Genomic DNA, 56,104 nt, shown 5'->3' with positions numbered 1-56,104 from the left:
CGCACCCGAGGGCACCTTCTTCGACTTCGCCCCGCTGCACCTGATCACGTCGTCGACGCTGCGGCGGATCGCCGAGTCCAGCCCGCGCGGCACGGTGGAGGTGGAGCGCTACCGGCCGAACGTCGTCATCGACACCGCGGGCTCCGGGTTCGTCGAGAACGACTGGGTCGGCCACGACCTGCGGATCGGCGCCCGGCTCACGCTGCGCGTCATCGCCCGCAGCCCGCGCTGCGCGATCCCCACCCTGGAGCACGGCACGCTGCCGCGTGACCTCGACGCCCTGCGGGTGCCGGCCGCCCACAACCGCGTGCCACCGACGGACGAGTTCGCCCCGCAGCCCTGCGCCGGCGTCTACGCGCGGGTGCTGCGCCCGGGCCGGATCGCGGTCGGCGACCGCCTCACCGTCCTGCCGGCCGCCGCAGATCCCGAGGGCGGGCCCTAGCGATCACAGTGGCGAGGAGCGAGGAGCGAGGAGCGGGGACGCGGCCGGGGGCCGGGCGCGACGCAGCACGCGCCCGGCCCCCGGGAGCCAGCAGGGTGCGGATCATCAGTGGCGAGCGGGCCGGGATTTGGCACCGTATCCGTGGCCTTGGTGGTGGCCGTCCTCCGGGCAGCACGTGACCGTGTTGGTCACCGTCAGGTGCTGGTGGTGCTCGGTGAGCGTCGTGTCGTACGGCAGGGGCAGATGCACGCCGGCTCCGTCGATGTTCGTGACCTCGGAGCGGGCGAGGGTGCAGCCGGGGGCCGTCAGGTGGACGGTCTCGGCCGCGGTGGCCCGGTCACCGATGACGTAGCCGGTGCGCGTGTCGCCCCACGGCTGCGGGGTCGGGCCGGCGCCGTGGGGGCCGGTGAGGGTGAGCTGGGCGCTCAGTCCGTCGGGCTGGGTGCCGTCGGCGTAGAGGTGGCCGTCGACGTTCCACTCCTTGTCGACGGTGAGGTCGGCGGATTCTTCGCCGGTGCCGGCGGGCCGGTTGTAGACGGTGCAGCTGATCGCGGCCTGGCGGGGTGCGTCGACGGTGAAGCCGGGAGCGGCCTCCGTGCCGGTGTTCTCCACGGGCAGGCGCTGCCCGGTGTCGAGGTCGGTGCAGACGGCGTTGCGGCCGTCCTGGGTGACGAGTGCGTAGTCGGGGTGCTGGATCTCGCCGACCGTCAGGTCCGCCGAGGTGTTGACGCCGAATCCGGGGTGGAAGGTGACCGCGCCGGTGCCGTCGGAGGTGGTGGTCTGCGTGTCGGGCAGGCCGGTCATCCCGGACGTGGTCGTGGACGCGTCGAACGTCCAGCCGGGCCCGGCGGGGGTGGCCCCGGTGACGTCCTCGCCCGTGGTGTCCTCGGGCGCGATCTGCTTGACCACGGTGAGGGTGCCGGTGCAGTGGTCCAGTGCCAGTGCGCGCAACTGGTCGGCGGCCTGGCCGTAGTCGGTGGTCTGGAAGTAGTCGGCGGTCGTGGTGTTGCCGCCGTCGAACTCCGTGGGTCCCGAGATGGCCCGCAGGTTCAGCCCCGACACTCCGGCCACGCCGCTGCCCACGCCGAGCGCGATCACCCGGGTGTCCTTGGCCTTGACGGAGTTGGCCGAGAAGATGCCGTTCTCCACGTCGATGAAGTGGGTGTTCGAGCCGTCCCCGTGCAGGCTGCCGAAGCGGGTCGGATTGCCGTCGGTGAGCACCACGGTCGCGTCGTAGTGCTCGGGCGCCTGGGACACCGCGTGCAGCGCGCGGTCCCAGTTGGTGCCCTTGCCCAGCGTCCAGTCCGCGTACAGGCTCTTGAAGGCGGCAGCCCCGGCCGGGGTGGAGACCGAATGCAGCTCCGGGTGGTTGGCCTCGACACTGGTGGCGGGCGACGCCTGGTCGAAGGAGAACAGCGCCAGCCGTGAGGGGGTGCCGGTGAGCGCGTCGGTGAAGGCGTCGGTGGCGGCCTTCAGCGCGGGCAGTTGGCTGCCGACGGACGCGGACAGGTCGAGCACGACCGCCACGTCGAGCCCGCACGACTCCGGCAGCGGCGGGTTGTCCCGCGAGGACTGCCACACGCCGCCCGAGCGGGTCGGCAGCGAGTTGTCGGTGCTGTACATGAACTCGCGGGTGGAGTGGTAGGTCGCGCCGCCCTGGAGCGCCGGGGTCTGGAACTCGTACGGCGAGGCCGTCGATCCCGAGCCGCTGCCGGGGCCCGTACGCAGCACCGGGTTGGTGTACCAGCCGGCGGGGGCGGAGAGCTGGCGGACGGTCAGGACGCGTCCGTTGTTCGCCTCACCGGCGCCGGTCAGGGGCACCGTGAAGGTGCAGTCGCCGTCGGCGTCGGAGGTGCACCGCGCCCAGGAGGCGTCGATCGGGTCCGTGGCGTCGGCGTCCGCGTAGAGGGCGAGCCGGACCCCGGCCAGCGGATCGACCGCGTCGGTCGCGGCGTCCCGGTCGCCGCCGGTGCGCACCGTCACCACGGACTCGTCGGGGTCGGGGGTGGGCACGGTGCGGGGCAGGGCGGCTCGGCCGCCCGTGGCCGCCGGTGCCGCCACGGCGCCGGCCGCGCCCGCGGCGGCGGGAGCGGTGGCCAGCGCGAGAAGGAGCGCCGCGGCTGCGGCGAGATGGGCTCTGTACGTCATCGTGCACCTTTCACCAGCAGACGGTGAAGCCGGTTTGGCCTGATTGCTGATGTTTTGCACTCTAGTCACTCGGTGTGACATACCGTCAGATCCTCGCGAGGTGACGCACTCCGGTCGCGCGGAAGTCGATGCGTGTGGATGGCGGCGCACCCATGGACGGCAGGCACCGGCGCTCGTGCCTGGCGCTCGCCCTTCGCGCGCCGGCGAGTCGGGCGGGTCCCGTTACGAGGGGGCGCCGGGCTCGGCGGGGGCGGGGTCGCCCGCGCTGCCGTCGGTCCGATGGGCGGTGCCCAGCGCACGGGCGGTGGCCGTGGTCGCGGCGAGGACGAGGGTTGCCAGGCCGGAGGCGGCGAGGACCGTGCGGGGTCCGAGCGCGGCGGTGAGGGGGCCGCCCAGCGCGGTGCCGACCGGCGCGGCGGTGAGGAGGGCGGCGCCGCGGGCGGCCAGCACCGTGGTGAGGAGGGCGGCGGGGGTGCGGTCCTGGAAGAGGGTGAAGGACAGCGCGGTGAAGGGCCCGTAGATCACGCCGCCGAGGGAGAAGCAGGCGAGCGTGACGGCGGCGGGCGCGCCCAGGCCGAAGGGCACGAGGGTCAGGCCCCAGCCGGCGACGATGCCGAGGGTGACCGGCCACAGCGGGAGCCTGCGCAGGGCGCCCGCGCACAGGGCGCCGAGGACCGCGCCCGCGCCGAAGAGCGTCCAGTACAGGCCGAGCAGGCGCGCGCCGGCGTGCAGGTCGCCGGTGACGTGCAGCGGGAGGGCCACCTCGACCGGGCCGTAGAGGAAGTTGAAGAACCAGGTCAGGGCGAGGATTGCGAGGAGTTCCGGCTGCCCGCGCAGCAGCCGCCGGCCGGCCGCCGCCTGGCCGGTGTCGACGGGCGCGGGCGCGCTGTCGGTGGCGTCGTCGGCCGTGCCCTCCGCCGTGTCCTCCGCCGTGTCCTGCCCGGTGGTCCGCTTCCGGGAACCGAGCCGGCCGGCCCGTACCGCCAGCACGGCGAACGACGCGGCGTCCAGGCCGATGATCCACGCCGGGGAGACGGCGGCCGCCATGAACCCGGCGAGCGCGGGCCCCACGATCACCGCCGCCGAACCGCTGGAGCTGACCAGCGCGTTCGCCGCGAGGCGCTGCCCCGCCGGTAGCACCCGGGCGAGCAGCGCGTACTTGCCCGCGCCTCCCCACGCGTGCAGCACCGAGGAGCCGGCCAGCAGCGCGACGTAGCCGGCCGGACGCAGCTCGCCCAGCGCCCACGCGAGCGGGACGCAGCCCAGCAGCACCGCACGCAGCCAGCTGTCCGCGGCCAGCAGCCGCCAGGCGGGCAGCCGGCGCAGCCACCGGCCCAGGAGCAGCGCCCCGGCGGCCCCCGGCAGCGCGTACGCGGCCACCGCGGCGCCCACCAGCAGCCCGGCCCGGCCGGGAGGAGCGATCGCGAGCGCGGTCCAGGCCACCGCGACCATGCTCATCCCGTCGCCGAGGTCGCAGGCCGCCAGTGCGGGCAGCAGCCGCCGGAAGTCGCGGTGCGCGAAGAGCGGGCGGTAGGCCGGTGGCAGCAGCCGCGAGGGCGAGGGGAAGGCGGTCACCGGGACAGGCTGGCCCCTCAAGCGGGCTTGAGGTCAAGCGGCGGCGGGGGCGCGGTGCGCGGGTGGCGGGAGGGGGCTGTGCGGGTGGCGGAGGTGCGGTGTGCGGGTGGCGGGAGGGCGGAGCGCGCGGCGGGGGCGGGGTGCGCGGGCTGCGGAGGCGCGGGCTGCGGTGTGCGGGCGGCGGAAGGGGGCTGCGCGGGCGGTGGGAGGGCGGCCGGAGCCATCCGGGGGTTGTCGAACGAGCGATTCCGATATATCGTAGAACTGTCGCGAACGATCAACGATGGAAGGAGCGACATCATGCGTTCCCAAGGACCACACGCACATGGACACGGACACGGAGACTGCGGACCCGGACATCACGGGTGGGGCGAGCGAGAGGGGTCGCGGGCGGCGTTCGGCGCGTTCGGGCCGCCCTTCGGCGGCGGACCGTTCGGCCCCGGCGGCCGAGGCCGCGGGCGCGGCGGACCGCGCGGACGGGCGCGGCGCGGCGATGTACGCGCGTCGATCCTGGCGCTGCTCACCGACCGCCCGATGCACGGCTACGAGATGATCCAGGAGATCGCCGAGCGCAGCGGCGGCGCGTGGCGGCCGAGCCCCGGCTCGGTCTACCCGACGCTGCAACTGCTGGAGGACGAGGGCCTGATCGGCAGCGCGAGCGAGGGCGGCAAGAAGCTGTTCACGCTCACGGACGCCGGCCGGGCCGAGGCCGAGGCGGGTCCCGACGCGCCCTGGGAGGACGCCGAACGCGGCGTCGACTGGGACGCGCTCAACGAGATCAGGAAGGCCGGCGGGGGCCTGATCGAGGCGTTCCGCCAGGTCTGGGCGACGGGCACACCGGAGCAGCGCGACAAGGCGCTGACCGTGGTGAACGACGCGCGGAAGAAGCTGTACCTGATCCTCGCCGACGAGGACACCGAGAAGTAGATCCCGCGGCGGAGCGCCGAACTCGGCGCCCGCGCACGGTCGCACGGTCGCACGGTCCGCCACCAGGCATCGCCCGGTGGCGGACCGTGCGTGCGAGGAACACCGGCCGCTCCGGCCGCCCGCGGACAGCGGGTGACCGGAGCGGCCGGTGGCATGCCGGGCGGACGCCGCCCGCCGCGTCCGGGCTCCGCTCCCGGCCTCCGCTCCCGCGTCCGGGCTACGCGCGACTCGAACCGCGGATCAGCAGCCGGGTCGGCACGATGTACGAGTGGACGAGGTCCTTGGGCCGGCCGGCGTCGGCGTCCAGCAGGCTGCGCAGGGCCGCGACCGCGGCCTCGCCCAGGGCGCGCTGGTCCTGCGCGACCGTGGACAGCGCCGGCCGGACCAGCGAGGCGGCGTCGATGTCGTCGAAGCCGACCACCGCCAGGTCCCGCGGCACCGACAGCCCCGCGTCCGCCGCCGCGTGCATCGCGCCGATCGCCATCTGGTCGCCGGCCGCGAAGATCGCGGTCGGCGGCTCGGGGAGGGCGAGCAGACCGCGGGCCGCCGTCTCGCCGCTGGCCAGGAAGAAGTCCCCCTCGACGACGTACTCGTCGGGCACCGGCAGGCCCAGCCGCTCGCACGCCCGCCGGTAGCCGGTCAGCCGCTCAGCCGCCGGCGGCAGGTGCAGCGGGCCGGTGACGGTGGCGATCCTGCGGTGCCCCAGCTCGTACAGGTGCTGGACGGCGGCCGCCGCGCCCGCCGCGTTGTCGGAGCTGACCCGGACCGTACGCGGCCCGGTGAACGCGGTGTCGATGCCCGCGCAGGGCACCGTGGAGGCGGCCAGCGCGCGCAGGCAGCGGTCGTCCGGGGGAGTGGTCAGCACGATGACACCCTCCAGGTTGTGCCGCTGCACCGCCTGGAGGTACGCCCCGTCGGGCTCCTCGGCGCCCGCGGTGGTGAGCAGCATCAGGTGGTAGTCCGCCTCGGACAGGGCGGTGCGTACCGCGCTGAGCAGGCCGAGCAGGAAGGGGTTGTGCAGGCCCTGCGCCTCCTGCCCGCTGTCCCAGATCAGCCCGATCGTGTCCGAGCGGCGCCGTACCAGGGTGCGGGCCGGCTCGTTGGGCGCGTACCCCAGTTCCAGGGCCAGTTGGCGTATCCGCGCACGGGTGGCCTCGCTGACCTCGGCCCGGTCGTTGAGCGCCCGCGAGACGGTGGCGGTCGACACACCGCTGCGGCGGGCGAGTTCACGGATGTTCACGAGGTACCCGTTCTGCGCGAGTTGGACAGGGGCGGTCCGTCGGACGGATTGTCTGTGCGTGCGCTGTGCGTGGTCGTGCTGACGTGCGGGAAAGCGCTCCCGCCAGGGTGGGGCACAACAATGCCCTGCGTACAGTCTTGACGATCTGTGAGCGTGGGGGACAGACTTCCGGCCGATCGGAATCGTTTACGGCACCAACGGTCCCGCGACGCCGGGGCCGCCCCCCAACAGGAACGGGACTCCTGCGATGCCAACGAACGCACGAAGACTGAGTCTCAGAGGGCTGCTGACCCTCGCCACCGCGGCCGCCTGCGTGGCGGCGGTCGCCTCGGCGCCGGCCCAGGCCGGAGACAACCCGACCTACACCAACCCCAACGCGCCGATCGACGTGCGCGTCAACGACCTGCTGCACCGGATGACGCTGGACGAGAAGATCGGCCAGATGGACCAGATCTCGGTGGTCAACATGCAGGGCGACTGCCAGTGGAGCGGCGGCGACTTCACCGAATCCTGCCTGCATGACGTGCTGGTGAAGAACGCGGCCGGCTCGGTGCTCTCCGGCGGCGGCGCCGGCCCGTCGGTCAACACCCCGGAGAACTGGGCGAAGATGGTCAACACCGTCCAGCAGTACGCGGTGAAGAACTCCCGGCTGCACATCCCGATCATCTACGGCGTGGACGCCGTGCACGGCCACAACAACGTGCTGGGCGCGACGATCTTCCCCCAGGAGATCGGCATGGGCTCCACCTGGGACCCGTCGCTTGTCAAGGCGGCCGGGGCGAGCACCGCCCGCGCGGTGGCCGCCACCGGCATCGACTGGAACTTCGCGCCGGTCACCGACATCGCCCGCGACCAGCGCTGGGGCCGCTACTACGAGACGTACGGCGAGGACCCGCTGCTGTCCGGCACGCTCGCCGCCGCCGCGGTCCAGGGCATCCAGAACGCGGGAGGCGCGAAGGACGTCGCCGCCACCGTCAAGCACTTCGCCGGCTACGGCGAGCCCGGCAACGGCCACGACCGCGTCCCCGGCGACGTGTCGATGCGCTACCTCCAGGACACCCTGCTGCCCTCCTACCAGCAGGCCATCGACGCCGGTGCGCAGTCCGTGATGGTCAACTCCGGTGCCATCAACGGCATCCCGGCCACCGCGTCGCACTACCTGCTCACCGACGTGCTGCGCAAGCAGTGGGGCTTCAAGGGCGTCGTGGTCAGCGACTGGGCCGACGTGCGCGCGCTCCAGACCTCCTACCACCTCACCGCGGACTACCCGGCCGCGATCGCCAAGGCCGTCAACGCCGGTCTGGACATGGCGATGGAACCGTACGACGCGCAGGGCTGGAGCGACGGCCTGAGGACTGCGGTCCAGCGCCATCTGGTCTCCGTCGCCCGGATCGACCAGTCGGTCAAGCGCATCCTGACGCTGAAGTTCCGGCTCGGCCTGTTCGAGCACCCGTACGTGGACGCGTCGAAGGCCGACTCCCGGGTGATCGGCGCCGACACTGGCCTCGCCCGGCAGGCCGCCGACGAGTCCCAGGTGCTGCTGCGCAACGACGGCGGCGTGCTGCCGATCTCCTCGAAGGCGAAGAAGATCGTGGTGGCCGGCTCCTACGCGGACGACATCAACGACCAGGTGGGCGGCTGGACGGTCGGCTGGCAGGGTGTGCCCGACGGCGTCACCCTGCCCGGCACCACCGTGCTGCAGGGCATCGAGAAGGCCGCGCCGTCCGGTACCCAGGTCGTGCAGGCCAAGACCGCCGACGACGCCGTCACCCAGGCGAAGGACGCCGACCTGACCGTGGTGGTGGTCGGTGAGAAAGCGGCGGCCGAAGGCAGCGCGGACAGCCCGCGGCCCGAACTCACCGCCGATCAGCAGGCGTTGGTGAAGTCGCTGAAGGCCACCGGGAAGCCCGTGGTCACCGTGGTGCTCGCCGGGCGGCCGCTGGTGCTCGGCGACGCCGACGGCACCCAGGGGCTGCTGATGTCGTGGCTGCCCGGCACCGAGGGCGGAAACGCCGTCGCCGACGTGCTGTTCGGGAAGACCGACCCCAGCGGGCGGCTCAACGCCTCCTGGCCGAAGGACATCGGGAACGAACCGATGTACTACCAGCAGCTCCCCGGCACCAACGCCGGTCCGGAGTCCTCCTACGACGCCGCCTACCCCTTCGGCGCCGGACTGTCCTACACCACCTACACGTTCGACTCGGTCAAGGCCGCGTCCGCCACCGCGCGCACCAAGGACACCGTGAAACTCGCGGTCCACGTCTCCGACACCGGCAGCCGCGCGGGCGATCTGGTGGTGCCGGTCTACGTCGCGCAGCCGTCCAGCGACGTGCTCTCCCCGTCCCGCAAGCTGGTCGCGTTCACCAAGGTGCACCTCGACGCGGGCCAGTCCCGTACGGTCTCGCTCAGCGTCCCGCCGAGTGAACTGGCCGTCACCCCGGGCGACATCGACGGCGCGGGTCCGCGGCAGGTTGCGCCCGGGACGTACGTCTTCACCGCGGGCACGCAGACGGCGACGGTCACGCTGAGGTGAGCGGCGTGCGGTGAGCGGCGTGCAGTGAGCGGCGTGCGGTGATCGGCGTGCCGTGGTCGATGTACGCGGCGGCGGGCTCCGGTGATCGGCACCCGTTGCGCCGGGCCGTGGGCGGGGCAACCCGTCCGCGGCCCGGCGCTGGTGTGTGATGGACGCTGTCGGGTGCACGCGACAGCGGAAAGGGCGCGGTATGGAGGGGCGGATGGAGAGCGGTGGCGGCGGCAACGACCCCGGCTCGGGCTCCGGGGCCGGGCGGCGCGCGGACGAGGCGCTGCTCGCCCGTACCCGGGCCGCGCCCGTGCTCGCCGGGCCGCTGCCGCACCTCGACCCCGCGGCCGTGCCCGACGCCCCCGGGCCGCTGTTCGCGCAGTGGCTGGACGCGGCGCTGACCGGCGCGGTGCCCGAACCGCACGTCATGACGCTCAGCACGGCAGCCGCCGACGGCACGCCCAGCGCCCGCGTGCTGATCCTGCGCGGCATCGACACCGCCGACTGCGCCTACGACTTCGCGTCCGACTCCCGCAGTCGCAAGAGCCGCGACCTGGCCGCCAACCCGCGTGCCGCGCTGACCTGGTACTGGCCCGCGCAGGGCCGGCAGATCCGGATGGCGGGACCGGTCGGCGTGCTCGGCCCCGATGCCACCGCCCGCGACTTCCTCGGCCGCGGCGAGCACGCGCGCGCGGCCGCGTTCGCCGGCCCGGTGAGCGCGCCGCTGTCCGGGCCGGAGCAGTACGACGAAGCGCTGCGGGCCGCCCGCGAGCTGGTCGCCGCCGAGCCCGGCCGGGTGCCCGCCACGCACACGGTGTACCGGCTGCGGGCGGCCGAGGCGGAGTTCTGGCAGGCCGACCCGGCGCGTTTCCACGTACGGGTGCGGTACGAACGCCGGGCGGCGGGGGAGGGCTGGGCGCGGACGCTGCTGTGGCCGTGACCGCGTGCGAGCCGACGCCGGGACCGCCGTTCCGCGGGGCGTCACCGCCCCGACCAGCGGGTTCCGGATGATCGGCTTCCGGATCGGGGCGGGCCGACGGGGCTCGGCAGCGGCGGCGTTCGAGGTGACGCTGCTGTCGGGGACTGCCATCATGTCCTGATGCGGTCAACTCAGGTGCGGAGCGGCGGGGTCGGGCTCGCACTGCTGTCCGCCGTGGCCTTCGGCGGTTCCGGGGTGGCGGCGAAGCCCCTCATCGAGGCCGGGTTCGAACCGTTGCACGTGGTGTGGATGCGGGTGGCGGGCGCCGCGCTGGTGCTGCTGCCCGTCGCGGTGCGGCACCGCCGACTTCCGCTCCAGCGGCCCGGGTTGGTGATCGGCTTCGGGCTGCTCGGCATCGTCGGCGTCCAGGCGCTGTACTACCTGGCGATCGCCCGCATACCGGTCGGCGTGGCCATCCTCGTGGAGTACCTCGGCCCGGCGCTGCTGCTCGGCTGGGTGCGGTTCGTGCAGCGGCGGAAGGTGCGGCGCGCCGCGGTGGTCGGTGTGGTCCTCGCGGTCGGCGGCATGTGCTTCGTGGTGGGGATCTGGTCCGGGTTCGCCTTCGCGCCGGTCGGCCTGCTCTGCTCCTTCGGCGCGGCCTGCTGCCAGGTCGCGTACTTCGTCCTGGCCGACCACGGCGCGCAGGATGGCGCGGCCGCGTCGCCGGGGTCCCCGGACCGCGAGCGCGCGGGCGAGGGGCTCGCGGACGGGCTCGGCGACGGGTTCGTGGACGGGCTTGGGGACGGTTCGGACGTCGGGGGAGCCCCGGACCCGGTCGCGGTGATCGCGCACGCGCTGCTGTTCGGCACCGCGTCCCTCACCCTGGTCGCGCGCCCGTGGGACATCGCCTGGACGTCCCTCGCCCACCAGGTGCCGCTCGGCGACGCGGACGTTCCCGGAATCCTGCTGGTGGGCTGGATCGTGCTCGTCTGCACGGTCGTGTCGTACCTGACCGGCGTGATGGCCGTGCGGCGGCTCAGCCCGCAGATCGCCGCGGTCGTCTCCTGCGTCGAGGCCGTCGTCGGCGCGGTGCTGGCCTGGTTCCTGCTCGGCGAGCACCTGGGCACCCCGCAGCTGTTCGGCGGCGCGCTCGTGCTGGCCGGTGCGTTCGTGGCGCAGACGGCCCTGCCCGCGGCAGCGGGGGAGCCCGCCCCGGCCGCGTCCCCGACGGCTCCGGAACCCTGCGTCGAGCCGGACCTGGCGCCCCGGCGGTAGCGCTCCGCGACCTGGGGCGGTGCGGTCAGGGCGGTCAGCGCGGGCGGGGCAGAGGCGCGACGCGCGGCCGGTCCCGCCCTCTGGTGGGGGCTAGGGTGGGGACATGCACCTGACTGTTCTTCCGCCTCCCGCCGCCTGACGCGGGCGGCGCGGACCCGGTAACGGCTCGTCGAGGCGCCGGCAGGCGCCGTACGGCCATGTGTGCTGCCCGCAGACGGTGACGTTCGTTTCTCAACTCACCTTTTCGGCGGGAGACTTCCCTTGTCACGTTCGCAGGTTTCGGCTGCCCGGATCACGTCCGGGCAGGGACTGCTGTATGTGGTGTTCGCGGCGACCGCGTGGGGCACGGCGGGCGCCGTCGCCGCGGTCCTCTACCGCGGGAGCGGCCTCGGCCCGCTCGCGCTGACGTTCTGGCGGGCCGCGGGCGGCTTCGTCCTGCTGCTGGCGGCCCGCAGGCTGCGCCCGGGTGCGGGTGCGGGTGCGGGTGCGGGTGCGGGTGCGGATACGGATGCCGGTGCCGGTACGGGCACGGCCGTACGGCCCGTCCTCGCCGCGGTGCCGGCGGCGCCCCGGTGGGGCCGGTTCGTCCGGATCGCCGTGACCGGCGCGGGGCTCACCCTCTTCCAGGTCGCGTACTTCTGCGCGGTGCGCTCGACCGGGCTCGCCGTCGCCACGGTGGTCACGCTGGGCTCGGGCCCGGTGCTCATCGCGCTGGTCGCCCGGGTGGCGATGGGCGAACGCATCGGCCGGGGAGGCGCGGTCGCGGTGGCCGGGGCGCTCGCCGGGCTCGCCGTGCTCGTGCTCGGCGGCGGTGGCACGCAGGTGCGGCCGGCCGGGGTGGTCCTGGCGGTGCTGTCGGCGGCCGGGTACGCCGGGATCACGCTGCTGACCCGGTGGCACGGCAGCCGCGGGGCGGCAGGCGACCCGCTGACCACCTCGCTGTGGTCGTTCGGGATCTGCGCGGTCGTGCTGCTGCCGGCCGCCTGGTCGGAGGGGCTGCTGCCGCACGCCGAACACCTGGGCCGCACGCTCGCGTTGCTCGGCTATCTCGCCTCCGTGCCGACCGCGTTCGCCTACGCGCTGTACTTCGCGGGGGCGGCCGTGCTGCGCGCGGCGACGGTCTCGGTGGTGGCGCTGATCGAGCCGGTCTCGGCGGCCGCCCTCGCGGTCACCCTGCTCGGCGAGCGGCTGACCGCCGCCACCCTGGCCGGGACGCTGGTGCTGCTGGCGGCGGTCGGGGTACTGGCCTGGGAGGAGGCGCGGCAGCAGCCCGCAGGTTCCGGCCCGGCGGGTCCGGCGGGTCCGGTGGGCCCGGCCGTGTCGTCCGTGTCGTCGGGGCCGTCAGTCGGCTGACAGCCGGCGCAGCTGGTGGGCTCGCGCGGCCGCGTCGCCGGGAGCGGCGCGGTCGGCGAGCAGGCCGGTGACGCGGCGCCGTACCTCCTCGGGCTTGTTGCCGCCGTACTTGAACTTGGCCCGCACCCGCGTGACATCGATCCGCACCCCGCGGATGCCGGCGAGCATCCGGCCGAACGGCTCCTGGCCGGGCGCGACCCGGGCGGTGCCGCCGTCGGGCTGGAAGTGGGCGACCTGGCGCCGGAGCAGGTCGGCCTTGACCTGCGGGTCGTCCAGGATGTGGGCGGTGCCGAGGAGTTGGACGGCGGCGTAGAAGCTGGTCGGGGTGCCGTACTCGGAAGGGTCGCCGGGCGCGGCGTGCCAGGGGCCGGGGACGAAGGTGTAGTCGTCCACGACGCTGAGGGTGACCTGGGGCGCCGCCTCCAGCGCGTGCCACAGCGGGTTGGGCCGGGCCAGGTGCAGCAGCACCTCGCCGTGCGCACCGGGCGCCGGGTCGTACACGAAGTGGGCGGGCTGGACGAAGGGCGGCTCGCCGTCGAGGCCGTTCACCGCGAGCTGGCCGAAGTCGTGGGCGGCCAGCCACTGCTGCCACTCCGCGTCGTCGGTGGCCGCGTCCCAGGGGTGGATCAGCATGCGGCGGAGTCCTTCCGGTCGGCGCCGCGCGGGCCGGCGGGCGCGAGGTAGCCGGGCAGGGGCACGGACGGCGCCTGGTAGCCGGCCGGCACGGGCGCGGCGTAGGCGGGCGCGACCGGGACCACGCCGGCCCAGTACGGCAGGTCGAGGTCCTCCGGCTCGTCGTTGGGCCCGCCGGTGCGCATCTTCGCCGACACCTCGCGCAGGTCGAGCCGGATCACGGCGGTGGCGGCCAGCTCCTTCGCGTTGGCCTGGCGGGAGTCGTCGGCCCGGCCGGGCACGGCCTGCTCCACGATCGCGTCCAGCGCCAGGGCCCGCTCCTGCGGGTCGGTCACCTGGTGGGCGGTGCCGTGCACCACCACGGAGCGGTAGTTGATCGAGTGGTGGAACGCCGACTTCGCCAGCACCAGCCCGTCGACGTGCGTCACCGTCACGCACACCGCGAGCCCCGGGTCGCTGCGCGCGCCGCGCAGCGGCCGCGAACCCGTCGACCCGTGCACGTACAGCCGCTCGCCGCTGCGCGCGTACAGCGTCGGCAGTACCACCGGTGCGCCGTCGCGGACGAAGCCGAGGTGGCAGAGGTAGCCCTCGTCGAGGATGGCGTGCACGACCGCGCGGTCGTACGAGGCGCGGTCCGCGGAACGGGTCGGGACGGTGCGGTCGGTGGTGGGGTACGGCGGCGGTGCGGGCACGGCCGGCTGTGCGGGTTGTTGCGGTGGCGGTGGTGCGTCGGGGGAGGCCGGTGTGGCGGTCATGGCGCGATCCTTTGAACTAGTGCATAATATTGTTTGTGCTAGGAGAGTACTCAATCAGCGGGCGTGGCGCATCGACAATCGCCGCCGACATCGAACGCGCGGTCGGCGCGGGCGCGTTGCGGCCGGGCACCGTCCTGCCGCCGCTGCGCGAACTCGCCCGCGACCTCGATGTGAACCCCAACACGGTGGCCGCCGCCTACCGGTTGCTGCGCGACCGCGGGGTGATCGAGACGGCGGGCCGTCGCGGCAGCCGGGTGCGGGCCCGCCCGGCCGTCGCACCCCGCGAGGCGATCCGGATCGACGTGCCGTCCGGCACCCGTGACCTGTCCACCGGCAACCCCGACCTGGCGCTGCTCCCGCCGCTGGCCGACGCTTTGGCCGAGGCCGCCGCCCACCACGCCATCGCCCCCGGGCTGTACGGCGGCACCGTCATCGACGCCGACCTCGCCGAACTGGCCCGGGCCGCCCTGGACGCCGACGGGGTGCCCGCCGGCCCGATCGGCCTCACCTCCGGATCGCTCGACGCCATCGAACGGGTCCTCGCCGCCCACCTGCGCCCCGGCGACGCGGTCGCCGTCGAGGACCCCGGGTGGGGCAGCGTGCTCGACCTGGTGCCGGCGATGGGACTGCGCGCGGTGCCGGTCGCCGTCGACGACGAGGGGCCGGTCACCGCGGAGGTGGCCCGCGCGCTGGCCGCCGGCGTACGCGCCCTGCTGGTCACCGACCGGGGCCAGAACCCGACCGGCGCGGCCCTGTCCGCGGCCCGTGCGGCGGAACTGCGCGCTCTGCTCGCCACCCACCCGCACGTCCTGGTGATCGACGACGACCACCTGCACGGTCTCGTGGACCTCCCCCTGCACTGCCTGTCCGGCGCCACCGACCACTGGGCGCTGGTCCGCTCCACCGCCAAGGCGTACGGCCCGGATCTGCGGCTGGCGGTGTTCACCGGCGACGAGGTCACCGTCGCCCGGGTGCGCGGCAGGCACCGGCTCGGCGTGGGCTGGGTCAGCCACCTGCTGCAACGGGCGGTGGTGCACCTCTGGCAGCACCACGCCGTGGACCCCGAGCGCACCGCCCGCTCCTACGCGGTGCGGCGCGAGGCCCTGCTCGGGGCGCTCGACGAGCGCGGGGTCACCGCCCATGGCCGCTGCGGCCTGAACGCCTGGGTGCCGGTCGCCGACGAGACCGGCGCGGTCGCCGGGCTGCTCCAGCACGGCTGGGCCGTCGCGCCCGGCGCCCGCTTCCGGGTCAACTCCCCACCCGGTGTGCGCATCACCGTCTCCCCGCTCGGCCTCGCCGACATCGACCCGCTCGCCGACTCCGTCGCCGCGGTGCTCCGCTCCACGGGTGCGAGCCGCTTCGGCTGAGCCCGCTGCCGGCGCCCGCCCAGCGGCGCGCCCAGGCCGCCGCGCGCCGGCCGAGGGGCACGGCAACCCCCAGGCGGCCGGGCCGCTTCCGAGCCGCGGCCCTCAGCGGGCGACGGCCGGTGTCCTCAGCGCGCGGCGGCCGGTGCCAGCAGGTCCGTCGGGTCGGTGTTCGCCCCGCACAGCACCACCGCGATCTTCTCGCCCGGCGCCGGACGGTAGCCGCGCGAGGGGTCGTCGGTGGGGAGGAGCGCGGCCAGCGCGGTGGCGGCGGCGTGCTCGACCACGATCCGGCGCTCGTCCCACAGCGACCGGCGGGCGGCGATGATCTGCTCGTCGCCGACCAGCACCGACCGGGCGTTGTCCTGCCGCACCGCGGCCAGCGCCCCCTGCCAGGCGCGACGTGCCCCCAGCGCGTCCGCGGCGACGGAGTCCACGCGCGCGTCGACCAGCTCTCCCGCCTCCAACGCGGCGTTGAGCGAACGGCAGTTCTCCGGCTCGACGGCGACCGCCCGCACCCCGTGCTGCCGCGCGGACGCCGCCACGCCGGCGAACAGCCCGCCGCCGCCCACCGAGACCACCACCGTGTCCAGGTCCGGTATCAGCGCGTGGATCTCCTCCATCAAGGTGCCCGCGCCGGCGCTGACATACGGGTCGGCGTACGCGTGCGCGGCCAGCGCCCCGGACTCCGCGGCGAACTGCTCGCACGCCTCCAGGGCCTCTGCGTACTGCGTGCCGGCCAGGCGCACCTGCGCGCCGTACTCCCTCAGCCGGGCGACCTTCAGCGCCGGGGCGTTCTGCGGCAGGAACACGGTGGCGGTCAGTCCCTGCCGGCGGGCCGCCCACGCGCACGCCAGCCCGGCGTTGCCACCACTGGCGATGCAGACGCCGGCCGCGGGCAGGGTGCCCGCGTCGCGGTGCGCGGCAATGAAGTTCTGCGCGCCGCGCGCCTTGAAGGAGCCGGTGTACTGCATGTATTCGAGGGCGAACCAGACCTGCGGGTCCTGCGGTCCGCCCGTCGGCGGGACGACGGTGACGGGTCGGACCTGGCCGGCCACCCGGTCGGTGGCGGCCTTGACGTCTCCGTAGCTGATCTCGTGCACGTGGCGCTCCGTAGCGATAGGGGGAGGCGGCGCGGGCACCGGTCGCGGCCCGCCGCGCCGCACCGACACGCTACGCCCGGGCGCCCTTCGGCCGCCGCTGGGTGAGTGCCGCGCCCACCAGGATCACCGCGGCGCCCACCGGTTCGTTCCAGCTCAGCGACTCGCCGAGGAGCAGCACCCCGGCGGCGGTGGCGACGATCGGTATCAGGTACGTGACCATCGACCCGATGGTCGGACCCTTCTCCGCCACCAGTCCGTACTGGACCAGGAACGCCATGCCCGTGCCCAACGCGCCCAGCGCCAGCACCGACAGCACCGACTTCGCCGGATACGACGACGGCATCGAGGTGAAGAACGGCGTGACGAGCAGGAGTTGCAGGGTGCCCAGCGACAACTGGCTCGCGGACATCGCCAGGTTGGAGCTGCCGCTGCCGCTCAGGGTGCGCCGGACATAGGCCCAGCCCACCGCGTAGCTGATCGCCGCGGCCAGCGCCATCAACGTGCCCTTGGGGTCCTGGCCCGCGAAGCCCTGCCAGGCGCCGAGCACGGTCAGCACACCGGCGAAGCCGAGGCCGACCCCGGCGAACCGCTGCCGCGACGGCCGGTCCTCCGACAGCGCGACCAGCGAGACCAGCATCGAGAACAGCGGGGTGGCCGCGTTGCATATCCCCGCGAGCATCGACGGGATGGTCTGCTCGGCGGTGGCGAACAGCGTGAACGGCAGTGAGTTCAGCAGGAAGGCGGCGACGAACAGATGCAGCCAGGTCCGGCGGCCGCGCGGCAGCCGCTCCCGCTTCACCGCGACCGCGGTGGCCAGGACCGCGGTGCCGAAGACCATCCGGCCGAGGGTGACCTGGAGCGGTGCGAACGCTTCGTTGCCCACCTTCATGAACAGGAAGCTGAAGCCCCACACCAGGCCCAGCGCGGCGAAGCGGACCCGCCAGTCCAGCAGCCGCCGCAGCCCCTGCGACGGTGACCCGGAGGCGGGCACCGGGACGGCCGCGACGGACACCTGGACGGGTGGCTCGACAGGCGACTCGACGGGCGGCTCAACGGCCGTGCCGCGGACGGCGGAAGTCTTCATGAGTCCACGATGACGGCTGCGACGTCGTAGAACAAGCGAGAATTTCTGCACAGACGACGTAGAATCACTTACATGTTGTCACTCGAACGGCTCCGCATCCTGCACGCCATCGACACGTACGGCTCGGTGAGCGCCGCCGCCGAGGTGCTGAACGTGACGACCTCCGCGGTGTCGCAGCAGATGGCGAAGCTGGAGCGGGAGACCGGCCAGCCGCTCCTCGGCAAGAACGGCCGGGGGGTGCGGCTCACCGACGCCGGACGCCTGCTGTCCGGGCACGCCGAGCGGATACTGTCCCTGGTCGAGCTCGCCCACTCCGACCTGGAGGCGCACCGAGGCGTCGCGGTCGGAGAACTGCGCGCCGGGGCGTTCCCGACCGCGGTGCGCGGACTGTTCCCCGCCGCGCTCGCCGACCTGCGCGCCGCGTACCCGCAACTGCGCACCGTCGTCCACGAGTTGGAACCGCAGGAGTCGCTGGCCCGGCTCGGCCGCGGCGACGTCGACCTCGCGGTCGTGCTCGACTGGTACAACAAGCCGCTGTCGCTGCCCGGCGGGCTCGCCAAGGCCCCGCTCTTCGACGACATCGTGGATGCCGCGCTGCCGCTGGGGCACCGGCTGGAGGGCCGCACCGAGATCGAGCTGGACGAACTCGCCGACGACGACTGGATCGCCTGGCCGGACGGCGGCTTCTGCCACGAGTGGCTGCTGTTCACGCTGCGCGGCAAGGGCATCGAGCCGCGCGTCGCCCACCACGCCGAGGAGCACGCCACCGTGCTGGCGCTGGTCGCGGCCGGGCTCGGCGTCGCGGTGATGCCCCGGCTGGGCCGGGACCCCATGCCGCCGGGCGTGCGCATCATGCCCGTCCGCCACACCATGCAGCGCCATGTCTACGCGGTCTGGCGCGAGGACGCCGACCGCCGCCCGGCGATCCGCGCCGCCGTCGACGCCCTGCGCGCGTCCGCGAACGCCTACCGGCCGCCCGCCTCCTGACCACGGCGAACCACCCGGCGGGCGGGGGAGAAGCGGCGCGAAGGGCGCGGAGGCGAGGCGGAACGGAAGGAGCACAAGGGCCGGAAGGGGCCGGTCCGGGTTCGGGGCCCGCCCCGAGAACCCGGACCGGCGTGCGGGGATCAGGCGAGCGTGACCTCGTCGCCCGACACGGTGACGTTCTTCGCGGGGAGCGCCGTCGTGGCCGGGCCCTTGGCCACGGAGCCGTCGGCGACATGGAAGGCGCTGCCGTGGCACGGGCAGATGATCTGGCCGTCGGACACCTTGGCGACCGTGCAGCCCTGGTGCGTGCACACCGCCGAGAAGGCCTTGAACTGCCCGCTGCTCGGCTGGGTGACCACGACCTTCTGGGCGGCGAAGATCTTGCCGCCGCCGACCGGGATCTCCGAGGTCTTGGCGAGCGGGCTGCCGCCTCCCCCGCCCCCGGCGGCCGGGGAGCCGGAGTCGGCGCCACCGGACGGCGCCGGCGAGGCGGACGAGCTGCCGGCGGCGTCGTCGGAGGAGTGCGAGGAGGAGCCGGAACCGCAGGCGGTCAGAACGGCGGCGAGGCCCACGCCACCGGCCGCCGCGACAACGCCGCGGCGGGTCGGTGACTCGGGGATTCCGGAGCTTTCTGCCATGGGGTTGCATCCTGTTCGTGGATCGGACCGGACGGCGGGGCCCTCGCCGGCCGGCAGCGTGCTGTCACGCGTACCCGTTCATACGGACGGTCGCGGCGCGGTGTTCAACGCGTCGCGGAGGAATCTCAACTGGTGTCGCAGCAGCCCCTCCACCATCACCGGATCGCTCGGTCCGTGCGTCGCGTGCGACAGCGGCAGCACCTGGTGGTAGCGGCCCGCGGCCAGCAGCGCCGCCGACAGCCGCAGCGTGTGCGCGGCCACCACGTTGTCGTCGGCGAGGCCGTGCACCAGCAGCAGCGGCCGCTCCAGCGCTTCCGCCGACCCGATCGGCGAGGAGCGGTCGTACGCCTCCGGGTCCTCGTCGGGGTGGCCGAGGAACCGCTCGCGCCAGTGCGTGTCGTACAGCCGCTGGTCGCTGGGGCCCGCGCCGCTGATCGCCGCGTGGAAGACGTCCGGGCGGCGCAGTACCGCCATGGCCGCCAGGGTGCCGCCGAAGCTCCAGCCGCGGATCGCCACCCGGCCCAGGTCGAGGTCGGGGCAGTGCGCGGCGGCCGCGTGCAGCGCGGTCACCTGGTCCTCGACGGGCGCGCTCATGGTGTCCTTGTGGACGGTCTTCTCCCACCGCGGGCCGCGCCCCGGGGTGCCGCGCCCGTCGGCCACCACCACCGCGAAGCCCTCCTCCGCGAACCACTGCGCCTCGGCCAGCGGCCAGGTCGCCGCCCGCCTCACCAGCTGGAGCGCCGGCCCTCCGTAGGGCGCGAGCAGCACCGGCAGCGGGCCCGAGCCGGGACGGTGCCAGGACGGCAGCAGCAGCGCGGTGCGGATGTCGTGCTCGCCGGCCCGCAGCCAGGTCACCCGCGGGGTCACCACCGGCGTGGCTCCCAGGGACGGCACCCGCAGCTCGCCGCCGGGCCGCAGCAGCCGGATGTCGCGGCCTTCTTCGGTCAGCGACGACAGCAGCAGCGTGTCCCCGGCCCGCTGTCCGGTGTGCACCCCGGGGCCCTCGCTGAGCGGCGCCGCGCCGCCGTCCGGGTGGTAGGTCCACAACTGCTCCTCGGTCGGCTCCCCGGACGCCGCGAACAGCACCGACTCGCCGTCCACGGAGAGTACTTCGCGGATCTGCACGCCCTCCGGGGTGACCGGTTCACCGCCGACGGTCAGGTGGCGGGTCCCGCCCACGTCCGCGGTGTGCACCAGGGCGCCGGACGCGGTGCGTGCGGGCGTGCCGGGCACCAACTCCACCCACGCCGGGTCGCGTTGCTCGTGCAGCAGCCGGGTCGCGCCCGTCGCCGGATCGGCCGCCAGCACCCGTACGGTCTTCTGGTCGCGGCTCTGCACGCTCAGCAGCGGGCCGTGCGCGTCCCAGCCGACGGTCGCCAGGTATTCGTAGCCGGCCCGGTCCCAGTCGACCTCCGTACGGTCGCCGGTGCCGTCCGCGGCCAGGAGGTGCAGCGACACGTCGGCGTTCGCGGTGCCGGCCGCCGGGTAGGCCATCTCGCGCGGGTGGTGCTCCGGGTCCACCTGGTCGGCGATCCACCAGCGTGCCACCGGTGCGTTGTCCACCCGCGCGACCAGCAGCCGGCTGCCGTCGGGGGACCACCAGTAGCCGCGGTGCCGGTGCATCGACTCGGCCGCCACGTGCTCGGCCAGCCCGTACGTCACCTCGCCGCTCTCCGGCTCGGCGAGCGCCAGGTCCGCGCCGCCGGCCAGGTCCAGGACGTGCAGCGCGCCGTCGGTGACGTAGGCGACCCGGCGGCCGGTCGGGTCTGGCCGCGGGTCCACCACGGGACCCGCGGTGGCGAGCGGGCGCGGCGGCCGGACACCGGCCGGATCGGCGGTCCACAGCGAGCCGTCGAGCGCGAACACGATGAGGCGTACGGCCGCGTCGGTCGCGTAGCCGACGATCCCGGTGGCGCGCTCGCGGGCCCGCTCGCGCCGGATCAGCTCGGCCTGCGGCACCTCGGCGGCCGGTTCCGCCAGCGCGGCCGGGTCGGCGAGCAGGTGCTCGCCGTCGGCGTCCAGCCGCCACAGGCGGCCGACGCGGTCCTCGGGGCCGCGGGTGCGCACGTACAGCACCGACGAGCCGTCGGGGGAGAGGGTGAAACTCCGGGGGACGCCCAGGGAGAAGCGCTGGGTACGGGCGAACTGGCCTGGGAAGTCGCGATGATCGGTGATCTTGTCCATAAGGGCAGTCTGCTCCCCGTTAACCTGGGGGGATGTTGAGAGAAGTGACCGGCATCCGCTACGTCACGCCGCTGCGTGAGGGCGGTTCCGTGCCGGGCGTGGTCGAGGCGGACGACCTCGGTACCTACGTCGTGAAGTTCAGCGGCGCGGCCCAGGGGCGCAAGGCGCTGGTCGCCGAGGTGATCGCGGGCGAACTCGGCCGTCGACTGGGCCTGCGGGTGCCCGAGTTGGTGCGGTTCGACTTCGATCCGGTGATCGGACTCGGGGAGCCCGACGAGGAGATCCAGGACCTGCTCAAAGCGAGCGGCGGTCTCAACCTCGGAATGGATTTCCTGCCCGGCTCACTCGGCTTCGATCCTCTGGTGTTCACCATGGAGCCCGAAGAGGCCAGCCGCATCGTCTGGTTCGACGCGCTCATCGCCAACGTCGACCGATCGTGGCGTAATCCTAACATGCTGGTCTGGCACCGGGACGTGTGGCTGATCGACCACGGTGCCTCGCTCATCTGGCACCACAACTGGAAGTCGGCGCCCGCCGCGTCCGCCAAGCCGTACGACGCGACCGACCACGCGCTGTCCCGCTTCTCGCCCGAACCCGCGGCCGTCGCACCCGAGTTGGCCGCCCAGGTGACGGAGTCGCTGCTCACCGAGGTGACCGGCCTGGTGCCCGACGAATGGCTGCTCGACGAGCCCGGCTTCGACTCTCCCGACGACGTGCGCGCCGCCTACCGCGAACTGCTGGGCGCCCGCGCCGTCGACGTCCACGAACGCATCACCACCGGTCGCGTCCAGGCGAAGCAACCGCCGCCGGAGTGGCTGCGCACCTGGGTCGAGGGGAAGAACGCGGAATGACCGGGCGGGACGTCTTCGAGTACGCACTGGTGCGGGTGATGCCGCGGATCGAGCGCGGCGAGCTGATCAACGCCGGGGTGCTGGTGTACTGCCGCGCGCAGTCCTATGTCGGGGCCCGGGTGCACCTGGATGTCGCGCGACTGCGCTGCCTCGACCCCGAGGTCGATGTGGACGGCGTGGCCGCCGCTCTGCGTGGGTACCAGGGGATCTGCGAAGGGGGCGATTCCGCCGGGCAGGCGGCCGGGGACGACCCCGGGCGCCGCTTCCGCTGGCTCACGGCTCCGCGCAGCACGATCGTCCAGCCCGGGCCGATCCACACCGGGCTCACGCCCGACGCCCGCAAGGAGGCCGACCGCCTCCTCGACCTCCTGGTGCGGTGACCCTCCTTTCGCGGAAGGAGCCGCACATGTCCAGGGGGCGGGGAACCGCGTGACAAGCCACCCACTCGCAGGTGGTCCCTGAACCCGACGGGACGGGGCACCCCGGGGGGTCCTGTTGACACCACCATGCGGCGCTCCTACGGTTCGGGGCGGGACCTACTAAGCGGTCGCTCATGTCGGGGCGGGCGCGTCATCGGGCCGAGGTTGAGGAGACGAAGATGTCCACCACCGAGCAGCGCGTCGCGATCGTGACGGGCGGCGCCCGCGGTATCGGAGCAGCGACCGCGGTCCGGCTGGCCGCCGAGGGCCGCGCCGTCGCCGTGATCGACCTGGACGAGGGCGCCTGCAAGGAGACCGTGGAGTCGATCACGGGCGCGGGCGGCCGGGCGCTCGCGGTCGGCGCGGACGTCTCGGACGAGGCCCAGGTCGAGGCGGCCGTCGCCCGGGTGGCCGAAGAACTCGGCGCGCCCACGATCCTGGTGAACAACGCCGGCGTGCTCCGCGACAACCTGCTCTTCAAGATGTCCGCGGCGGACTGGGACACCGTGCTCAACGTCCACCTGCGCGGCGCCTTCCTGATGACCCGCGCGGTGCAGAAGCACATGGTGGACGCCAAGTTCGGCCGTGTGGTGAACCTCTCCTCGTCCTCGGCGCTGGGCAACCGCGGCCAGGTCAACTACTCCGCCGCCAAGGCGGGCATGCAGGGCTTCACCAAGACCCTCGCGATCGAACTCGGCAAGTTCGGCGTCACCGCGAACGCGGTCGCCCCCGGCTTCATCGTCACCGACATGACCGCCGCGACCGCCGCCCGGGTCGGCATGGGCTTCGAGGAGTTCCAGGCGGCGGCCGCCACCCAGATCCCGGTCCAGCGGGTCGGCCGGCCCGAGGACGTCGCGGGCGCCATCGCCTTCTTCACCGGCGACGCGGCCGGCTTCCTCTCCGGCCAGGTGCTGTACATCGCCGGCGGACCCCTCGACTGACCCGCGCACCCCACCAGTAGCGAAGGCGTACCAGCACATGACTCAGCTCCCCCCGGAGAGCGGCCGCGCCGCGATCGTCACCGGCGCCAGCCGCGGCATCGGGTACGGGATAGCCCAGGCACTCGTGGCCCGCGGCGACCGCGTCTGCATCACCGGCCGCAACGAGGACGCGCTCAAGGCGGCCGTCGAGAGCCTGGGCGGCGGCGACCGGGTGATCGGCGTGGCCGGCAAGGCGCACGACGAGGCGCACCAGGAGGCCGCCGTCGGCCGCGCGATGGACGCGTTCGGCCGGCTCGACCACCTCGTCAACAACGCCGGCACCAACCCGGTCTTCGGCCTGCTCACCGACCTCGACCTCGGGGTCGCCCGCAAGGTCTACGAGACCAACGTGCTGTCCGCGCTCGGCTTCGCCCAGCAGACCTGGCGGGCCTGGCAGCAGGAGAACGGCGGCTCGATCGTCAACATCACCTCCATCGCCGGCCTCGCCCCGTCCCCGTTCATCGCCGCCTACGGCATGAGCAAGGCGGCCATGGTCAACCTCACCGTGCAGCTCGCCGCGGAGATGGCCCCGAAGGTGCGGGTCAACTCGATCGCCCCCGCGGTGGTGAAGACGAAGTTCGCCGCGGCGCTGTACGAGGGCCGCGAGGAGGAGACGGCCGCCGGGTACCCCCTGCAGCGGCTCGGCGTGCCCGAGGACATCGGCGGCGCGGCGGCGTTCCTGCTGTCGGACCAGGCCGGGTGGATCACCGGGCAGAACCTGGTGATCGACGGCGGCCTCTTCCTCAAGGCCGGCAGCTGACCGGTCGAGGCGCTTGCCTTCGTCCGTACTCCAAGGTGCACAGTCCTCGGAGGCGGGCTCCTCAGGGGCCCGCCTCCGAGGACCTTCCACCTGTACGGAGTGACGCACCCATGCGCTACCGCACCCTTGCCGGCGGCCGCGGACCCCAGGTCAGCAACCTGTGCCTGGGCATCCTGCCGTTCGGCTCCACCGTCGACGAGCAGACCTCCTTCGCGGTGCTCGACCGCTTCGCCGAGGCCGGCGGCACCTTCGTCGACACCTCCAACAACTACTCGGTCTGGGCGCCCGGCGGCACCGGTGACGAGAGCGAGCTGCTGCTCGGCCGCTGGCTGCGCGCCCGCGGCGCCCGCGACCGTACCGTGGTGGCCACCAAGGTCGGCGCGCGCCCGCCGGAGGGCAGCACGCAGGTGTGGCCCGACGCGTGGGAAGGGCTCTCGGCGAAGGTGGTCCGGGCCGGGATCGAGGGCAGCCTGCGCCGCCTGGGCACCGACCACGTGGACCTGTACTACGCCCACATCGAGGACCGCGCGGTCCCGGTCGCGGAGACCGTGGAGACCTTCGCCGAGGTCGTCCGCAGCGGCGCCACCCGGCTGATCGGCGCGAGCAACCACGCCGCCTGGCGCGTCGCCGAGGCACGGCAGTACGCGGCCGCGCACGACCTGCCCGGCTACACCTGCGTCGAGCAGCGGCACACCTACCTGTGGCCGGTGCCCGGCGGCGAGTGGGGCGCCCAGTGGTACGCCCGCGACGACATGCAGGACTTCGTCGCGGCCCACGACGACCTGACGCTCATGGCGTACGGCCCGCTGGTGCACGGCGCCTACACCCGCGCGGACAAGCCGCTGCTCGCGCCGTACGACCACCCGATGTCGCAGCGGCGGCTGGCGGTGCTGCGCGAGGTGGCCCGCGAGGCCGGCGCCACCCCCAACCAGGTGGTGCTGGCCTGGCAGATGGGCGGCCCGCTGCCGATCGTGCCGGTGGTCGGGGTGAGCAGCGTCGCCCAACTCGACGAGGCGCTGGGCGCGGTGGACCTCGACCTCGATCCGGAGCTGAGGGCCCGGCTGGACGCGGCCTGACAGCGGCTCGACCGCGCCCGACAGCGGCCCGACCGCGGCCTGACCGCCGTCCGGGTGCGTGCCGGCCGGGGCGGGAGGAGGGACGCGGCGGGGATTGTCAGTGGGGCGCGGTAGTTTCGGAACCAGTAACCGATCGCGTACCGGAGGTTCCCGACGTGCCCAGCATGCTGCCCGACTCCTGGCAGGCCGTACTCGGCGAGGAGTTGGACAAGCCCTACTTCCAGCAGCTCACCGACTTCGTCGAGGCCGAGCGGCAGGAGCACCACGTCTTCCCACCGCGGGACGAGGTGTTCGCCGCCCTGGACGCCACCCCGTTCGACAAGGTGAAGGTGCTGGTGCTCGGTCAGGACCCGTACCACGGCGCGGGCCAGGGCCACGGGCTGTGCTTCTCGGTGCGCCCCGGGGTGCGGACCCCGCCCTCGCTGCGGAACATCTTCAAGGAGCTGAAGGACGAGTTCGGCTACCCGGTGCCGGACAACGGCTATCTGATGCCCTGGGCCCAGCAGGGCGTCCTGCTGCTCAACGCGGTGCTGACGGTCCGCGAGGGCGAGGCCAACTCGCACAAGGGCAAGGGCTGGGAGAAGTTCACCGACGCGGTCATCCGGGCCGTCTCGGACCGCCCCGACCCGGCCGTCTTCGTCCTGTGGGGCAACTACGCGAAGAAGAAGAAGCCGCTCATCGACACCGACCGCCACACCGTCATAGAGGGCGCCCACCCGTCGCCGCTGTCGGCGAAGCTCTTCCTCGGCAGCCACCCCTTCACCCAGATCGACGACGCGGTGAAGGCGCAGGGCCACGCCCCGATCGACTGGCGCATCCCGGACCTCGCGTCGGCGTAGCGGGACCGGGCACGGGACCGGATACGGGGCTGAGCGCCGGCGTGGGTGCCGGTCCCGTCGCCGGCCCGGGCGGTCAGGGGCGGTAGACCTCGCGGCAGATCGAGGACGCCTGGCCGCCCGGTGCCCAGCCGCCGTACGTCTCGCCGAGGCCGCACATGTCGGGCGCGGCGGGGCGCGGCAGGCGGCCGGAATGGTGGGTGCGGGGAGCGGCACGCCGTGGCGCCGGGTGCGGGGGAGCCGGCGCGGGCGCGGCCGGGGCGCGATGGTGCCGTGGGTCCGGCGAGGGGGTGTCCGGACGCGCGGTGGCCAGCACCCGGTGGGCCGGAGCCGGCACCACCCGCACATCGTCGGGCCGCTCGGGCCGCCCGGGTGCCGACGGCGGCGGTGCGGGCGGCCTGGCCGGCGGGGCGGAGACGGTGGTGCACCCGGCGAGCGCGCACACCGCGCAGATCACGAACACCGGTGCCAGGAAAGGGAATGGGCCACGCACCCGCTCCACTGTGCCGCACCCGGCGTCGTCCGGGTATTCCCCGCAGGAGTGAACGCGCGGCACCCCCGTATGCTGCGGGGACATCGCACGGCCCGGAACGCACCAGGAGCACGCATGGCACCGCGCAGCGCCCCCTTGAAGATCGGCGTCATCGGGCTCGGTGACATCGCGCAGAAGGCGTACCTGCCGGTGCTCGCCGCCCAGCCGGGCCTCGAACTGCACCTGCAGACCCGCACCCCCGCCACCCTGGCCGCGGTCGGCGACGCCCACCGGCTCCCGCACCGGCACACCACGTTGGACGCGCTGCTCGACCAGGACCTCGACGCGGCCTTCGTGCACGCCCCCACCGCCCACCACGTGGAGATCGGCACCCGCCTGATCGAGGCGGGCGTACCGGCGTACGTCGACAAGCCGCTCGCGTACGACCTGGACGGCGCCCGCCGGCTGGTGGACCTCGCCGAGGCGCGCGGGGTGCCGCTGGCGGTCGGCTTCAACCGCCGCTACGCGCCCGGGTACGCGCAGTGCCTCAGCCACCCGCGCGACCTGATCCTGATGCAGAAGAACCGGGTCGGGCTCGCCGAGGACCCCCGCACGGTCGTCTTCGACGACTTCGTGCACGTCGCCGACACACTGCGGTTCCTCGCGCCCGGGCCGATCGAGCAGGTCCGGGTCTCGGCCCGGGTGCATGACGGGCTGCTGCACCATGTGGTGGTGCACCTGTCCGGTGACGGCTTCACCGCGATCGGGTCGATGAACCGGATGAGCGGGTCCACCGAGGAGAGCCTGGACGTCAGCGGTGCCGACACCCGCCGCCAGGTGTTCAACCTCGCCGAGGTGATCGACCACAAGGGCCAGCCCAGCGTCCGGCGCCGCGGCGACTGGGTGCCGGTCGCCCGGCAGCGCGGCATCGAACAGGCCGTGCTGGCCTTCCTCGACGCGGTCCGCGCCGGCACGCCCCTCGACGCCCGCGACGCGCTGCGCACCCACGAGCTGTGCGAGCGCATCGTCGCGGAGATCACCGGCGGCGCCGCGCCGGGCACGGACTTCGCCGGGGCTACGGGCGCGGGTATCGGTTGAGCGCGGGTTCCGTCGGGTCGGGCGGGTCCGTCGGGCCGGTCGGATCGGTGGGTTCCGTCGGACTGGTCGGGCCGGTTGAGCCGGTCGGGTCCTTCGGCGCAGCGGGCGCCTTCGCTGCCGCGGCGGCGGCCGGTTCGGCTGCGGTGACCCGTCGGCGCACCCCGCGGACCGCCTCGTACGCCGCGGCGGCGAGCACCAGCAGCAGCGCCAGGTGCGGCACCCAGTCACCGAACCGTACGTAGGGGCTCGTGCCCGTGGCGGTCGGCACGTCGTACACCGTTGAGGTGCTGCTGCCCGTGCCGACCCAGTGCCCGACGGGCGCGCCTCCGGGGCCGTAGACCGCGCTGATGCCGGTGAGGGTGGCGTGCACCATCGGCCGCCAGGTCTCCGCGGCCCGCAGCGCCGCGAGCGAGGCGTGCTGCGCGGGCGCCCAACTGCCCTGGAACGACGAGGTGGACGACTGGGCGACCAGGAGCCGCGCGCCGTCCGCCGCCAGGTGACGGCTCATGTCCGGGAACGCCGACTCGAAGCAGACCAGCGGCCCGAACCGCAGGGTCCCGGTGTCCATCACCACCTGCCGGCTGCCCGGCCTGCGGTCCTGCCCGGCGGCCTTCCCCACGGAGGTGGCCCAGCCGAGCAGCGAGCGCATGGGGATGTACTCGCCGAACGGCACCAGCCGCATCTTGTCGTACGTGGGGCCGGTCACGCCGTGCGGGCCGACCAGTTCCGAGGTCTTGGAGATGCCGGTGCCGTCGGCGCGTTCGGCGTCCACGTTGACCAGCAGGTCGGCCCCGACCAGGCGGGAGAGCGCGGCGAGCGTGGCGGTGGTGCCGGGGTGGTTCGACAGGTCGACGGTGACGCTGCTCTCGCCCCACACCACCAGGTCGGGGCGGGTGCCGGCGAGCTGCCGGGTGAGACGGACCTCGCGGGCGAACCGGGCGGCCGGTCCGGCGATCATCCCGGGCTGCACGACGGCGACCCGGACCGGTGCGGCGCGGTGCGGGCGCGGTGCCCACAGCCATACGGTGCCGGCGGCCACGGCGGCGGCGAGCAGCGCCGCGGCGGCCGTGCGGCGTGCGGACGGCATCGCGCACAGCACCGCGAGGGCCGTGTTGGCGAGCACGATCAGGGCGCTGACCAGCCACACCCCGCCGATCGAGGCGAGGCGCAGGGCCGGGGTGACCTGCCACTGGCTCGCGCCGAGCAGGCCCCAGGGGCCGCCGAGGTACTGCCAGGAGCGGACGAGTTCGATCAGCAGCCAGCCGCTCGGGAGGAGGGCGAGCGCGGCGCCGACGGCCGGGCGGCCCCCGTTGCCGAGCAGCCGCCGGACCAGCCAGCCCCACGGGGCCCACAGGGCGCCCAGCAGCAGGGCGAGGACCGGGAGGAAGACGGTCAGGCTCGGCAGCAGCCAGTTGTGGACCGCGAGCATGAAGCCGGCGCCGCCGAACCAGCCGTCCAGGGCCGCCCGGCGCCCGGTCGGCGCCGAGCGGATCAGGAGGAGCCAGGGGACCAGGGCGAAGTAGGCGAACCACCACAGGGAGGGGGTGGGGAACGCCAGCGCCGGGAGGGCGCCGCACGCGGCGGCGAGCAGTGAGCGAGCCCAGGGGGTGCGCTGCGCGCGGCGCACGAGGGGGCGGAGCTCGCGTGGACGGGTGGGGGGCTGGGCCGTTGGCGTCATCCGGTACTCCCGTTCTGGGCCCTGCCCCCCGGGTGCCCCCGGTCTGTCTGTTCAGGGACCACCTCGCGGTGGGGGTTGCTCGCGTTTTCCCCGCGCCCCTTGGACGGTGCCCCTTGCGGTGGTGGGTTCACCTTCTCGCGGTGGTGGGTTGCTCGCGCGGTTTTCCCCCAGGGCTTCGCCTGGGAGGGACCCCCGCGCGCCCCTGGAGGGGGCCGCACATACCTACCCAGGGGCGCGGGGAACGGCGCGACCAGCCCCCACCGCGAGGTGGTCCCTCGACCGACAGACCGGGGCACCCGGGTGGGTCAGGCCGGAACTAGGTCGCGTCCTCGGAGGTGGCGGCTTCGCGGGAGTCGTTGGCCACCGCGCGGTTGCGGGTGGTGACGACGGCGGCCGCGCCCAGGGCCGCGGCGCTGAAGGCGGCGGCGATGACCCAGGGCCGGTCGAGGCAGTGGTCGCTGAGGTGGTCGAGGGAGAGCCGGCCGGGCCCGGCGAGGCCGAGCGCCGCGGCGGTCCAGCCGAGGAGCGCCGGGTGCTCGAAGCCCCCGGACATCGCGAAGAACCCGGCCGGCGCGTGGACGGAGACGGCGCCGGCCATCGCCCCGGCGGCGGCCGCGCCGGCCGCCGGAGTGGCCAGGCCCAGCGCGAGGAGAGCACCACCGCCCGCCTCACCGAGCCCCGCGGCGACCGCGGCCGGCTTGCCCGGGCGGAAGCCCATGTGCTCCATGGCGCCGGCGGTGCCGGCGAGCCCGCCCCCGCCGAACCACCCGAACAGCTTCTGCGCGCCGTGCGCGAAGAGTACGGACCCGGCGCCGAGACGCAGGGCGAGCAGTCCGATGTCCGTGCGGTACGCACATCTCATGGCCGCGTCCTTTCGATTGCCCGGCCCCCCTCCGACGGAAGGGCCCACCCGGCCAGTGTGTGCGGGTGGTCGGCCATCGCGCCGCGCCAGGCGGTCTGTCCGGGCGAAACCTCGGGACGGCAGGCGGTCGCGGGCTGTTACGGGAGGCGGTTCCAGGCGGTCAGCACATGGTGGCCGTGTTCCGTGCCGAGCCGGCTCACCGTGCCGGTGGCCAGCTGGAAGAGGGCGCCCTCGGCGGGCGGCAGGCCGAGCCGCCGGGCGGTGAGCACCCGCAGGAAGTGCGCGTGCGCCACGAGGACGACGTCGCCGCCGTCGCCGTTGGTGAAGGCCGCCTCGACGCGGGCCAGTACGCGGTCGGCGCGGTCACCGATCTGCTCGGGGGTCTCACCGGGATGCCCCTCGGGCCCGGGGATGACGCCGTCGGTCCAGATCTCCCAGTCCGGGCGGGTCCGGTGGATGTCGCGGGTGGTGACGCCCTCGTAGCCGCCGTAGTCCCATTCGTGCAGGTCGGGGTCGATCCTCACGTGGTCGAGGCCGGCCAGTTTCGCGGTCTGCTGCGCGCGCTGCATCGGGCTGCTGATCACGCACCCGATGTGCCGGGAGGCGAGCAGCGGCGCCAGCGACCGGGCCTGCTCCTCGCCGTGCTCGGTGAGCGGCAGGTCGGTGTAGCTGGTGTGCTGACCGGACTGCGACCACTCGGTCTCGCCGTGCCGGATCAGGACGAGCTCACCCATCGGACACCTCCCGTGGCGCCCCACGGCGCCCGTTTGTGATCATATGCCGACCGCGCGCCGTGACCACCGCGCGGGCCGGTCGTACACCCCGTCAGCAGAACGGTGGGCCGGGCGAAAGCCTTCCCCTCACGTTCCGTCAGTACGATGGCGCGGGCCGCTCCGGTTGCGGCGTCGGCGGGTTCTCGGTCGGATCGAAGCGGCGTACGGGCGTACGCGGTGGGTCGCGGCGCCCGCCGAGGCGCGCTGTGGGCGACCGTGGGGACGGACGGGTGGACACCCACCGGTAGGCGCCACGTCCCTCGGCACACGGGCACAGGGCACACGGGCACAGGGCACACGGGAACGCGCGGGCACGCGCGGCAGCGACCAGTACAGGAGCCGGAATGAACGACACACCCCGCACGTACGACGTGGTCGTCATCGGAGCGGGCCCGGTCGGGGAGAACCTGGCCGAGCGGACCCAGGCGGCCGGGCTCAGCACGGTTGTCGTGGAGAGCGAACTCGTCGGTGGCGAGTGCTCGTACTGGGCGTGCATGCCGAGCAAGGCGCTGCTGCGGCCGGTGGCGGCCCGCGCCGACGCGCGCCGGCTGCCGGGGCTGGCCGCGGCCGTGGGCGGGCCGCTGGACTCCGCCGAGGTGCTGGCCCGCCGTGACGAGTTCACCTCGCACTGGAAGGACGACGGCCAGGCGGAGTGGCTGGACTCCGTGCACGTCGACCTGGTGCGCGGCCGCGGGCGGCTCGACGGGCCCCGCCAGGTCGTGGTGGACACCCCGGACGGCGGTACGGTGCGGCTGGCCGCCCGGCACGCGGTCGCGGTCTGTACCGGCACCACCGCGGCGCTGCCCGACCTGCCCGGGCTGACCGACGTACGGCCCTGGACCAGCCGCGAGGCGACCAGCGCCAAACAGGTGCCCGAGAGCCTGGTGGTGGTCGGCGGCGGCGTGGTCGCCGTCGAGATGGCGACCGCCTGGCAGGCGCTCGGCGCGCGGGTGACCGTCCTGGTGCGCGGCGGCGAACTGCTGGGCCGGATGGAGCCGTTCGCGGGGGAGATGGTCGCCGACGGGCTGCGGGAGGCCGGGGCCGAGGTGCGGTTCGGGGTGTCCGTGACGTCCGTGGCGCGCGAGGGCCGCGAGGTGCGGGTCGGGCTGGACGACGGCGGCGAGCTGACCGCCGACGAGATCCTCTTCGCGGTCGGCCGCGAACCGCACACCGCGGACCTCGGTCTCGACACGGTCGGGCTCACGCCGGGCGACTGGCTCACGGTCGACGACACCTGCCAGGTCACCGATGTCGCCGACGGCTGGCTCTACGCCGCGGGCGACGTCAACCACCGCGCGCTCCTCACCCACCAGGGCAAGTACCAGGGGCGGATGGCCGGTGCGGCGATCGCCGCGCGCGCCCAGGGCCGGCCGCTGGACGACGCGCCCTGGGGCGCCGACGTCGCCACCGCCGACCACGGCGCGGTGCCGCAGGTCGTCTTCACCGACCCCGAGGTCGGCTCTGTCGGCCTGACTGCCCAAGAGGCCGAACGCTCCGGGCGGCGGGTGCGCGTCGTCGACTACGACCTCGCGCGGGTGGCCGGGGCGAGCCTGTACGGAGACGACTACCGGGGCCGGGCCCGCATGGTGGTCGACCTCGACCGCGAGGTCCTGCTCGGCGTCACCTTCGTCGGGCCCGGGGTGAGCGAGCTGGTGCACTCCGCGACGGTCGCGGTGGTCGGCGAGGTGCCGATCTCCCGGCTCTGGCACGCGGTTCCGTCCTACCCCACCATCAGCGAGGTGTGGCTGCGCCTGCTGGAGACCTACCGGGGGTAGCCCGGGGGAACCGGGGCCCCGGCGAACCCGCTGCCCGCCGCGCCGGGGGCCGCCCGCCGCTCCTTCGTTCCCCGACTTTGGGCCTCGCCGCTCGCGTGACTGCTAGGCGGAAGGGGCCAGTTGGGGGTAGAGGGCGGCCGGGCCGGCGGAGAGGGCCGACTTGACCTGCCGGGCGGTGGCGTCCGCGGTCACCTCGAAGTCACCCGCGGCGAAGCCGTCGAGGGCGGCGCGGACGATGTCGGCGGGGTCGGACTTGGGCGCCCGCACGTCGGCGATGAGGTCGGTGTCGACGTAGCCCATGTGCAGCCCGGTCACCTGGGTTCCCTGGGCGGCGAGTTCGACCCGGAGGGCGTTCGTCAGCGACCACTCCGCGGACTTCGCGGCGCAGTACGCGGCGCTCGCCGGGAGGGAGATCCAGGACAGCGCCGAGAGCACGTTGAGCAGGCCGCCGCCGCCACTCCGGGCGAGGACGGGGGCGAAGGCGCGGCTGACGGCGAGCGTGCCGAAGACGTGCGTGTCGAACTCCCTCCGGAAGTCCGCGAGATCGCCGTCCAGCAGCGAGGCGCCGGTGGAGATCCCCGCGTTGTTGACCAGGAGGGTGACGTCGCCCGCCTGCTCGGCCGCGGCGCGCACGGAGCCGGCGTCGGTGATGTCCAGCCGCAGGGGGACCGCGCCGGGCACGGCGACCTTCCTGGGGTCGCGCGCCGCCGCGTAGACCTTGGCCGCGCCGCGTTCGAGCAGCGCCCGTACGAACTGCTCGCCGATGCCGCGGTTGCCGCCGGTGACGAGGGCGACGGAGCCGTCGATCTTCATGGGATGTCCTTCGGTGAGGGGAAGCCGGTGCGCCGGCCACGGGGAAACCGATCGGTTTCCTCTACTGCCCCACCGTAGACCGATCGGTTTCCGCTGTCGAGTCCGGGCGCTAACCTGGCGGGTATGACCACGACGGCGAAGCCCTCCTCGCGTGACCGGCTGCTGGACGCGGCGGCGGAGCTGATCTACCGGCAGGGTGTCGGCACCGGCATCGACGCGCTGTGCAAGGCGGCCGGGGTGTCCAAGCGGTCGATGTACCAGCTCTTCGACGGCAAGGACGACGTGCTGGCCGCCGCGCTGGCTCGGCAGGAGCCACGGCTGACCGCGCTGCTGGTGCCGCCGCCCGGGAAACCGTCCGCCCCGCGCGACCGCATCCTCTACGTCTTCCAGCGGTTGGAGGAGGCGGCCGCCTCGCCCGACTACCGGGGGTGCCCCTTCCTGGCGGCGCAGGTCGAGCTGAAGGACCCCGGGCACCCCGCAAGCGCGGTGGCCGCCCGCAGCAAGCAGGCGCTGACCGACTTCTTCCGGGCCGAGGCCGAGCGCGCGGGTGTGGCCGAACCGGGGCTGCTGGCACGCCGGTTGGCCATCGTGTACGACGGCGCGAGCGCCCGCGCGGGCATCAGGTCCGAGGTGCTGGACGGCCTCGCGGTGAGTACGGCCGCACTGCTGCTGGACGCGGCGGGCCTCGCGGCGGGCGACGCCGGTTCGTAGGCGGGTTCCGCCCTCCGGCTCGACGTACGGCGCCCCGCCTGCCGCGGGCACGAACCACCCCCCGTTCGGGGCGCGTTGGCGCGGTCGGCGGGCGCGGCGGGCGCGGGGGCGCACACCACGGCAGCCACGAGTACGCCACGTGCACGGATCGTGGATCAACGCGCTCAAAGGTTGGGGATACATGATGGGCCGGGCCCGGTGGCACGCCCGGAGGGACGGGGGCGCCGTCGGGCCGGGCGGTTGCGGTGCTTTCGGGTGCGCGGGGAGCGTGCCCCCGGCCCGTACCCGTCCGCGCGTCCGTACGCGTACGCGCACCCGCACCCCGTAGCCGTTCCGTTGGGCGAGGAGACGAAGTCCCATGATCCGCAAGGCCGACCGCCAGCCGTCGCACCCCGACTCCTGCCACGTGCCGGCGACGGCGGACGCCCGGTGACCGGCCGTACGGAGCAGACCGGCCGTACGGAGCAGACCGACCGTACGAAGCCGACCGGCCGGATGGAGCAGGCGACAGACGGGACGACCGCTGAACCGGCGGAGCCGGCCGCGAGTTGGGTGCGCCGGCTCGGTGCGTACTGCCTGCGGCACCGCCGGGACGCCGTGCTGGCCTTCGGCGCGGCCGTCGCCGCCGCCATCGCCACCGCGACCCTGCCGCTGGTGCTGCGGCATGTCGTGGACCACGTCGCCTCGGGGCGAACCGGGTCGCTCACCGTGTGGACGCTGGTGCTCGCCGGGCTCGGCGCCGTCCGCTTCGCCGGCGGCTTCACCCGCCGCTACACCTCGGGACGGCTGTCGCTGGGTGTCCAGTACGACCTGCGCAACGACGCGTTCGCGGCGCTGCTGCGGCTCGGCGGCGCCCAGCAGGACAGCCTGCGTACCGGCCAGATCGTCAGCCGCTCGATCTCCGACATCACCCTCATCCAGTCGCTGCTCCAGTTCCTGCCGAACATGACGAGCAACGCCCTGATGTTCCTGGTCTCGCTGGTCTTCATGGCGTGGCTGTCGCCGTTGCTGACCGTGGTGGCGCTCGTCGTCGGCCCGCTGCTGTGGCTGATCGCGCTGCGCAGCCGCCGCGACCTGTTCCCCGCCAACTGGCACGCCCAGCAGGAGGCCGCCGAGGTCGCCTCCGGTGTCGAGGCCACCGTCACCGGCGTGCGGGTGGTCAAGGGCTTCGGGCAGGAGCAGCGCGAACTGCTCGGCCTGGAGCGGCGCGCCCGGCGGCTGTTCTCCTCGCGGCTGCGGGTCGTGCGCTACAACAGCCGCTACAACCCGGCCCTGCAGGCGGTGCCCGCGCTCGGCCAGGTCGCGGTGCTCGCCTTCGGCGGCTATCTCGCGCTGCACGGCCGGATCTCGCTGGGCACGTTCCTCGCCTTCACCAGCTACCTCGGCTCGTTCGTCACCCCGGTCCGCCAGGTCGCCACCCTGCTCACCGTGTGGCAGCAGGCCAGGGCCGGCACCGAGCGCGTCCTGGAGGTCATCGACGAGGCACCGGTGATCACCGACGCGCCCGGCGCCCGCGAACTGCCCGACGAGCCGCCCGCGCTGTCCTGGCAGGACGTCACCTTCGGCTACGGCGACGGGCAGCCGCTGCTGCGCGGCTTCAGCCTCGACATCGCCCCGGGCGAGACGGTCGCGCTGATCGGGCCGGCCGGCTCCGGCAAGTCCACCGCGGCGGCGCTGCTGCCGCGCTTCTACGACGTCCCGGCCGGCGCGGTGCGGGTCGGCGGCACCGACGTACGCGAGGTGACGCTGGACTCGCTGCGCGGCCGGATCGGGTTCGTCTTCGAGGAGAGCCTGCTGCTGTCCGACACGGTGCGCAACAACATCGCCTACGGCGAGCCCGGCGCGAGCGAGGAGCGGATCAGGGCCGCCGCCCGGGTGGCCCGCGCGGACGAGTTCATCGAACGCCTCCCGCAGGGGTACGACACGGTCGTCGGCGAGCAGGGCCTGACGCTCTCCGGCGGGCAGCGGCAGCGCGTCGCGCTCGCGCGGGCGCTGCTGTGCGACCCGGCGGTGCTCGTGCTCGACGACGCGACGTCCGCGATCGACGCCCGGGTGGAGTCGGAGATCCACGCGGCCCTGCACGAGGCGGTCCGCCGCCCCACCACGCTGATCATCGCCCACCGCCGCTCCACCCTCGAACTCGCCGACCGCATCGCGCTGTTGGACGGCGGCCGGGTGGTCGACACCGGGACGATGGACGAACTGCGGTCCCGCTCGCCGCTGTTCCGCTCGCTGCTGTCCGCGGTCGACGTTCCCGAACCGGAGGCGGAGCGCGCACCGGGGGCCGGGACCGGGGCCGGGCCCGAATCCGCTGCCGGGGCGGGGGACTTGGGCGCGCCGGCGGGTGTCGCGGCCCTTTCCGCCGCCGACGACGACGGTCCGGACCCGGCAGCCGCGGTCGCCGCCTCCGCCACCGCCGCGCTCGGCACCGACCAGCCGCGAGGCACCGTATCGGAGCGGACCGACCCCGCCGCCGGGACCGATCCGACCGCCGGGACCGATCCGACCGGTGCGTCCGATCCGACCGGTCCGGCCGACGGGTCTGTACGGGCCGGACCGCCCGTGCGGGCGGGGGTGCGCGACGGCGCGGGGGACGAGACGCCGGCCGTCACCGCGGACCTGTGGCGGCGCCCCGACACCGAGGACGCGTCGGCCGTCGGTGAAGTCGCCGCGCTCCGGGCCGCGCAGGCGATCTCGCTCTCCTCGGCCACGGCCGGGCGCGGCCGCGGTCCGGGCGGCGGAGTGCTCGGCGCCGCCCCGCCCACGCCCGAACTCCTCGCCGGACTGGCGAAGATGCCGCTGCGCGACGCCGATCCGGGGGTGCCCGCCGACCGTGCCAGGGCCGCGGACCCGCACTTCGGGCTGCGCCCGCTGCTGCGGCCGTTCCGGTCGGCGCTGCTGCTGGGCCTGGCCCTGGTCGCCCTCGACGCGCTCGCCCAGATCATGGTCCCCGTGCTGGTCCGCCAGGGCGTGGACGACGGCGTGGCGCACCACGCCGGCCGGGTGCTGCTGGAGGCGGCGGCCGCCGCCGCGGCCGTGGTCGCCGCGGACTGGCTGATCGGCGTCGGGCAGATCCGCACCACCGGGCGTACCGGCGAGCGCCTGCTCTACACGCTGCGGGTCAAGACGTTCGCCCAGCTCCAGCGGCTCGGCCTGGACTACTACGAGCGCGAACTCGGCGGCCGGATCATGACCCGGATGACCACCGACGTCGACGCGCTGTCCAACTTCCTGCAGACCGGCCTGATCACCGCGGTGGTCAGCCTGCTCACGGTCTTCGGCGTGCTCGTCACGCTCCTGGTCATCGACGTCGGGCTCGCGGTGGTGCTGCTCGGGGCGCTGCCGCTGCTGGTGGTCGGCACCGCGGTCTTCCGCCACCACTCGGTGCCCGCCTACCACGAGGCGCGGGAGCGGGTCAGTGCCGTCAACGCGGCCCTCCAGGAGAACGTCACCGCGATCCGCGTCACCCAGGCGTTCCGCCGCGAGAGCCGCAACGCCGAGGACTTCGCCCGGCTCGCCTGGTCCTTCCGCGACTCGCGGCTGCGCGCCCAGCGCTACATGGCGACGTTCTTCCCGTTCGTGGAGTTCCTGGGCACCCTGTCCACCGCGGCCGTGCTCGCGGTCGGCGCCGGCCAGGTCCGCTCCGGCACCCTCACCGCCGGCACCCTGATCGCCTTCCTCCTCTACGTCGACCTGTTCTTCTCCCCGATCCAGCAGTTCTCGCAGGTCTTCGACGGCTACCAGCAGGCCGTGGTCGGGCTGGGCCGGCTGCGCACCCTGATGCGCACCCCGACCGGCACGCCCGTCCCCGAACAGCCGCTCGCCGTCAGCCACCTGAAGGGCGAGGTGGTCTTCGACGACGTGTCCTTCGGGTACGCGGGCGGCGGCGGCCAGGAGGTGCTGCACGGTGTCTGCCTGCGGATCGCGCCCGGCGAGACCGTCGCGCTGGTCGGCGCGACCGGTGCGGGCAAGTCCACCGTGATGAAGCTGATCGCCCGGTTCTACGACCCCACCACCGGCGCGGTCCGGGTGGACGGCCACGACCTGCGCGGGCTGGACCTGGCCGGATACCGCGGCCGGCTCGGTGTGGTGCCGCAGGAGGCCCACCTGTTCAGCGGCACCGTGCGTGACGCCATCGCCTACGGCCGGCCCGACGCCACCGACGCCGAGGTGGAGGCGGCGGCGCGGGCGGTCGGCGCCCACGAGATGGTGGCCACGCTCCAGGCGGGGTACCTCCAGCCGGTCGGCGAGCGGGGCCGGAACCTGTCCGCGGGCCAGCGCCAGCTCCTCGCGCTGGCCCGGGCCGAACTCGTCGACCCCGACGTGCTGTTGCTCGACGAGGCCACCGCGTCGCTCGACCTCGCCACCGAGAGCAGGGTCACCGCCGCCACGGACGCGCTCACCCGCAGGCGCACCACGCTCGTGGTCGCGCACCGGCTCACCACGGCGGCCCGGGCCGACCGGGTGGTGGTGCTGGACCACGGCACCGTCGTGGAGACCGGTACGCACGCGGGGCTGCTCACCGCGGACGGGACGTACCGGAAGCTGTGGGACGCCTTCCGGCAGCACGGCGCGTCGGCGACGGTCGACCAGCTCGCGGGGTCCGAGACAGGGGGGTCCTGACCTGGGGGAGGGCCGACCCGACCGGGAGCCGTGTCCTGCCGGTCGATGGACCGCCCGCCGGTGGGAGGGTCCGCCTCCCCGTGCGCGCCGGGTCGGGCCGCTCCGGTGAGGCGGCTCCGGTCAGGCCGTCCGGGCCATGCCTCCGGTCAGGCCGGCGTCGCCGCCCAGGCGTACAGGTGCTCCGGGCGGCCGGTGTCCCCGTACTTCAGGGTGAGCCGGACCCGTCCGGCCTGTTCCAGGTGCTTGAGGTAGCGCTGCGCGGTGGAGCGGCTGAGCCCCGACCGCTCGGCGACCTCGTGCGCCGACAGCGCGGCCCCGGTCTCCCTCAGCACGCGCCGGATGAGTTCGGCGGTCGGGGCCGAGTGCCCCTTGGGCAGCGCCGCCGGCGAGGCGGAGGCGCTGCGCAGCGCGCCGAAGATCCGGTCCACCTGTTCCTGGCCGGCCTCGCCGTCGCCCCCGGACGCCATGCCGTCCACGGTGCGCCGCAACGCCGCGTACCCGTCGAGCTTGGCCCCCAGGTCCGCGAAGCCGAACGGCTTGACCAGGTACTGCAGCGCACCGAGCCGCATCGCGGCCTGCACGGTGGCCAGGTCCCGGGCCGCGGTCACCATGATCACGTCGGCGCAGTGGCCGAGTTGGCGCATCCGCCGCACCAGGGTCAGACCCGGCTCGTCCGGCAGGTAGTGGTCGAGCAGCACCAGGTCCACGCGGGTGCGTTCGAGGGTGGCCAGCGCGTGCGCCGCGGTGTGGGCGCGCGCTGCCACCCGGAAGCCCGGAACCTTGGCCACGTACGCCGAGTTGATCTCGGCCACCCTGAAGTCGTCGTCCACGACCAGGACTTCGATCACCGTGCACCTCCGGGCAGCGCGGCGGACATGTCGGCACCGAACTCCGCCGGGGCCAGCGCCTCGGGCAGCACGACGGTGAACACCGCGCCGCCGCCCGCGCGGGCGCCGACCCTGGCCATGCCGCCGTACCGCTCGGCCAGCCGCCGCACCAGCGCCAGGCCGAGCCCGCGCCCCCGGTGGCTCGGCGACTTCTTCGTGGTCCAGCCTTCGGTGAAGACCCGCTCCCGCAGTTCGGGGGGAACCCCGGGTCCGTCGTCGCTCACCCGCATCACGAGCGTGGTGTGTTCGACCCGCAGTTCCACCTCGACCTCCGACGCCGTCGCGTCCAGCGCGTTGTCGATGAGGTTGCCCAGCACCGTCACCGGATCGCGCGGGTCCACCACCCGGTCCGGCAGCCACGTGGTCGCCGAGATCCGCAGCCGCACCCCGCGTTCCGCGGCGATCGCCGTCTTGCCGACCAGCAACGCCGACAGCAGCGGTACCTGCACCCGGTCGGCGACCTGCTCCGCCGAGGCGCGGCGGGTGTCGGCGACCTCGGCGACGTAGTCCACGGCTTCCTCGTAGAGTTCCAGTTCGAGCAGGCCCAGCACGGTGTGCAGCCGGTTGGCGTGCTCGTGGTCCTGGGCCCGCAGGGCGTCCAGCAGGCCGTGCGTGGCGTCCAGTTCCCGGCCGAGCAGTTCCAGTTCGGTACGGTCCCGCAGCGTGACCACGGCGCCGCCGTCCTCGGTCGGCATGCGGTTGGCGATCAGCACCCGGCTGCCGCTGACGGTCAGCAGATCGGAGCCCTCCGCCTCCCCGGCCAGCACGTCGGTGGTCCGTCCCGGCGGCAGCAACGCGTGCAGCGGACGCCCCGCCGCGTCACCGTCCAGGCCCAGCAGGCGCTGCGCCTCGTCGTTGACCAGCCGGACCCTGCCCTGCGGGTCGAGCGCCACCACCCCCTCCCGGATGCCGTGCAGCATCGCCTCGCGCTCGTCCAGCAGCGCCGAGATGTCGGCGAACGCCAGTCCGCGGGTGGCCCGCTGGACCCGCCGGGAGGCCCACACCGCGGCCACCACGCCGACGGCCAGCGCCGCCCCCGCGTACAGCAGCAGCCCGGGTACGGCGGCGAGCAGCCGGCCGCGGACGCTGTCGTAGGCGATGCCCACCGAGACCGCGCCGACGATCCGCCCGGAGCGGTCCCGCAGCGGAACCTTGCCGCGGGCGCTGCGCCCCAGCGTGCCCCGGTCGATCTGCATGATGTCTTTGCCGCCCAGCGCCACGCTCGGATCGGTCGAGACATGCTCGCCGATCCGCCCGGGGTCGGTGTGCGACCAGCGGGTGCCGTGGGTGTCCATGACCACGATGTAGCTGGCGCCGGTGGCCAGCCGGATGCGCTCCGCCTCGGCCTGCACCGGTCCGTCGGGGGTCGGCCGGGAGGAGACCAGCGCCTGGGCGACGTCCGGGTCGGCCGCCACCGTCTGCGCGATGGCCAGCGCCCGGTGCATGCCCTGGTCGTCGAGTTCGTGGCTGAGCGGAGCCAGGAAGAGACCGGTGGCCAGCGCCGTGACGCCGACGGTGATCGCGAGCTGCATCCGCAGGACCTGCGCCGAGACACGGCGCGGCCACCTGATCCGCATAGCGCTGCCCTCCGACTCCCACTTCGACTTCGACTTCGATTCCGGCTCCCCCCGGCCGTCCGCCCGGGCCGGTCCCGCGGCCCTCCGGCGGCGACGGCGTCGGCGCCGGCGGCGGTTCACGCGCCGACGTCCGTGTCGTCACCGCAAAGTAGACGCCGTCGCGCCCGTTGGGCAGTCCTGGGGTCGATTTCGTCGTCCGCGCGCGAGCAGAACGAGCAGAACACCGCTCTGTGCGCAGAAGGGGCCCAGCGCTCACAAGGCTGTCAGGACCGGCGGAGACGCTTCTAACGTCCAGCGCCATGACCATCGACACGAGCCCCGCCATCGAGCTGCGGGGGGCGGGCAAGGCGTTCCGGACACCGTCCGGGGCCCCGCACACCGCCGTACGGGATCTGGACCTGACCGTGGGACGCGGTGAGTTCGTCGCCGTCGTCGGACCCACCGGATGCGGCAAGTCGACCACGCTGACCCTCGTCAGCGGCCTGGAGGAGCCGACCGAGGGCGAGGTCCTCGTCGGCGGTGAGCCGGTACGCGGAATCGGCGCCGACGTCGGCTTCGTCTTCCAGCAGGACGCCGTCTTCCCCTGGCGGACGGTGCTGTCCAACGTGACGGCCGGCCCGCGCTTCCGCGGCGCCGCGAAGACCGAGGCCAGGGAACGGGCCCGGGACTGGCTGGCCCGGGTGGGCCTGACGGCCTTCGAGGACCGCTACCCGCACCAGCTGTCCGGCGGCCAGCGCAAGCGCGTCGCGTTGGCGGCCACCTTCGTCAACGACCCGAAGATCCTGCTGATGGACGAGCCGTTCTCCGCACTCGACGTGCAGACCCGGGCACTCATGTCCGACCAGCTGCTCGACCTGTGGGCCGGTACCGGATCGTCCGTCGTGTTCGTCACCCACGACCTGGAGGAGTCGATCGCGCTCGCCGACAAGGTCGTCGTGATGACCGCGGGCCCGGCCACCGTCAAGGAGGTCTTCACCATCGACCTGCCGCGCCCCCGCAGCGTCGAGGAGGTCCGGCTGGAGCCGCGGTTCCTGGAGATCTACCGCGAGATCTGGTCGTCGCTGGGCGAAGAGGTCCGCATCACCCGGGAAAGGGGCGCCGGACATGCCGCCTGAGTCCGTATCCCTGTCGGCGCCGGCCACGGGCAAGCCGACCGGCGCCGCCGAACGCACCAGGTCGCGGGCTCGCGCGGCCCGCAGGCACGCCCTGCTGGTCAACGGCTGCCGGCTGCTGGTGCTCGTGCTCTTCCTCGGCCTGTGGGAGTGGTTCTCCCGGACCGGCGTCATCGACGCGTTCAACTTCTCCATGCCCTCGCAGGTCGGGGACCAGATCCGCACCTGGGTGCTGCACGGCACGGCCCAGGGCTCGCTCGGCGAGCAGATCTGGACCACCCTCCAGGAGGCCCTGTACGGCTGGGCGATCGGTGTCGCGGCCGGCGTGCTGCTGGGCGTCGCCCTCGGCCGGGTGCGCATCCTCGCGGAGGTCTTCGGGCCGTATGTGAAGGTCCTCAACGCCATGCCGCGCATCGTGCTGGCACCGATCTTCCTCATCTGGTTCGGCCTCGGCCCGGCCTCCAAGATCGCCTCGGCGGTCGTGCTGGTCTTCTTCCCGGTGTTCTTCAACGCCTTCCAGGGCGCCCGCGAGGTCGACCGCAACCTGGTCGCCAACGCCCGCATCCTCGGCGCGAGCAACCGCCAGGTCACGTTCCAGGTGGTCATCCCCTCGGCCACCTCGTGGATCTTCACCAGCCTGCACGTCAGCTTCGGCTTCGCGCTGATCGGCGCGATCGTCGGCGAGTACATCGGCGCCACCAAGGGCCTCGGGCTGATGGTCTCCACCGCCCAGGGCACCTTCAACTCGGCCGGGGTGTACGCCGCGATGGTGATCCTGGCCGTCGTGGCCCTGATCGCCGAGGGGCTGCTCACCTTCCTGGAGAAGCGGCTCTTCCGCTGGAAGCCCGTTGAGTCCGGCGCCCGTTGAGCCCGGCACCTGTCGAATCCGGCGCCCGCGTCGAACCCGGCGCCCGTTGAGCCCGGCACCTGTCGAGTCCCGCCGGCCCGCCGAGCGGGTCCGCGCCGCCCCACCACCACACAAGGACGTGACCCCATGCGCACTCGCACCACGATGATCGCCCTGGCCGGCGTGCTCGCGCTGACCGCTCTCACCGCCTGCGCGAACGACGCCTCGTCGGGCTCCGGTTCGGCCTCCGACGCCGGCGCGGCGACGGGCGCCGGCAAGGACGCCACCAAGGTGAAGATCATGGTGGGTGGCCTCGACAAGGTCATCTACCTGCCGGCGATGCTGTCCCAGCGGCTCGGCTACTTCGCGGCCGAGGGCCTGGACGTGACGCTGATGACCGAGCCCGCGGGCGTGGACGCCACCACCGCGCTGGTCTCCGGCGACGTCCAGGGCGCGGTCGGCTTCTACGACCACACCCTCGACCTGCAGACCAAGCACAAGTCCGTGGAGTCCGTGGTGCAGTTCGCCCAGGCGCCCGGCGAGGTCGAGGTGGTGTCGAAGAAGGCGGCCGGCGACATCACCTCCGCCAGGGACTTCAAGGGCAAGCGGCTCGGGGTGACCGGGCTCGGCTCCTCCACCGACTTCCTCACCAAGTACCTGGCGGTGCACAACGGGCTCCAGGTCAGCGACTTCACCCCGATCGCGGCCGGGGCCGGCCAGACCTTCATCGCCGCCATGCAGCAGGGGTCGATCCAGGCCGGCATGACCACGGACCCGACCGTGGCGCAGATCCTGGACAAGGGCATCGGCAAGGTGCTCTACGACATGCGCACGCCCGAGGGTTCGCGGAAGGCGCTCGGCGGCCTCTACCCGTCGTCCAGCCTGTACATGAACACGGACTGGGTGAACGGCCACAAGGACACCGTCCAGAAGCTGGCCAACGCGTTCGTCAAGACCCTCCGGTGGATGTCGACCCACAGCCCGGCGGAGATCGCGGCGAAGATGCCCGCCGACTACGCGCAGGGCGGCGCGAAGCTGTACGAGGAGTCGATCAGGTCGACGCTGCCGATGTTCACCGCCGACGGTGTGATGCCGGCGGACGGTCCGGCGACCGTGGAGAACGTCCTCAAGGCGTTCAACCCCAACCTGAAGGACGCCACCGTGGACCTGGAGAAGACCTACACCACGCAGTTCGTGAAGAACGTCGAGTAGCGGGGCCTGGGCCGCCAGCCCGCCCCCCGGCCGTCCTTCCGGCAGCGCCGACCGTACGACCGGACCGGTCGCACGGTCGGCGCGTCGGGTGCCGTACCGGCCGCTCTACGCGTCGAACTCGATGACGATCTTGCCCCGGGCGTGGCCGTCCTCGACCGCGCGCAGCGCCTCGCCGGCCTGGGCGAAGGGGAAGGTGCGGGTGACCAGCGGGTCGAGGTCGCCGCCGACGACCAGGCCGGCCAGGTCGTCCAGCACCTGTGCGGTGCGCTTGCGCACCACCGGGCTGCCGCCCAGCTCGGCCACGGTGCCGCGGTCCCCGGCGCTCACCAGCTTGGCCGGGTCGGCGAGCAGCGCGGCCACGTCCCGCAGCGGCTCGCCGCCGACCAGGTCCACGATCCCGTCGACCCCGCCGGGCGCGGCGGCCCTGACCCGGTCCGCGACCCCCGGCCCGGAGGTGACGTGCACCGCGCCCAGCGACTCCAGGAACTCCTTCTTCGCCGCGCTCGCGGTGCCCAGCACCGTCAGGCCGTCGTGCCGGGCGATCTGCACCGCGGCCACGCCGACCCCGCCGCCGGCGCCGTTGATCAGCACGGTGCTCCCAGGGGGGAGGGCGAGCTGGCGGACCGCGTCGTAGGCGGTGGCCGAGGCGACCGGCAGCGACGCCGCGTCCGCCCACGACAGCGCGGCGGGCTTGTGCGCGGTGACCGACGCCAGCAGCAGGGCGTACTCGGCGTAGCCGCCGGCGACGGTGTTGCCGAACACCTCGTCGCCCACCGCGAACCGGGCGGTGTCGCCGTCGCCGCTGTCCGGGCCGACCTCGACCACGACGCCCGCCGCCTCGTTGCCGAACACCGCGGGCAGGTCGGGGACGGGCGCGCCGACCGGCCGGAAACCGGCCCGCCGCTTCCAGTCGACCGGGTTGACGCCGGCCGCCCTGACCTCGACCAGTACCTGTCCGGGCGCGGGCACGGGCCGCGGCAGGTCGGCGAAGGACTCGGCCTCGGGGCCGCCGAGTTCGGTGAACACATACGCCTTGGGCATGGCTGCTACCTCGCGTCGAGGGTGGATGAGGGACGGGGAACCGGTCCGGATACGGCCCCGGGTGCCGCGGCGGGTGCGGCGGAAGTGCTGGGGGGAGCGGCAGGAGTGGCGCCGGCGGACGGGTCGGGTGGGGCGGTGGTGCGGTCCGCGTCCAGGTCCGGCACCCGGACCAGGCGGAAGACGGTGGTGCGGCGGAGCGTGAAACCGATCGACTCGTACAGCTTGACCGCTGAAGTGTTCGCGGCGGCGGCGTGCAGGAACGGCGTGTCGCCGCGCGCGCCGATCCCGGCCGCGACATGGCGGATCAGCCGGGTGGCCAGGCCCTGGCCGCGGTACGCCGGGTCGGTGCACACCGCGCTGATCTCGGTCCAGCCCGGCGGGTGCAGCCGCTCCCCGGCCATCGCCACCAGCGCGCCCTCGCGCCGGATGCCGACGTACGCGCCCATCTCGACGGTGGCGGGCAGGAACGGCCCGGGCCGGGTCCGCTCGACCAGGTCCAGCATCTCCGGGACGTCCGCGGGGCCGAGCGGCACCGCCTCCGGGTCCAGCTCGCCGCGCAGCGTGGTCGCCACGAGCTGCACGCCCGGGATCGCGTCGCCGCCGGTCCACCCCTCGGGCAGCTCGGCGACCCCGGCGACGGTGAAGGTGTTGCCCGGCCCGATCAGCGCGGCCAGGTCGGCCCACGCGCGCGGGTCGGCCGTGTCGGCGACGGCGACGAACGGCGACACGTCACGGCGGTAGCGGCCCGCCCGGCCGACGAACTCCGCCAGGTGCCGGTGCGCTCCGCTCATGGAGGCCCAGGCGGCGTTGTCCAGGACGTGTCCACCGGATGTCTCCGCCGGGTCCTGCGGGAGGGGTGCGTACGGTGGCGGTGGCGTGGTCCGAGGGCTGGTCGACATGTTCGCCGTGACTCTCCGTTCCGGGTGCGGTGCGTTCGGCGCCGGTGGGCGCCTACGGGTGCTCGTGCGGGTCAACGCCGACCCGGCCCGCGGAAAATCCCGCGGGGCCGGTCGGGATCGGGACAGCCGGTGTCGCGCCGAGGTCAGGAGTTGCTCAGCGGCAGGCCGGGCGGGTTGATCCGCGCGCTCGGCACCGCCTCGTCGCTGAGGTTCCACGCGGCCAGCCACTGGGCGTACTGGCCGTTCTTGATCAGGTAGTCGATGGCGTCGGAGAGCGGCTTGACCAGGCCGTCGCCCTTCTTGGTGGTGGCGCAGATCAGGCCCTGCAGGCTCGCCCCTGCGCCGGAGAAGGTGCCCGCGCTGCGGGTGGCCTGCGGGCTGCCGGCGGTCTTGGCGACGTGGTAGGCGACACTCGGGTTCGGCGCGAAGTAGGCGTCGATGTGGTGGGAGCTGAGTGCCAGGTAGGTGCTGTTCGCCTCCTGGTAGTACTTGATGGTCAGCTTCTTGCCCTCCGCCTTGAGCCGGCTCTGCCACTCCAGCAGGATCTTCTCCTGGTTGGTGCCGGAGCCGACCGCCACGGTCTTGCCGGCCAGCTCGTGGAAGTCGCCGGTGAAGGTCCACGGGTCGTCCTTGCGGACCTCGAAGCCGAGGTTGTCCTGCCGGTAGGCGGCGAAGTCGTACTTCTGCTTGCGCTGCTCGGTGTCGGTGATGTTGGAGAACCCGACGTCGGTCTTGCCGCTGTCGATGCCGATGAAGAGGTTGTCCCAGGTGGCGTTGGTGAGCACCGGTTCGAGCCCGAAGACCGCCGCGACGAGCCGGCCGAGGTCCGGTTCCGAGCCGGTCAGCGTCTTCTGGTCGGTGCCGGTGTAGCCGATCGGCGGGGACCCGGCGGGGAGGAAGCCCAGACCCACCACGAGCTGCTTGCTGTCCCGTACGGACTTGGGCAGTTCGGCGCGGATCGAGGCCACCTCGGGCACCTTCAGGGTGGTCTCCTTGGCGGCGCCGTTGGACAGCGCGCCGACCACCACCGTGCCCTTGGCGTCCGCCGCGGCAGGGGCGCTGGAGCCCGCGCCGTCGTCGCTGCCGCAGGCGGCCAGGCCCAGCAGGAGTGATGTCGCGGCGGCGGCGCTCAGGACGAGTCGGGAAGCGGTACGGGGCATGACGGCCTTCCTAGGCAGGGGTGACGGGAACAGCGGCGGGAACGGCGGCGGCAACGGGCGGACCCGGGACCGGAGACGTGGTGGCGGCGCGGGACGGGCCGGCGCGGGCGGCGTCGCGAGCGGTGGCCGGCCCGCGCCGGGCGGCTTCCTCACAGGACGCGGCTGAGGAACTCCCGGGTACGGGCATGGCGCGGGGCCGACAGCACCTGCGCGGGCGGCCCCTGCTCGACGATCCGGCCGCCGTCGAGGAAGACGACGCTGTCGGCGACCTCCCGGGCGAAGCCGATCTCGTGGGTGACGACGATCAGCGTCGTGCCGCTGGTGGCCAGGTCCTTGATCACCGCGAGCACCTCGCCGACCAGTTCGGGGTCGAGCGCCGAGGTCGGCTCGTCGAAGAGGATCACGCCGGGTTCCAGGGCGAGCGCCCGGGCGATGGCGACCCGCTGCTGCTGCCCCCCGGACAGCTGCCGCGGATACGCCTCCGCCCGGTCGCCCAGGCCGACCCGCGCCAGCAGCTCGCGGGCCGCCTCGCGCGCCTGCGCCCGGCTCTTGCGGCCGGTCGCCGCGGGCGCGGCGGCCACGTTCTCCACCGCGGTGAGATGCGGGAAGAGGTTGAAGTTCTGGAAGACGAAGCCGATCCGGCCGCGCTGCGCCAGGATCGCCCGCTCGCCCAGCTCCTTGAAGCGGCCGCGGTACCGGCGCACCCCGATCGGCTCACCGCCGACCTCGACATGCCCGGCGTCCAGCTTCTCCAGGTGGTTGATCGCCCGCAGCAGCGTGGACTTGCCCGAGCCGGACGGCCCGAGGATCACCGTCACCTCGCCGGCCGGCACCGTCAGGTCCACCCCGGCGAGCACCTGCTGCGCGCCGAACCGCTTGTACGCGCCTCGTACGGTGACCGCGACCGGCTGCACCGCCCCGCCTCGCACGGTGCTGTCACGCACGGCGCTGTCCTGGGCGTTGCCGTTCCGCACCGGGCCCGCCGCCGCGCTCATCGGGCCGATCCCGTCGCGAGCCGGGCCCGGGCCCGGACGTCGAAGAACGCGGCGCGCAGCCGTTGCAGCGGCGTCGGTGGCAGCGTCCGCAGCGCGCCGCGGGAGAAGTACCGCTCCACGTAGAACTGAGCGACGGACACCACGCTGGTCAGCACCACGTACCAGACCGTCGCGACCAGCAGCAGCGGCACGATGTCGCTGGGGTAGGTGCTGCCGAGCGTCTCCACCCGGCCGAAGACGTCGAGCAGCGAGACGTAGAAGACCAGCGAGGTGCTCTTCACCAGGCCGATGAGCTGGTTGACGTACGCCGGGACGATCGCCCGCAGCGCCTGCGGGAAGATGATCCGGGTGAACTGGTAGCGGCGCGGCAGCCCGAGCGCGGCCGCCGCCTCGTGCTGGCCCTGGTCCACCGACAGCAGCCCGCCGCGCACCACCTCGGCGGCGTACGCGGCCTCGTTGAGGCTGATGCCGACCACCGCGACCACCAGGCTGGTGGCCGCCCTGGTCTCGTCGAAGTCCACGAGGTGCGGCCCGAACGGCACCCCGAGGCTCAACGTGGCGTACAGCGCCTGGAAGTTGGCGAGGAACAGCAGCACCACGATCAGGGGTATCGAGCGGAACAGCCACACGTACACCCAGCTCACGACCCGCAGCACCGGGCTGCGCGACATCCGTGCCAGCGCCAGCACGATCCCGGCGAGCAACCCGAACACCGCGCTCCACGCGGTGACCTGGAGGGTGACGCCGAGCCCGTGCAGGATCACCGGGCGCAGGAACCAGTAGCGGAACCTGCCCCACTGGAAGAACTGGTTGGTGGCCAGGCCGTGCGCGATCTGCGCGACCACGACCAGCACGGCCACGGTGAGCACCCATCTCCAGGGGTGGCGCAGCGGCACCACCCGGTGCTCGTCGGCCTGATCCGACGTGGCGTCAACGTCCTTGCCGTGTACGGGCGCGGGTGGGTCGACTGCGGTGCGGGAGGCGGCGCGGGGCAGGTCGGACATGGGGCGACTCCGGCGCGGGGAGGACGCTCGCACGCAGCACGCGCTCACGGACCAGGGCGGCGCGCGCGGCGGGAGCGGGACGGTGGAGGGTGGACGGGCGAGAGCGGGAAGCGGGGTGGAACGCGGCCCGCGCGTGCGGTCGTACGCGAGCGGCGGGCATGACGTGCGACAGGTGACATGTGACGTGCGTCGGGAGCGGCGGTGCGTGCCGTGGTGCGGTGCGTGCCGTAGTGCGGTGTGTGCCTCAACGGGCCTGCGGCCCGGGGGAGTTCAGCTACTACAGAGCGCGCTGCTGACGCGCAGCAGGTCGATGTGCCGGGCCAGGACAGGGCGGTGCGGACGGTGGCATCGCCACTGCTCCGAACCGACTGCCTCGGTCATCCCGCCCACCTTCGCCCGCCCGCCGCTGCGGGCCTCGCGTGCTGCTCGCGGCCGGGCGGAAGCGCCCTGACCCCGGCGTCAACGTAGGCAGCGCCGTCACGGGTGTCAACGCCAGGCCCGTCGCTATGCCCCGGTGTGCTCGGGTTTCGCGACGCGGGTTTCATCCCCCGTTCAAAAACCCGCCCGACGACCGGGCGGGCGTCCGCCGGTGCCGGAGGCCGGCGGCCACGACAACGTGACACTGCCGCCGGCCGGCAGCGCGTGCCAGCGCGCGGCGAAGTCGTCCAGGCGGACCAGGATGCGCTCGACGAGCCGGGACCGGCTGATACCCGGCTCGATCGAGGAGAACCAGTCAGGGAGATCGGCGCGATGGCCCGCCCGCAACTGCCACAACGGCTCGCACAGGGAGGCCAGTGTCTCGGACCGGGCCATGTCGGCGTGCTCGGCCCTGTCCGGCTGCCGCTTCGCTTCCCGGCGTGCCAGCCGCTTCCTGACGGCAGGGTCGGCTGCCCAGAAGATGTTGCTCCGCCCGGCCGCGATCCGGCCGAAGACCGCGCCGGACAGGCCCGCCTCGGCCTCGACCAGGAAGTGCACGGCGTCGTGCGGCAGGTAGTCGTCGTAGCCCGGTCCTTGCCGTGGTGCCAGCTCCGGGCCGCGTTCCCGAACGACGGTCATCTGGTACCGCCGCCCTGGTGCCTTGGTGAACGTCACGTCCATGGTCGGCACGGTACCCACCGTCGCGGGTGGATCGCACACGGTTATCCCGTGGGTGCCGGTCCAGGGGGCCAAGGCTGGGCGCCTTGCGGTCCCCGAAACGCGTTCGCGGCCGGACGCCGCCCCGGCCCGCCTACAGCCGCAGGCCCTGGGCGAGCATGCGGAAGGGGGCCTCGTAGAGGGCGGGGAGGTCGGGGACACCGTCGCGTTCGACCCAGTAGCGGACGACCGCCGTGGACACCGCCATGATCGCGGCGGCCGCGGCGTGCACGTCGAGGTCGTCGGGGCCGCGGCCGGTGCGGGCCATGATCACCTCGGCCAGGCGGTCCTGGCTGCGCTGCAACTCGTCCCACGAACGGGCCCTGATCGCCGGGTCGTTGAAGCCGAGCCGGGTGCGCAGCAGCAGTTCGTCCAGGTCCGACTTGATGACCGGGCCGAAGGAGTCCGCGAGCGCGGCCAGTAGCGACTCCATGATCGGCTCGCCGGCCGGGCGGGCCAGCAGCGCGTTCGCGAGCACGGAGTCGTAGTCGTCGACGAGGACCACGTCCTCCTTGGTCGGGTAGTAGCGGAAGAACGTGCTCGGGGAGACCTCGGCCGCCTCGGCGATCTGGTCCACGGTGGTGGCCTCGTACCCCTGCTCGGCGAAGAGCCGGTACGCCTCCCGCCTGATCGCCTCCCGGGTGCGCTGCTTCTTGCGCTCCCGCAGGCTCGGTGCCGCCACGGCCGGGGTCTCCTCAGTGCTCATGCCACCGATTCTCCGGGTCCCGCGCTGCCGGAGGCCACCCCGTCCGCCGTGTCGGCCGAGGACCGGTCCTCCCGCACGGGCGCGGCCGGTGAACCGGGCGCCGGCGCGGACGAGGGGAGCAGCAGCAGCCCGAGTACGCCCGCCAGCGCCGCGCACACGCCGCAGGTCAGCATCACCAGGTCCATGCCGTGGACGAAGGCGGCGTGCGCGGAGGCGAGCAGGCCGGGGTCGTGCAGCCGGGCGGCGACCGCGTCGGCGCCGGTGACCGAGTCCCGCGCGGCATGGGCGGACGAGGCGTCCAGCCGGTGGACGGCGAGCCGGCCGAGGTAGCCGGCGCTGAGCACGCTGCCGAGCGCGGCCACCCCGAGCACCCCGCCGACCTGCTGGACGGTCTCCAGCAGGCTGGTGCCCTGACCCGAGCGCTCCGCGGGCAGCGAGCCCATCACCAGGCCGGTCGCGGGCACCATCGCACTGCCGAAGCCGAAGCCGATCAGCGTCAGCCACACGGCGGCGAAGCCGTAACCGTCGCCCGCCGCGGTGGTCGCGCCGAGCAGGGCCCCCGCGGCGAGCAGCAGCAGCCCGGCCGGGATCACCAGGCGCGGCCCGAACCTCTTCGCGATCGGCTCGCTGAGGGTCGCGGCGACCATCAGCCCGGCGATCAGCGGCAGGATGCGCAGGCCGGTGCCGAACGCGTCGTGTCCGAGCACGGATTGGAGGTACTGCGGCACCACGAACAGGATGCCCATCACCGCGAAGTTCACGAACACCGCGAGCAGGGTGCCCCAGCGGAACGCCCGGTCGGCGAAGAGGCCGAGGTCGACCAGGGGGTGCGCGGTGCGCCGCTGCCGTATCAGGAAGGCGGCCAGCACCGCGGCGCCGCCGACGATCCCGGCGAGCACCTTCGGGCTGCCCCAGCCGTCGTCCGGCACCAGGATCGTGCCGTAGACCAGGGCGGTGATGCCGGCCACGCTCAGCACGGTGCCGGTGACGTCGAAGGGGCCGGGCGCCGCCGGGGCGCGGTCGTGGTCGCCGGGCAGCAGCCAGACCGCGGCGAGCAGCGCGATCACGGCGACCGGCACGTTGAAGACGAACACCGAGCCCCACCAGAAGTGGTTGAGCAACCAGCCGCCGACCAGCGGGCCGACCGGCATGCCGAGCGCGGTGGCCGCGGTCCAGGTGGCGATCGCCTTGGGCAGCTCCCGCCGGGAGAAGATCCGCGGCAGGATCGCCATCGACAGCGGCATGATCATCGCGGCGCCGGCGCCGAGCACGGTACGCACCGCGATCAGCTCGTCCGGCGACCCGGCCCTGGTGCCGGCGAGCGAGGCGAGGCCGAAGAGCGTGATGCCGCCGACCAGCAGGCGCTTGTGCCCGTACCGGTCGCCGAGCAGCCCGACCGGCAGCATCACCACCGAGAGCGCCAGCAGGTAGCCGCCGCCGATCCACTGCAACTGGGCGCTGCTGGCGCCCAGTTCACCGGAGAGCGTGGGCAGCGCGACGTTGATGACGGTGCCGTCGAGTCCGATGATCAGCACGCTCAGCGTCAGTGCGGCGAGGGCCAGCCAGCGGCGTGGCGAGTCCGCGAGCGGATGCGGCGGCGGGGACGGGGGCTTGGACAGGGGTGTCGAAACGCGCTGGGCGCGCCGAGCGGGGTCGGCTGACGGGGAGGGCGGTGCGGTGTCCGCGGGCATCGGCATGGGCAGCCTCCTGGGAGTGGACCGTATAAAGACAGTACACTCTCAAAAAGCTGTTTCACGTCAAATGAAAGTTGACTTTCACTATGTCGAGGGTGGTGGCGGCGCGCCGCTCAGCTCGCCTTCCGTCCGGACGAGGCCGTCTTGCGTGCCGCGGTCTTCTTCGCGGCGCCGGACTTGGTTCCGCCCCGGGTCCCGCCGGCCTTGGCGGTGCTCGACTTGGCCGAGCCCGCCTTGGCCGCGGTCTTCTTCGCACCGGCCCGCTTGCCCGTCGCGGTCTTCTTCGCGCCGCCGGCGCGCCCACCGGACCGCCCGCCCGACGGTTGCGCCTGCTCCACGGACGCCCGCAGCGCCGCCATCAGGTCCACGACGTTCCCGCCGCCGGCCTCCTCGCTCACCGTCGGCGGCTCCGCGCCCTCCAGCTTCGCGGTCACCAGCGCCTCCACCGCCTGCGCGTACTCGTCGTGGTACGCGGTGAGGTCGGCCTCGCCCAGCGCCTCGATGAGGGTGTCGGCGAGCTTCAGCTCGGAGTCGCTGATCTTGACGCTGCCCTTCGGCGCCGCCTCGGCGGGGTTGTTCAACTCGTCGGGCCAGCGCAGCGTCTGGAGCAGCAGCACGTCGTCGCGCGGCCGGATCAGCGCCAGGTGCTCGGAGTTGCGCATCGCGAACTTGCCGACCGCGGCCTTCCCCGACCGCTCCAGCGCCTCGCGCATCAGGACGTACGGCTTGTTCGCGCCCGCCGAGGCCGGGGCGAGGAAGTACGGGGTGTCGAGCTGCATCGAGTCCACCGACGTCATGTCCACGAAGCCGCTGACCTCGATGGTCTTCGCGGTGGGCAGCGGCAGTGCCTGGAGGTCGGAGTCGGTGACCTGGACGAGCTGGTCGTCCGGGGTCTCGTAGGCGCGGCCGATGTCCGAGGCGGTCAGTACCTCCTCGTCCAGCTCGCAGGTCTTCTGGTAGCGGACCCGGCCCTGGTCGGCCAGGTGGATCTGCCGGAAGCTGATCTTGTGGCTGGAGACGGCGGAGCCGAGCTTCACCGGTATCGAAACCAGGCCGAAGGCGAGGTTCCCCGACCAGACGCTGCGCATAGCGTGTCCTTTTTGTCAGGCTATGGGACCTTTATGATATGCCGATCACCGAGGTCGAGGGCCGCCGAGTCAAGCTCAGCCACCTCGACCGCGTGCTCTGGCCGGAGACCGGCACCACCAAGGCGGAGCTGCTGGAGTACTACGCCACCGTCGCCGGAGTCCTGCTGCCGCACACCAGCGGCCGGCTGGCCAGCTTCGTCCGCACCCCCGACGGCGTGGACGGCCAGCGCTTCTTCCAGAAACGCCCGCCCGCCGGTACGCCCGAGTGGGTGAAGACCACCGAGCGGGTGCGCAGCAGCGGCGAGCTGATGGACCAGGTCGAGGTGAACGACCTGGCCACCCTCGTCTGGGCCGGCAACCTCGCCTGCGTGGAGATCCACACCCCGCAGTGGTGCGCCGCCGACCCCGACACCGCCGACCGGCTGGTGCTCGACCTGGACCCGGGTCCGGACCGTACGGTCGTCGACTGCTGCCGGGTCGCGCTCGACCTGCGCGAGCGGCTCGGCGCCGACGGGATCGCGGCCTGGGCGAAGACCAGCGGCTCCAAGGGGCTGCACCTGCTGGCCGCGCTGCGCGGCGCCACCCCCGACCAGGCGCGCGCGTACGCCAGGACGATCGCCCGCGAGCTGGAGGCCGCGCACCCGGACCGCGTGGTGTCGCGGATGGCCAAGGCGGACCGCGCCGGCCGGGTCTTCATCGACTGGTCGCAGAACTCGGCGAGCAAGACCACCGCCGTCCCCTACACGGTGCGCGCCCGCGCCCGGCCCACCGTCTCCGCGCCGCTGACCTGGGACGAGGTCGCCGCCGCCGAGGAACCGGGCCAACTCGACTTCACCATCGGCGAGATGCCCGCCCGGCTGGCCGAGGTCGGCGATCCGCTCGCCGCGCTGCTCGAACCGGGCGGCGCGAGCGCGCTGCCGGGGTGAGCGTACGGGCGTGGCGGACGGGCCGCCGTCACGCTGCCGCGCGGGCCGCCTGTCGTAGCGCCTACTGCTGCCGCGCTGGCCGCCCGTCGTGCCGCCTACTGCTGCTGCGCGCCCGCCAGGTGCTCCGCGAGCTCCTTCTCGTCCTCGTCGCTGAGCGAGGTCTTCAGCAGGGTGCCACCGTAGGGGCGCATGGCATCGGCGAACTTGTCCTCGGTGATCTTGGCGGCCATCACCACCACCGCCGACGTGCCCGGCTTGAGCATCTCCTGCACCTGGTCGCGGAACTGGTCGTCGATCCCGGACTTGCCCAGCTTGCCGAGCAGTCCGCCCATCGCCGCGCCGGCCAGCAGGCCGAGCCCGGGCACCAGGAAGAGGATGCCGAAGACCATTCCCCACAGCGCGCCCGACGCCGCCGAGACCCCGACGATCTTGCTGGGGGTGTCGACGTGGGTCTTGCCCTCCGCGTCGACCGAGACGACGGCGAGCCCGTTGAGGTTCACGACGTAGTCCTGCTGGAGCTTCTGCACCCGCTCGTAGGCGTTCTCGGCGGTGCTGTGGTCGTCGTAAGCGATCACGATGAGTTCGGACATCGGGGCCTCCTCGGTGGCGTGGGCGACGTGAGGAACCCTATGTCCGAAATGTCGGCACGGCCACGCGGTGCCGGACGGCGGGGCCTAGTGTTCTGAGTCGGGAATTCGCTTCAGATATCCGGCGAGGCGTTCGAGGATGTCCTCTGCGGTCTTGGTCCAGATGTAGGGCTTGGGATCGGTGTTCCAGGTGGCGATCCACTGGCGGATGTCGGTCTCCAGGGCCTGGACGGATTTGTGGACGCCTCGCCGTATCTGCTTGTTAGTCAGTTCGGCGAACCATCGCTCGACCAGGTTCAGCCAGGACGAGCCGGTCGGTGTGAAGTGCAGGTGGAACCGTGGGTGTGCCAGCAGCCAGGT

Annotated in this window: 48 protein-coding genes and 1 pseudogene (1 of these 49 cut by a window edge); 22 read left to right on the top strand and 27 right to left on the bottom strand. The window is 73.8% G+C overall.

Annotated features, from left to right (window positions below):
* On the top strand, nt 1-442 hold the 3' portion of the coding sequence (locus ACIPAE_RS38555; protein ID WP_402451966.1) for an MOSC domain-containing protein. Its footprint begins 440 nt before the window's first position; only the last 442 of its 882 coding nucleotides appear in the window; its start codon lies off the left edge, out of view; its stop codon occupies nt 440-442.
* Nucleotides 443-547: 105 nt separating this feature from the next.
* Here the strand turns inward: ACIPAE_RS38555 and ACIPAE_RS38550 are convergent, their stop codons facing one another.
* On the bottom strand, nt 548-2,590 hold the full coding sequence (locus ACIPAE_RS38550) for a vWA domain-containing protein (RefSeq protein WP_402451964.1): 2,043 nt from the start codon (nt 2,588-2,590) through the stop codon (nt 548-550).
* A gap of 222 nt (nt 2,591-2,812) precedes the next feature.
* Nucleotides 2,813-4,165, bottom strand: a complete 1,353-nt coding sequence (locus ACIPAE_RS38545; RefSeq protein ID WP_402451962.1) for an MFS transporter — start codon at nt 4,163-4,165, stop codon at nt 2,813-2,815.
* 300 nt (nt 4,166-4,465) lie between these two features.
* Here ACIPAE_RS38545 and ACIPAE_RS38540 point away from each other — a divergent pair, with 300 nt between their 5' ends.
* A complete protein-coding gene (locus tag ACIPAE_RS38540; protein ID WP_329362211.1) occupies nt 4,466-5,092 on the top strand; it encodes a PadR family transcriptional regulator in 627 nt (208 codons plus the stop codon).
* Between the two features lie 217 nt (nt 5,093-5,309).
* On the opposite strand, the gene ACIPAE_RS38535 is transcribed toward ACIPAE_RS38540, so the two are convergent.
* Nucleotides 5,310-6,332 carry a LacI family DNA-binding transcriptional regulator gene (locus tag ACIPAE_RS38535; RefSeq protein ID WP_402451959.1) on the bottom strand — a complete coding sequence of 341 codons (1,023 nt, stop codon included), beginning with the start codon at nt 6,330-6,332 and terminating at the stop codon, nt 5,310-5,312.
* A 247-nt stretch (nt 6,333-6,579) separates the two neighbouring features.
* Here ACIPAE_RS38535 and ACIPAE_RS38530 point away from each other — a divergent pair, with 247 nt between their 5' ends.
* From ACIPAE_RS38530 to ACIPAE_RS38515, 4 genes are all read left to right on the top strand, one after another.
* Nucleotides 6,580-8,865 (top strand): glycoside hydrolase family 3 N-terminal domain-containing protein, encoded by a 2,286-nt coding sequence (locus ACIPAE_RS38530; protein ID WP_402451957.1) that lies wholly within the window; start codon nt 6,580-6,582, stop codon nt 8,863-8,865.
* A gap of 202 nt (nt 8,866-9,067) precedes the next feature.
* Nucleotides 9,068-9,793, top strand: a complete 726-nt coding sequence (locus tag ACIPAE_RS38525) for a pyridoxal 5'-phosphate synthase (RefSeq protein ID WP_402451955.1) — start codon at nt 9,068-9,070, stop codon at nt 9,791-9,793.
* A gap of 159 nt (nt 9,794-9,952) precedes the next feature.
* Nucleotides 9,953-11,047, top strand: coding sequence for an EamA family transporter (locus tag ACIPAE_RS38520; RefSeq protein WP_402451952.1), 1,095 nt, complete (start codon nt 9,953-9,955; stop codon nt 11,045-11,047).
* A 261-nt stretch (nt 11,048-11,308) separates the two neighbouring features.
* On the top strand, nt 11,309-12,400 hold the full coding sequence (locus tag ACIPAE_RS38515) for a DMT family transporter (RefSeq protein WP_402451950.1): 1,092 nt from the start codon (nt 11,309-11,311) through the stop codon (nt 12,398-12,400).
* Here the strand turns inward: ACIPAE_RS38515 and ACIPAE_RS38510 are convergent.
* Both ACIPAE_RS38510 and ACIPAE_RS38505 read right to left on the bottom strand, forming a co-directional pair.
* On the bottom strand, nt 12,389-13,033 hold the full coding sequence (locus ACIPAE_RS38510) for an FMN-binding negative transcriptional regulator (RefSeq protein WP_366412700.1): 645 nt from the start codon (nt 13,031-13,033) through the stop codon (nt 12,389-12,391). The genes ACIPAE_RS38515 and ACIPAE_RS38510 overlap by 12 nt on opposite strands.
* Nucleotides 13,027-13,788 (bottom strand): pyridoxamine 5'-phosphate oxidase family protein, encoded by a 762-nt coding sequence (locus ACIPAE_RS38505; RefSeq protein ID WP_402451947.1) that lies wholly within the window; start codon nt 13,786-13,788, stop codon nt 13,027-13,029. Before ACIPAE_RS38505 ends, ACIPAE_RS38510 begins: the two co-directional genes overlap by 7 nt.
* 35 nt (nt 13,789-13,823) lie before the next feature.
* On the opposite strand from ACIPAE_RS38505, the gene ACIPAE_RS38500 reads away from it, so the two are divergent.
* Nucleotides 13,824-15,155, top strand: a complete 1,332-nt coding sequence (locus ACIPAE_RS38500) for an aminotransferase class I/II-fold pyridoxal phosphate-dependent enzyme (protein WP_366412702.1) — start codon at nt 13,824-13,826, stop codon at nt 15,153-15,155.
* A gap of 125 nt (nt 15,156-15,280) precedes the next feature.
* Here ACIPAE_RS38500 and ACIPAE_RS38495 read toward each other — a convergent pair whose 3' ends face one another.
* Nucleotides 15,281-16,255, bottom strand: a complete 975-nt coding sequence (locus ACIPAE_RS38495) for a serine/threonine dehydratase (protein ID WP_402451945.1) — start codon at nt 16,253-16,255, stop codon at nt 15,281-15,283.
* 70 nt (nt 16,256-16,325) lie between these two features.
* The gene (locus tag ACIPAE_RS38490; protein WP_366412704.1) at nt 16,326-17,339 is read right to left on the bottom strand and encodes a DMT family transporter; all 1,014 of its coding nucleotides are present in this window, start codon (nt 17,337-17,339) and stop codon (nt 16,326-16,328) included.
* Nucleotides 17,340-17,411: 72 nt separating this feature from the next.
* On the opposite strand from ACIPAE_RS38490, the gene ACIPAE_RS38485 reads away from it, so the two are divergent.
* Entirely contained in the window at nt 17,412-18,326 is a 915-nt protein-coding gene (locus tag ACIPAE_RS38485; RefSeq protein WP_329362192.1) for a LysR family transcriptional regulator, read from the top strand.
* 140 nt (nt 18,327-18,466) lie between these two features.
* Here the strand turns inward: ACIPAE_RS38485 and ACIPAE_RS38480 are convergent, their stop codons facing one another.
* Together ACIPAE_RS38480 and ACIPAE_RS38475 are read right to left on the bottom strand one after the other, a co-directional pair.
* Complete coding sequence (locus ACIPAE_RS38480) at nt 18,467-18,964, bottom strand: Rieske (2Fe-2S) protein (protein ID WP_329362190.1); 498 nt, start codon at nt 18,962-18,964, stop codon at nt 18,467-18,469.
* A 78-nt stretch (nt 18,965-19,042) separates the two neighbouring features.
* Nucleotides 19,043-21,148, bottom strand: coding sequence for a prolyl oligopeptidase family serine peptidase (locus tag ACIPAE_RS38475; protein WP_402451939.1), 2,106 nt, complete (start codon nt 21,146-21,148; stop codon nt 19,043-19,045).
* Nucleotides 21,149-21,180: 32 nt separating this feature from the next.
* Between ACIPAE_RS38475 and ACIPAE_RS38470 the strand changes: the two genes are divergently transcribed.
* The 6 genes from ACIPAE_RS38470 to ung all read left to right on the top strand — a co-directional run bounded on the left by ACIPAE_RS38470 (nt 21,181) and on the right by ung (nt 26,073).
* Nucleotides 21,181-21,999, top strand: a complete 819-nt coding sequence (locus ACIPAE_RS38470) for a HipA family kinase (RefSeq protein WP_329362187.1) — start codon at nt 21,181-21,183, stop codon at nt 21,997-21,999.
* Nucleotides 21,996-22,379, top strand: a complete 384-nt coding sequence (locus ACIPAE_RS38465; RefSeq protein ID WP_402451936.1) for a DUF3037 domain-containing protein — start codon at nt 21,996-21,998, stop codon at nt 22,377-22,379. Before ACIPAE_RS38470 ends, ACIPAE_RS38465 begins: the two co-directional genes overlap by 4 nt.
* A 218-nt stretch (nt 22,380-22,597) precedes the next feature.
* Complete coding sequence (fabG, locus tag ACIPAE_RS38460; protein ID WP_402451935.1) at nt 22,598-23,359, top strand: 3-oxoacyl-ACP reductase FabG; 762 nt, start codon at nt 22,598-22,600, stop codon at nt 23,357-23,359.
* Between the two features lie 37 nt (nt 23,360-23,396).
* On the top strand, nt 23,397-24,158 hold the full coding sequence (locus ACIPAE_RS38455) for an SDR family oxidoreductase (RefSeq protein WP_329362183.1): 762 nt from the start codon (nt 23,397-23,399) through the stop codon (nt 24,156-24,158).
* Between the two features lie 110 nt (nt 24,159-24,268).
* Nucleotides 24,269-25,234, top strand: a complete 966-nt coding sequence (locus ACIPAE_RS38450) for an aldo/keto reductase (RefSeq protein ID WP_366412706.1) — start codon at nt 24,269-24,271, stop codon at nt 25,232-25,234.
* A gap of 164 nt (nt 25,235-25,398) precedes the next feature.
* Nucleotides 25,399-26,073, top strand: coding sequence for a uracil-DNA glycosylase (gene ung, locus ACIPAE_RS38445; protein WP_329373643.1), 675 nt, complete (start codon nt 25,399-25,401; stop codon nt 26,071-26,073).
* A 73-nt stretch (nt 26,074-26,146) separates the two neighbouring features.
* On the opposite strand, the gene ACIPAE_RS38440 is transcribed toward ung, so the two are convergent.
* Nucleotides 26,147-26,563: a hypothetical protein gene (locus ACIPAE_RS38440; protein ID WP_402451932.1), complete on the bottom strand. Its 417-nt coding sequence runs from the start codon at nt 26,561-26,563 to the stop codon at nt 26,147-26,149.
* Nucleotides 26,564-26,698: 135 nt separating this feature from the next.
* Between ACIPAE_RS38440 and ACIPAE_RS38435 the strand changes: the two genes are divergently transcribed.
* Nucleotides 26,699-27,640 (top strand): Gfo/Idh/MocA family protein, encoded by a 942-nt coding sequence (locus ACIPAE_RS38435; RefSeq protein WP_402451990.1) that lies wholly within the window; start codon nt 26,699-26,701, stop codon nt 27,638-27,640.
* On the opposite strand, the gene lnt is transcribed toward ACIPAE_RS38435, so the two are convergent.
* From lnt to ACIPAE_RS38420, 3 genes are all read right to left on the bottom strand, one after another.
* Nucleotides 27,618-29,318: an apolipoprotein N-acyltransferase gene (lnt, locus tag ACIPAE_RS38430; RefSeq protein ID WP_402451930.1), complete on the bottom strand. Its 1,701-nt coding sequence runs from the start codon at nt 29,316-29,318 to the stop codon at nt 27,618-27,620. The two genes, ACIPAE_RS38435 and lnt, sit on opposite strands and share 23 nt — an antisense overlap.
* A gap of 316 nt (nt 29,319-29,634) precedes the next feature.
* On the bottom strand, nt 29,635-30,180 hold the full coding sequence (locus ACIPAE_RS38425; RefSeq protein ID WP_366412709.1) for a DoxX family membrane protein: 546 nt from the start codon (nt 30,178-30,180) through the stop codon (nt 29,635-29,637).
* A gap of 137 nt (nt 30,181-30,317) precedes the next feature.
* Complete coding sequence (locus ACIPAE_RS38420; protein WP_366412710.1) at nt 30,318-30,914, bottom strand: histidine phosphatase family protein; 597 nt, start codon at nt 30,912-30,914, stop codon at nt 30,318-30,320.
* A 383-nt stretch (nt 30,915-31,297) separates the two neighbouring features.
* Here ACIPAE_RS38420 and ACIPAE_RS38415 point away from each other — a divergent pair, with 383 nt between their 5' ends.
* Nucleotides 31,298-32,728, top strand: coding sequence for an NAD(P)/FAD-dependent oxidoreductase (locus ACIPAE_RS38415; protein ID WP_366412711.1), 1,431 nt, complete (start codon nt 31,298-31,300; stop codon nt 32,726-32,728).
* Between the two features lie 102 nt (nt 32,729-32,830).
* Here the strand turns inward: ACIPAE_RS38415 and ACIPAE_RS38410 are convergent, their stop codons facing one another.
* Nucleotides 32,831-33,541 carry an SDR family oxidoreductase gene (locus ACIPAE_RS38410; RefSeq protein ID WP_402451925.1) on the bottom strand — a complete coding sequence of 237 codons (711 nt, stop codon included), beginning with the start codon at nt 33,539-33,541 and terminating at the stop codon, nt 32,831-32,833.
* Nucleotides 33,542-33,664: 123 nt separating this feature from the next.
* On the opposite strand from ACIPAE_RS38410, the gene ACIPAE_RS38405 reads away from it, so the two are divergent.
* Nucleotides 33,665-34,252, top strand: coding sequence for a TetR/AcrR family transcriptional regulator (locus tag ACIPAE_RS38405; protein WP_402451923.1), 588 nt, complete (start codon nt 33,665-33,667; stop codon nt 34,250-34,252).
* 495 nt (nt 34,253-34,747) lie between these two features.
* Entirely contained in the window at nt 34,748-38,875 is a 4,128-nt protein-coding gene (locus ACIPAE_RS38400) for an ABC transporter transmembrane domain-containing protein (RefSeq protein WP_402451988.1), read from the top strand.
* A gap of 146 nt (nt 38,876-39,021) precedes the next feature.
* On the opposite strand, the gene ACIPAE_RS38395 is transcribed toward ACIPAE_RS38400, so the two are convergent.
* Both ACIPAE_RS38395 and ACIPAE_RS38390 read right to left on the bottom strand, forming a co-directional pair.
* Nucleotides 39,022-39,723, bottom strand: a complete 702-nt coding sequence (locus ACIPAE_RS38395; RefSeq protein WP_329362165.1) for a response regulator — start codon at nt 39,721-39,723, stop codon at nt 39,022-39,024.
* Nucleotides 39,720-41,339, bottom strand: a complete 1,620-nt coding sequence (locus ACIPAE_RS38390; protein WP_402451921.1) for an ATP-binding protein — start codon at nt 41,337-41,339, stop codon at nt 39,720-39,722. Before ACIPAE_RS38390 ends, ACIPAE_RS38395 begins: the two co-directional genes overlap by 4 nt.
* Nucleotides 41,340-41,638: 299 nt before the next feature.
* Between ACIPAE_RS38390 and ACIPAE_RS38385 the strand changes: the two genes are divergently transcribed.
* The 3 genes from ACIPAE_RS38385 to ACIPAE_RS38375 all read left to right on the top strand — a co-directional run bounded on the left by ACIPAE_RS38385 (nt 41,639) and on the right by ACIPAE_RS38375 (nt 44,510).
* Nucleotides 41,639-42,454: an ABC transporter ATP-binding protein gene (locus tag ACIPAE_RS38385; RefSeq protein ID WP_402451919.1), complete on the top strand. Its 816-nt coding sequence runs from the start codon at nt 41,639-41,641 to the stop codon at nt 42,452-42,454.
* Complete coding sequence (locus ACIPAE_RS38380) at nt 42,444-43,319, top strand: ABC transporter permease (protein ID WP_402451916.1); 876 nt, start codon at nt 42,444-42,446, stop codon at nt 43,317-43,319. Before ACIPAE_RS38385 ends, ACIPAE_RS38380 begins: the two co-directional genes overlap by 11 nt.
* Nucleotides 43,320-43,445: 126 nt before the next feature.
* Nucleotides 43,446-44,510, top strand: a complete 1,065-nt coding sequence (locus tag ACIPAE_RS38375) for an ABC transporter substrate-binding protein (protein WP_366412714.1) — start codon at nt 43,446-43,448, stop codon at nt 44,508-44,510.
* Nucleotides 44,511-44,615: 105 nt separating this feature from the next.
* Here the strand turns inward: ACIPAE_RS38375 and ACIPAE_RS38370 are convergent, their stop codons facing one another.
* The 9 genes from ACIPAE_RS38370 to ACIPAE_RS38330 all read right to left on the bottom strand — a co-directional run bounded on the left by ACIPAE_RS38370 (nt 44,616) and on the right by ACIPAE_RS38330 (nt 54,231).
* Nucleotides 44,616-45,551 (bottom strand): NADP-dependent oxidoreductase, encoded by a 936-nt coding sequence (locus tag ACIPAE_RS38370; RefSeq protein ID WP_329362156.1) that lies wholly within the window; start codon nt 45,549-45,551, stop codon nt 44,616-44,618.
* 5 nt (nt 45,552-45,556) lie between these two features.
* Nucleotides 45,557-46,450 (bottom strand): GNAT family N-acetyltransferase, encoded by an 894-nt coding sequence (locus tag ACIPAE_RS38365; RefSeq protein ID WP_366412716.1) that lies wholly within the window; start codon nt 46,448-46,450, stop codon nt 45,557-45,559.
* Between the two features lie 143 nt (nt 46,451-46,593).
* The gene (locus ACIPAE_RS38360; protein ID WP_402451911.1) at nt 46,594-47,610 is read right to left on the bottom strand and encodes a transporter substrate-binding domain-containing protein; all 1,017 of its coding nucleotides are present in this window, start codon (nt 47,608-47,610) and stop codon (nt 46,594-46,596) included.
* 149 nt (nt 47,611-47,759) lie between these two features.
* The gene (locus ACIPAE_RS38355; RefSeq protein ID WP_402451909.1) at nt 47,760-48,605 is read right to left on the bottom strand and encodes an amino acid ABC transporter ATP-binding protein; all 846 of its coding nucleotides are present in this window, start codon (nt 48,603-48,605) and stop codon (nt 47,760-47,762) included.
* The gene (locus tag ACIPAE_RS38350) at nt 48,602-49,609 is read right to left on the bottom strand and encodes an amino acid ABC transporter permease (RefSeq protein WP_366412718.1); all 1,008 of its coding nucleotides are present in this window, start codon (nt 49,607-49,609) and stop codon (nt 48,602-48,604) included. Before ACIPAE_RS38350 ends, ACIPAE_RS38355 begins: the two co-directional genes overlap by 4 nt.
* Nucleotides 49,610-50,161: 552 nt before the next feature.
* A complete protein-coding gene (locus ACIPAE_RS38345) occupies nt 50,162-50,707 on the bottom strand; it encodes a hypothetical protein (protein ID WP_329362148.1) in 546 nt (181 codons plus the stop codon).
* 130 nt (nt 50,708-50,837) lie between these two features.
* Complete coding sequence (locus tag ACIPAE_RS38340) at nt 50,838-51,449, bottom strand: TetR family transcriptional regulator (RefSeq protein WP_328472591.1); 612 nt, start codon at nt 51,447-51,449, stop codon at nt 50,838-50,840.
* Complete coding sequence (locus ACIPAE_RS38335) at nt 51,446-53,146, bottom strand: DHA2 family efflux MFS transporter permease subunit (RefSeq protein ID WP_366412720.1); 1,701 nt, start codon at nt 53,144-53,146, stop codon at nt 51,446-51,448. The genes ACIPAE_RS38340 and ACIPAE_RS38335 overlap by 4 nt, the downstream gene beginning before the upstream one ends.
* Nucleotides 53,147-53,256: 110 nt before the next feature.
* On the bottom strand, nt 53,257-54,231 hold the full coding sequence (locus ACIPAE_RS38330; RefSeq protein WP_329362144.1) for a Ku protein: 975 nt from the start codon (nt 54,229-54,231) through the stop codon (nt 53,257-53,259).
* A gap of 38 nt (nt 54,232-54,269) precedes the next feature.
* Here ACIPAE_RS38330 and ligD point away from each other — a divergent pair, with 38 nt between their 5' ends.
* A complete protein-coding gene (ligD, locus tag ACIPAE_RS38325; protein WP_402451904.1) occupies nt 54,270-55,157 on the top strand; it encodes a non-homologous end-joining DNA ligase in 888 nt (295 codons plus the stop codon).
* 95 nt (nt 55,158-55,252) lie between these two features.
* Here ligD and ACIPAE_RS38320 read toward each other — a convergent pair whose 3' ends face one another.
* Together ACIPAE_RS38320 and ACIPAE_RS38315 are read right to left on the bottom strand one after the other, a co-directional pair.
* Nucleotides 55,253-55,747 carry a DUF1269 domain-containing protein gene (locus tag ACIPAE_RS38320; protein WP_329362140.1) on the bottom strand — a complete coding sequence of 165 codons (495 nt, stop codon included), beginning with the start codon at nt 55,745-55,747 and terminating at the stop codon, nt 55,253-55,255.
* A gap of 84 nt (nt 55,748-55,831) precedes the next feature.
* Nucleotides 55,832-56,104 (bottom strand): annotated as a pseudogene (locus ACIPAE_RS38315) (IS630 family transposase); the annotation flags it as partial.

This window comes from Streptomyces sp. NPDC087270, from assembly GCF_044744625.1.
Classification (GTDB): domain Bacteria; phylum Actinomycetota; class Actinomycetes; order Streptomycetales; family Streptomycetaceae; genus Actinacidiphila.
This window is presented reverse-complemented; position numbering and strand designations above follow the sequence as displayed.

Excerpts from the sequence above, each read along its gene's own strand:
- ACIPAE_RS38360 (WP_402451911.1), bottom strand. The coding sequence starts at position 47,610 with ATGCCCCGTACCGCTTCCCGACTCGTCCTGAGCGCCGCCGCCGCGACA.
- ACIPAE_RS38550 (WP_402451964.1), bottom strand. The coding sequence starts at position 2,590 with ATGACGTACAGAGCCCATCTCGCCGCAGCCGCGGCGCTCCTTCTCGCG.
- ACIPAE_RS38490 (WP_366412704.1), bottom strand. The coding sequence starts at position 17,339 with ATGAAGACTTCCGCCGTCCGCGGCACGGCCGTTGAGCCGCCCGTCGAG.
- ACIPAE_RS38365 (WP_366412716.1), bottom strand. The coding sequence starts at position 46,450 with ATGTCGACCAGCCCTCGGACCACGCCACCGCCACCGTACGCACCCCTC.
- ACIPAE_RS38450 (WP_366412706.1), top strand. The coding sequence starts at position 24,269 with ATGCGCTACCGCACCCTTGCCGGCGGCCGCGGACCCCAGGTCAGCAAC.
- ACIPAE_RS38320 (WP_329362140.1), bottom strand. The coding sequence starts at position 55,747 with ATGTCCGAACTCATCGTGATCGCTTACGACGACCACAGCACCGCCGAG.
- ACIPAE_RS38345 (WP_329362148.1), bottom strand. The coding sequence starts at position 50,707 with ATGGACGTGACGTTCACCAAGGCACCAGGGCGGCGGTACCAGATGACC.
- ACIPAE_RS38525 (WP_402451955.1), top strand. The coding sequence starts at position 9,068 with ATGGAGAGCGGTGGCGGCGGCAACGACCCCGGCTCGGGCTCCGGGGCC.
- ACIPAE_RS38340 (WP_328472591.1), bottom strand. The coding sequence starts at position 51,449 with ATGAGCACTGAGGAGACCCCGGCCGTGGCGGCACCGAGCCTGCGGGAG.
- ACIPAE_RS38425 (WP_366412709.1), bottom strand. The coding sequence starts at position 30,180 with ATGAGATGTGCGTACCGCACGGACATCGGACTGCTCGCCCTGCGTCTC.
- ACIPAE_RS38355 (WP_402451909.1), bottom strand. The coding sequence starts at position 48,605 with ATGAGCGCGGCGGCGGGCCCGGTGCGGAACGGCAACGCCCAGGACAGC.
- ACIPAE_RS38540 (WP_329362211.1), top strand. The coding sequence starts at position 4,466 with ATGCGTTCCCAAGGACCACACGCACATGGACACGGACACGGAGACTGC.
- ung (WP_329373643.1), top strand. The coding sequence starts at position 25,399 with ATGCTGCCCGACTCCTGGCAGGCCGTACTCGGCGAGGAGTTGGACAAG.
- ACIPAE_RS38420 (WP_366412710.1), bottom strand. The coding sequence starts at position 30,914 with ATGGGTGAGCTCGTCCTGATCCGGCACGGCGAGACCGAGTGGTCGCAG.
- ACIPAE_RS38475 (WP_402451939.1), bottom strand. The coding sequence starts at position 21,148 with ATGGACAAGATCACCGATCATCGCGACTTCCCAGGCCAGTTCGCCCGT.
- ACIPAE_RS38455 (WP_329362183.1), top strand. The coding sequence starts at position 23,397 with ATGACTCAGCTCCCCCCGGAGAGCGGCCGCGCCGCGATCGTCACCGGC.
- ACIPAE_RS38505 (WP_402451947.1), bottom strand. The coding sequence starts at position 13,788 with ATGACCGCCACACCGGCCTCCCCCGACGCACCACCGCCACCGCAACAA.
- ACIPAE_RS38405 (WP_402451923.1), top strand. The coding sequence starts at position 33,665 with ATGACCACGACGGCGAAGCCCTCCTCGCGTGACCGGCTGCTGGACGCG.
- ACIPAE_RS38415 (WP_366412711.1), top strand. The coding sequence starts at position 31,298 with ATGAACGACACACCCCGCACGTACGACGTGGTCGTCATCGGAGCGGGC.
- ACIPAE_RS38530 (WP_402451957.1), top strand. The coding sequence starts at position 6,580 with ATGCCAACGAACGCACGAAGACTGAGTCTCAGAGGGCTGCTGACCCTC.
- ACIPAE_RS38480 (WP_329362190.1), bottom strand. The coding sequence starts at position 18,964 with ATGGCAGAAAGCTCCGGAATCCCCGAGTCACCGACCCGCCGCGGCGTT.
- ACIPAE_RS38330 (WP_329362144.1), bottom strand. The coding sequence starts at position 54,231 with ATGCGCAGCGTCTGGTCGGGGAACCTCGCCTTCGGCCTGGTTTCGATA.
- ACIPAE_RS38465 (WP_402451936.1), top strand. The coding sequence starts at position 21,996 with ATGACCGGGCGGGACGTCTTCGAGTACGCACTGGTGCGGGTGATGCCG.
- ACIPAE_RS38380 (WP_402451916.1), top strand. The coding sequence starts at position 42,444 with ATGCCGCCTGAGTCCGTATCCCTGTCGGCGCCGGCCACGGGCAAGCCG.
- ACIPAE_RS38485 (WP_329362192.1), top strand. The coding sequence starts at position 17,412 with ATGTTGTCACTCGAACGGCTCCGCATCCTGCACGCCATCGACACGTAC.
- fabG (WP_402451935.1), top strand. The coding sequence starts at position 22,598 with ATGTCCACCACCGAGCAGCGCGTCGCGATCGTGACGGGCGGCGCCCGC.
- ACIPAE_RS38385 (WP_402451919.1), top strand. The coding sequence starts at position 41,639 with ATGACCATCGACACGAGCCCCGCCATCGAGCTGCGGGGGGCGGGCAAG.
- ACIPAE_RS38510 (WP_366412700.1), bottom strand. The coding sequence starts at position 13,033 with ATGCTGATCCACCCCTGGGACGCGGCCACCGACGACGCGGAGTGGCAG.
- lnt (WP_402451930.1), bottom strand. The coding sequence starts at position 29,318 with ATGACGCCAACGGCCCAGCCCCCCACCCGTCCACGCGAGCTCCGCCCC.
- ACIPAE_RS38520 (WP_402451952.1), top strand. The coding sequence starts at position 9,953 with ATGCGGTCAACTCAGGTGCGGAGCGGCGGGGTCGGGCTCGCACTGCTG.
- ACIPAE_RS38335 (WP_366412720.1), bottom strand. The coding sequence starts at position 53,146 with ATGCCGATGCCCGCGGACACCGCACCGCCCTCCCCGTCAGCCGACCCC.
- ACIPAE_RS38410 (WP_402451925.1), bottom strand. The coding sequence starts at position 33,541 with ATGAAGATCGACGGCTCCGTCGCCCTCGTCACCGGCGGCAACCGCGGC.
- ligD (WP_402451904.1), top strand. The coding sequence starts at position 54,270 with ATGCCGATCACCGAGGTCGAGGGCCGCCGAGTCAAGCTCAGCCACCTC.
- ACIPAE_RS38370 (WP_329362156.1), bottom strand. The coding sequence starts at position 45,551 with ATGCCCAAGGCGTATGTGTTCACCGAACTCGGCGGCCCCGAGGCCGAG.
- ACIPAE_RS38470 (WP_329362187.1), top strand. The coding sequence starts at position 21,181 with ATGTTGAGAGAAGTGACCGGCATCCGCTACGTCACGCCGCTGCGTGAG.
- ACIPAE_RS38350 (WP_366412718.1), bottom strand. The coding sequence starts at position 49,609 with ATGTCCGACCTGCCCCGCGCCGCCTCCCGCACCGCAGTCGACCCACCC.
- ACIPAE_RS38390 (WP_402451921.1), bottom strand. The coding sequence starts at position 41,339 with ATGCGGATCAGGTGGCCGCGCCGTGTCTCGGCGCAGGTCCTGCGGATG.
- ACIPAE_RS38375 (WP_366412714.1), top strand. The coding sequence starts at position 43,446 with ATGCGCACTCGCACCACGATGATCGCCCTGGCCGGCGTGCTCGCGCTG.
- ACIPAE_RS38400 (WP_402451988.1), top strand. The coding sequence starts at position 34,748 with ATGGAGCAGGCGACAGACGGGACGACCGCTGAACCGGCGGAGCCGGCC.